The sequence below is a fragment of the Oceanobacillus sp. FSL W8-0428 genome (assembly GCF_038004405.1).
In the GTDB taxonomy this organism is placed as follows: Bacteria; Bacillota; Bacilli; order Bacillales; family Amphibacillaceae; genus Oceanobacillus; species Oceanobacillus sojae.
The window spans coordinates 1-43,120 of sequence record NZ_JBBORB010000002.1; the positions used below are offsets into that span (position 1 = coordinate 1).

Here is a 43,120-nt window from a genome sequence, read left to right on the forward strand (position 1 = left end):
ATGGAGACGGAGGGAAACAATTAAACAGTAAACAATTGCGTTATATAAGTACCATAAGCGTTGATATATTAACGTTTTTGTTGATGCCATTAAAAATTAATAAACATATATTTTTAGTGGTGAAGTATCATTTTTGGTATCACAAAGAGGGTGCGTTTTGCACTCTCTTTTTTAATACACTACAAACTTCAATCCATACTTAACACAAAGCTTTTCTAACTTCTTTTTTCTCAATTCAGATACAGCATACCAAATGACAGTCGGTCGATGATTGTATTGCTGGAAAATAACATAAGACAGATCCTTATACTTTTTTATCTTTTCAATGTTAGTTGCCATCGTTTGCTGATTATCAATTTCCACAAAATGAAATTCTCCGGATTTTTTAAACGTAGCATCTGGAATTAATTTATTTTCACCCCATTTAACAGGTCTTTCTTTTTTCCAGTCAGAGGGCATCCCTAACTTTATATATAAATCGTTCCTCATTAATACATGAGTAATTTCTTTTTTATTCAATTTCCCTTGGTTTGATCCGATTATCTGTTTTCCTCTATTGGACAAGTAGTAAATCTTTTTCTCCATCCGTGCAGCAAGTAATAATTTATCTTTTTCCATCCTGGATAAAACACGCTGTGCATTTCTGTCGCCACCAAGATTATTTATTATCTGCAGCTGTTCCCTGGTTGCGTACGTCAAATCATCCAAAGATGACAGTATCTTTTCGTCTCTCTGTTGTCTCTTCTGTTGTGCTAACATAATCCGCAAACCTCCCTTTGATATCCGAATCAGCCACGTACGGCACCTGTATAATATGTTTGTCGGCGGTTCGATAAATAGCTCTCCCGACATTATTTAGCGTCTCTGCGCCCTGCTCATCCAACGCCACACGGCTGGCAACTTCTGTTGGTAGTCGAAAGCTAATCTTGGCATCTGCATTTTGTTTAATTTGTCGGGGCATATTATCAGCTGTGGGATATTGAGTGGCAAATATTAACCTATATCCAAGTGCGCCGGCTACTCTTGCGATATTGGATAAGGCATACTGGCAATAATCTATATCAAGTTTTTCATCTTTACTCATGAATTTATGTGGCACTAGCTCTGCTCCTTCATCCACAATAATAAATTTTCGTTTTTTTATATCGGTACTTAATACATTGGTGTACCCTTTTGATTTAAAAAATGCCATATCTCTTTCTATTTCATCTGTTAATCTATCCAGTAAATTGAATGTCTCCAATGGACTGCTGGCAATTGATTTAATCTGTCTATAATTATGCTGTGCAAACTCCAATCCCCCTTTTAAATCAATCACATATAGTTCAACGTCATCAGGATGATTATTAATTAAATGCGCCATGATTAATTTGAGAAGAACAGTCTTCCCCTGCCTAGTCATTCCAGCTATTGTCATGTGTGGTATCTTATCGAAGTCATGTATTACAGGACCGTCTAATGATTCCCCAATAGGTAACGTCCACCCTTCCGTTTTCAGCCAATCATAATCAATCTTCGTAGGAAAAGTCTGCTTATAAACTTTGATGTGCAGTTTAGTTTTAGCGAAGATAATCTTTACCGGTTTATTCAGCACCTTCTCCAGCACTTTCAGCTTATCGTCATCCACAAGACCATAAGGTACATGATAGCTGTATAGTGTGTATTTATCTGTATTGTGGGTTTTGAAATGTTTTGGTTCCCTGTCTTTAACTTTATAATTTAAATTCCTGAACGTATGCCGAATTTTTTCTTTATCTGATTTATTCCATTGTGTAGCTGCATAAATCGTAAATGCTGCCAAGCCCCCTCCAATCAATACATCCATATTCGCACCCCTATTCGTACGCATATACGCTTTGCTATTCGCATCGGTAACTGTTCGTGCGTATATTCGTTTGTTGATATATCTATATGCATAGATTCTAAAATTGATTACTTTTTAAGTACACAAATACGAAGAATGAGTGCCTGTGTTTAGAGGGGAGGCCGAGGGGAGAAGGAAAATAAAAATATTTGTAGAATATATAATGTGGGTGATAAAAATGATAAAAAGCAGAATCGGAGAAGTTATTGATAGCAAAGGGTTAAAACACAGATGGGTTGCAGAACAGGTTGGAGTTGCTCCTACTGTAATCTCAAGGTGGATACACAACAGGGGAAAACCGTCTGTAGATAAGCTTTTTAAACTTGCCAATATTTTAAATTGCAAAGTAGACGATTTATACGTTTGGGAAGATGATGAATGAGTATATTTTTTATCAGCATATTAGGTTATAATTTATCTATACATATACAAAAGGGGGAACTTAAATGAAGAAATTATTATTTGTATTACTACTATCATTGTTTTTAGTTGCGTGTGGGAATGAATCTGACTCAAATACAGATTCCGACGAGCCAGATCAGAAAGAACAAAAAGAGTCTCAAGAAGTTACAGACGATACATCAGAGGAATCTGGAAAAGAAGAAAAAGCAGAATTAGAAGAGGTTAACGCTGAAGAAAATGAAGAATATGGTGAATGGGAAACTGTTTCATTTGGAGAATTAAGGATGGATGGCGTAGGGTACAAAGAGGAATTAGGTATGTATAAAGACGTCACTCCTATTCAGATCGGTCCAGTCGAGTTATACGTTGTCGGCGCATTTTTAGCTAGTGTAAAGTCAGAAGATGAGGATTTTAAATCATTAGTATTAAACGGCAAAGATGAAAGTAGAGCAATAACAGCTACTTTTAATGTGCTGAATACTTCTGATGAACCAGTTAGTTTTACCGAAAATGAAATTACAGTCAGCGTTCAACCAGGAGTACAATTAATTGCTGATCAATTCATAACAGAAGGAATTGAATCTGATTTAGATCCTGGGGAGGAAGGAACGATAACTGCTTGGTTCATTATTAATGATTCTGATAAAAACATTGATTCTTTTTCCATAAATATAAACGCTCCACAATTAATGACATGGGAAGACATGGCTGATGACCAAATACAGTTAGATGTTTTGTCTGTTAAAGAAGCTGAAGAATTAGACTTATTTTGATAATAAGACGTATAAAGAGGGGTGTTATCCCCCTCTTTTTTTTATGTTCTAACTGGCACTCCTTTTTAATGGACCACAAGACAGAATGCCATCCATTTTAAAACTGCGCACCTGTTTTCGATAATAGCAGTAAACTAACATCTTATTGTCATTTATATCAACTACTCTTATAACCCTTTGACTAACGTTGCCTTCAGAGTCCATATAATAAATCATAACTTTTTCTTTATTCTCCATCGCACTAATCAAAAATCCAATCATCTGACCCACCTCCATAAATTACCGTTTGACGAATGTTTGTTCTGGTTATAATATAAATATATCACATTAACCAGAACAAATGTACTGTTATTTTTTAGCAGGAAGGAATGATTAAAGTGGCAGAGTTCGCCATCACACGATTTACGCCTGAACAAATTGGATATAGAGACAGAGGTATTTTAAAGTGGCAGGGTATGATACTTGCTGACCAAACGGATGCGCTAAAAAAGATGGATGCTGAAATCACTGAAATTGAAGGAAAAGAGGAAATGTCTGAAGTGGAGATATCTCAAGTGCTGCATAGAGCATTTGCATCGGGATATCCAATTGCGATACAAGCAAATATTATACGCAATGGAAGCTATTACAAGGACGTGGTGTGCAAAGTAGCTGGGTATGGCGGTAATAAGATACATCTGCAGTTGATTGACGGCCGAACCACCAAATGCAGACTTGAGGAAATTAGAAATATTGAAATGCTGAACCCATTGGATTGGTATAATAAACGGAAATGATTGGGTTTAAAATGTCAGTAAGTTTCATGTTGTTTCAAATCGTATACAAAATATATTCTAAAGTATATAATAGTTATAGGAAGTTATTATTCCAATTCTTCAGAAAATTTTTAGGGAAGGTGGTAAATCCTATGGGCGACATAAAAGCGATTGATGTTGCTAAGTGGTTTATAAAAAGACAATATGATTCTCCAAGGGATACGTTTGACGGGAACATGAAGTTACAAAAATTGTTATATTTTGCACAGTTAATACATGCTGCAGATTACAATAAACTTCTTTTTGATGACGAGATGAGAGCATTCGAAAATGGTACGGTAGTTAACAATGTCAGATTAGACTATAAAAACAACCAAAATTATTTAATTGAGCAAGCTGAAAAGTTCAGGGATTTCAACAATTCAGAAGTAAATTCAACCTTAGAGATGACATTAGAAATATTTGGTGATATGACAGCTACTGAACTTTCTGATTTAAATCATGAATTTGACAGTTGGAAAATCCCTTATTATTCTTCTATTACAAATCAAACAAATGTATATGATAAAGAAAAGAGTATTGTACGTCCATTTGATGAGGTTTTTAAGGGAGATTTGAATAATGTGAAACAAATGTTAGGCTCTTATCGTGAAAATGAGGATTCAATGGCTGTTGAGGTTGTAAACGGGGTAACTTTTTATTATAATGCGAATGAAATAGAATTTAACGACGATATTTTATCAGAGTTAAAAGATTTGGATTGCACAGACGAGGCTTATACAGTAACTATTGATCAAGACCAAGGATTGATTATTTCTTGATTATAGCTGGTCACGTATTAGCGTTAAAGTTACCTTTTGCTAACGGAGCACCTTGCAATTCCAAAAGACCATTTCTAGTAATTAATAAAAATAATAATACCCTAGATTTACTAAATATTTCTTCAACGAGAGGTAAGGAAAAGAAATTACTTTATAAATCAAACGAAAAAATAAGGAAGTTCTTTCCGCCTCTCGACCAGCCTTCATTTGTTAAATTAGATGAATTATATACTATTGATGAATTTCATGAATTACATAAATCTATTTACAAAAATCGTGATCCTATAGACACAAACGAGTACGACAGAATTCTAGAAAAATTCAGTATATATAAAGCTACAAACAGCGTGCTTTCAGTTAAATACATAGAACAGAAAGTGAAAGAGGAAAACACCCTATAATTGTATAGCCCCTCACAAGAGTGAAGGGCTTATTTTTTTGCTTAAAACGTACCAGCATTTAATCTACGCTGCATCTCCTCGACGACCATTGATGGACGACTTAACACACCATCTTGTGGCGTACCCAGGTATTTTTGCAAGGCTTTAATAGTTGCAGGGCCTAGTTTTCCATCAGCCTTGACGCCTACTTTTTTCTGAAGGGCTACAATTACATTACTACTTCCATTACCAAATTGCACTGTAGTACTATATAAAGCTTGAGTCACAGCATTTTTTGGCTGTTTACTAATTACACCATCTACCGGAGTATTCAAAGCTTCTTGCAAAGCTTGAGTGGTACTGTTTCCCCATTTGCCATCTACAGATAGAATAGATTTAGGTTTAGTAATCTGCTTGGAACCTGTTTTACCAGATGAGGGCTTAGACACCTTTGGAGCACTATTAGTATTCTTGACGTTAAGAAACTCCATAATACCATCAGCAATGGCCTCACCCTGAGCTTTAAGCTTGGCGTTATCGCGCATTGATTTAATATCAATCCTTGAATCCATAAATCCACCCTCGGTAAGGACGGCAGGCATTTTGGTTTGACGAGTGATAGCAAGATTGGATTTTTTCATACCTCTATCCTTCAAACCCATTGCTTTAACGTATTTCGGATGTATGCATCTCGCTAATATTTCAGCCTGTGGATGCGATCCGTTTTGAGTAAATGTTTCAATGCCGATTTCGTAGTTGAGCCAACTTGTACCAAGTGCGTTGTGATGGCATGATACATAAACATCAGCTCCCCATGCATTCGCCTTATTTGTGCGGGCAGTTAACCCGATATCAGTTTTACCAGAAGCATCGTCAGTACGTAAAACTTCAACGCCATTAGCTTTTAATTTTGCAATGGCTGCTCTAACTACTGCATCATTAAAGTTCCACTCATATTCTCCAGCAGGAGAACGTTTGCCAGGTGTCGAACCACTTCCGCCATGTCCTGCACACATCGCTACTTTTGCCATATAAAAACCTCCTTATAAATTAAAAAGAGCAGCCGCGGCTACTCTTTACTTGGTTAAATAATTTTTCTGTAAAACTTCTTTCTGTTGCTTCCCTTTCCAGGTCACATAGTTGTTTTTGAACCATGTCCAAATACTTACAACAGTGGTTAAACCTAAAGCAATTGCTTCTTCACTAAATACAGGAACTGCATTCAATCCCGCCTGCTCTAGCCATACATTGATCCAAACAATTACCAATGCGACTGTTCTTACGATTGTTCCTTTATCCATAATATCCTCTCCTTAAAAAATATTTGCTACGGCCACACCGACAACGCCTGCAACCACAGCAGTGACCAATGCTGTGATAAATGCTCCAGTAATCTTACGGCGTATCCAATTGGTATCGTCCTGGATAGCGCTCAAAGTCTGCTGCATTGTTTCTATCTGTCCATCTTGACGTATATCGTTACGTTGCAGTCCTTCGACATCTTTTCGCATCAGATGGTAGTTGCTTTTTAGTTCGCTGACATCTTGCTGCATTCTCTCTTTCCAAGCATCCATATCTCCCATCTCCTCTTGTTTTGTCATACTCGACCCCCTATTGCTTTTTAGACATAAAAAAGACACCTCATTATGAGATGTCCATTGTTTTTCTTTTTAGTAAATAAACTATTTCATCAACTTGCTCCACTACTTTTCCGCCTCTATAATCTACAGCATTGGAACTTACCACTTCCCAACCTTCTTCGCCTAGCGCATTCAAGTCATTTTCTAAAGTTTTATATCTGTTATAAACGTATGCGGATTTCCAAGTGTAAGTCTTATATTCCCACTTCATCCTAATTCCCCCTTAAAAATATTACTATCGGTATATAATATTCGACGAAAAGGAGGAAAATCCTGCATAAATAATAGCTCTTATACAGAGCTTCGATTATTTTACTTTAAGCTTTTTAAACAATAGTTTCCCGTTTTCATCTGTTTTGATATGCGGAAGATATGCTTTTAAAGTTCCTGTTGTAATTACTATGTCTATTCCTAAAGATTCCTCTGAAAAACCTTCTTTTAATTGAAAATTAATGGGCATTTACTTGTCCTCCAACAATTCTAAAATCTTGTCCATTTTCTTTTCGATACGATCTAATTGAGGGATATCGTAATCAGAAATCATTATTGATTTAACGTGAAATCCAAAATGGTGGTTTTTAGTAGGAACAATGTAAAAGATTTCTCCTTTTAATTCTCCGTTTTTTGTTTCCCTTACTTCTCCACCTTCTTTTGGTTGAAGATATAAATCACCTTTTTTAGTCCCAAGGTATTGGGAAGCACGAACTGGATTATATTTCTCTGACTTTTCAACTTTTCTCTTTTCTAACATTTCACTCTCTCCCTTATATAAATATATAAAAACAACAGATATACCAAAAATTGCTGCATAAAGCCACCAATATTTAATGAAAAACTGCATCTGTGTGAGATTGATAAGATCATCAATCATTTTTTGTCGGATGTCTTTCCATTATTTTTAGCCTTATCTTCTACTTCTTTTTGACGATATTCTTTAATCTCTTCCTGCTGTACGCCGATGATAGATTCTAATTCTGCGATTCGTACCCCTTGGTTTGCGATTTGATTTGCTAATGAGTTGACCATTAATTGTTGTTGTTTTTGTTCCTGCTCCATGATATTACGCTCCTTTTAATTGGTTTATTTCTGTATTAATTTCTTGCACAGATTTAACTAATGTCGCTACTACATCATCAACGGCAACATCATCTCCGTTAATTTTATAAACTGGTTTTCCTCCATTTGTGTATCTCAATAAGTCGATGTTATTTATTAAATTAATTCCCTCGCCCTCATTCGGATGTAATGATAAGGAGGAAAATGTCCCTGCTGTAAAAGCGTTGCTGCCATCCGGCAACAAATATCTTTGCGCTCGTATAGATCGGTACACATCAGAAGAGCTGCCATTAACTACCCGGAATTCCCCGTCATTAATAGTTCCAGCGTAAAAATGATTATTTTCACCTTGCAGAGCATTAACAATAAGTCTGTTGCCATACAACCAATCAGCCCGCAGGTTTTGATAATTCGATGTTCCGCCTCTTAAAGTAATCCTAAACTCTCCACCACTCGCTGTTCGGCCATACAGATTCGTATCTGGTGTGTCTATAAAACTACCATAATATCCAGACGCTCTAACCGCTCTAAAATTGTCAGTGGATTCATTATTAACAACACGTACTTCCCCATTATCAATTGTCCCTATATAGAAGTGTGATTGACTGCTTTGTAAAGCGTTAGGAATAATACGATTGAAATAGCCCCAATCAGCTCTAATATCTTGATAATTAGATGTTGTCTCATTTAACGTGATCCTTACTTCGCCATTGCTTAAAGTTCTTAAATATAAATTTGAAGAACCTCCTGCAACTGCCGGGTTAACATTGACATAGTTCCCATAAAAACCGCTTGCCCTCAAAGGTAAATAACGATAGCTAGTCACTATTCCATCGCCGGGTATATCATTGTAATTAACTACCCTTGCCTCTCCACCAGGCATAGGAGCAATATAAGCATTAGATATGGAAGTACCAAACGCTGATGTTGTAACAAGAGTGGCATCAACACGGAATCGAACTGTATCATCTCTGTTAAATCCTCTTAAGCCATCTGGACTAATCCGCATATAATTCCCTGCTGCTTGCTCAAGGTGGATATTTCCACCCTCTATTTCAAGATAGCTGTCTCCGTTTCGAGAGAAAAATTTGCTGCCGTATATTTCTACAGCTTCAATGATGATGCTTCGCAAGGTTCCTGTTGTAATCGCATCAGCAACGATTCCTTCATAAGTAATAGCAGTTCTATACGTGCTGCCGCCATCACGACTGAAACCTAATCCATCCGTATTAAATCGCATATATCCATTCGGATTGCTTCTATTGATACCAATGATTTCACCAGCACCATATTTAAAATGACTATCAATGTTTCCGTTGATAATATCCGATGCGCGTTTTATTGCTTCTGGAAGCCAATTAAACTCTAAAACTTTTCGTCCAGATGCGATATCACGAAAATCTTTTAACGTGCTGTACTGCTGCGTTTTATAACGTGCAGCAATACCTTCATTACCTAAAGTGTATTGAGCTGATATGATTTTTCCTTCCCAGTCAAACGTTTCATCAATTTCAACGACCCTTACCTGCTGATTCTGTTTTAAATCAATGACATACAGCCATATACGATCTCCTTCTTCGAACTGCATCTCAGGGTAGCCGTTGTTACTTAAATCAACTGCTGTAATTGCAGTGGATATTTTCACGCTGTTCTCAATCTGTTTTTTTATGGCTTCCTTTAGATTAGTCTCATGCTTATAAGACCCGTCTCTAATTGCGGGTCCTTCAATCCATCCATACTTTTCAACTAATCCAGGGACATGTTCATCGGTTTCTAATTTATAATCCGCATCCTCTTCATTTTCGTCTTTGTCACCAAATCCTTTAGCCCAGGTATGAAATCCGCTTCCGTCCACATCAATGGATATATCTTGGATATTCAAATCCTCATGAAGAATCACGTTTTTATCAGAACCAACTAAACCATGTATATAGGCCACTTTTCCCCGAATAACATATTCAGCATTAAATCGATCAATACCATATAAAAAACGTTCCGTCTTGCTTTGGTTGGCTTGATAATTTAAAGTGTTGGCAGATAGATTATCTACTAAAACATAACTATATCCAGTACCTTCAAATAACTCTCGAAAGAAGTTGGCTGGAGTCATTGATTTATCCTGCACCTCGTCTTGAAGGTAATGTCCATTCATATCCACAAAGAACGATAGAACAGCATCTACACCCACTGAGAACCTATCACCATCCAAAGCATACGAGGGGCTGGTAATCGTATACCATTCGCCTTTAAATAAGATTTTCCATCCAAATTCAATGTCATGAATAAAATCCTGATTTATTTGATCATACAAAAAAGACAGCGATAATTCTCGCTGACCGTTTACTCGTTTCTTTCTATTCACTTCTGCAATTGCTGGATACTCCTTGCCTTCTGAATCTAGCAAGAATAATGAGGGTTGTCCGTTAATCTCAGTCACCTCCCTGCTTGATTACATGTATAAAGATTAATCTTATGATAATTTTAGAATCCTACACATGCTGTCCATCATCTCTATACAAGTGCCATTAGCACTATCGAACCATAATTTAACGGATACTTTATCTCCGGCCTTCAGCCACAAAGTATAGTTAGATATCACAGAAAAAACATCATCTGGCTTCGTGTAATAGTGGTATGATCGTGACGGTGTATCTCCGCCGAAATTCGGTGTAGTTGATACTTCAAGCATCATTCTTGGGTAATTTGTTTGTGTAGACCCGGCTACTTCCAAATTGAAATTAAAATTAAGAGAGTAAAGACCTGTTTCTTTGATTAGCAACGTACCTGTCCCATCATTCAACCCATTCATAAATCGATTGTTAACAGAAGACGCGTATTTATGCCAAACACGATTCCCTAAATTTTCTCCTCTCTCAACTTCCGACTGCAATGTAATGGTAAAAGGGTCGTTTATCCTAGCTGTATTTTCCGTTGCATCTGTTCCGATCCCGATTACAGGTTCTGCAAAATACACTTTTGTATTCGATGGAAGATTAGATTTAGCTCTAAACTGCACATAAACAAGAGCATATTCTACAGACAAATCTGTTTCGTTGGCTATACTAAAAACGGCCTCTACTCTTGATTTATTAGGGTTAATTGTTACAGGGTAAACATGGTTATTTGCAAAACTGCCATTGCTTCGATAAAATCTGCATCGCAATTCAACGTCAAACAAGTCCGCATTATTGCTCCAAAGTTCTGTGGAGAAATAAAGGGACCTGTTTTTTGCATTAGATTTATCAATCGTTGCGACATATATCTTAGTTTGCAATGAATCTATTGTTCCAGAGTTAGCTCCATTTGGATAATTAACCTCTGTATAAGGTGCATTCACGGTGGCAGGTCTAGCGTTTTCTCCTTGGCTGGTTTGATGATTAGAAAATATCCATGTTCCATAGTCCGCCGAATTAGAATTTATTACTTTATCGGTTCCTGGTGATAAATTGGCTTGAATCAGATTTCGGCTAGTGTATTTTGACCTATTTGATTTACCAAAATAATATCGAACTGCATCATCTGGATTTAAAACCAGACAATCATCATTTTCTGTTTTCTGCTTTACATAGGACAAAACAGTCCTCAGTTTTTCTTCTGAAATCCAATCCGGATGACCTGTACGGTGTTCATAAAAAGCAAGAAAACCTTTTTCTCTTATGGCGTTATCAATTGCTTCTTTTATTTTTTCCTCTGAGTTATTTAATAGGGACACTCTTCCTAATCGCATCACGTCAGCATCCTTAAAAGCATGTCCTCTGTTGTCTGCTGGTAAGTTTCCAGTAAAGCGTGTATAAGCATAGCTGTAATTATCTTTTAACAAATCAATATATTTATCATTCAACGTACTCATTGGTGTAACAAATCCATCTACATCAAACCCCAGCACACTTAAATCCTTAAAACTATGATTAATTTCATAATCCGCCTGATTGATAGACATATCTTCATTCGACATAGCTTGATGGTTTGCGCTGTGAGACAAAATAGAGAAGCCTTCTCGTTGATATTGTCTGTATTTTTCAATTGGATTTTTGTTAGCATGCAGTATCCGGTCGGTGATAATAGCAAAACCACACGTTAATCCGTATTCTTTGAAAATCCTATAGGTTAAATCGTCTTCCTGGAAACCGTCATCGTGCATAAAAGAAATAACTGCAGGTGTATTTTTACTAACATTCGCTACTCTTGTATCGAGTTGGTTAAGAGGACCTGCATCTATTTGCTGGACTAATCTCCACTCTCCATTCGTGTACCGATACACTTTTCCAGACGGGTTTTTATCATTATCCTCATATAAAACCTGCCTCGTTTCTCCTTCTGATGCTTGGCTCGGAAGGTCTTCATAAAAATCCACAGGACCTCTCCATTTAAATCTCATGCTATCAATAAGTTGTTGATACAATTCGTCCGATATGATATTAACGATATTACTCAGATTTTTAAAAAGCTCGATGAAATTATTATTCATATTATTTAAAGTCTCATCATTGATAGGTCCTTTTATTTCTTTCCGTGGCATTTTCTCACTCCTTTTAGTCATACTTGAATCTAAAATCGAAGGTTATTTTATAATCTATTAACCCATCTATTTTAAATTTATTAACCCCTTCGTTTATCACCAGGTAATAACGATTGGTTCGTTCCATGATAGTAGTTTTGTTTAATCTCACATCATGACCGTTAAAAATAATGATGTCTCCAGACTTCAATGCCCAGTCATTTTTTTTGGTTGGATTATACTCCCATTTATCTCCAGTTGTGTCATACAACATAAAGCTTGTAACACTCTGGTTAATTTCAATTCTGATCTCGCAATTATCTTTTTCTTGTATGACTTTTAAAGGTCTTCCTGCATTGTAAATATTAAATTCATTAACATTTTGGTATTGATAAATTAAGTTCTCAGGAGTTACATCAACACCCATACCGAAAGACCAATTACCGTTTGAGGGTATGCCTTTATGATTGTGTAAATCCATCGTTTTAAAACGACTCATCCAATATGGGTGGCCGTCAATTTTTAGTGGTATATCTAAAAATGCGTAAGTCTGCATATTGTCTGGTCTTTCAGGCGTATATTTATCTACTACTCTTACTTTCATGAGCTTGTTACCTTGTTGTGTTTCGGTAATATAAAAAGCACCCAAAGATTTAAAAAACGCAAAGACTCGGTCACGTTTCAACCTGTAGTCTGTTGCGTTCATAGCCTTTATTCTTCCTTTGATACTCATGTCCCTGTCATCATCCCGTACACCTGTGGTAATCTTACCAGGACGTCTAGGTATGCTTTGTTCGGTTATTTCTTGACCAATAGAGGAAACTTCTAAATCTAAACCTCGTAACCCATACCCTAAATCATCCACAGGTAGGGGGATCGGGTTAAAGTTTAAATCGTATATTTTAAAAAAATCCTGCATCAGTATGCACCCCCTGGTCTACCTGTAAAAATGCCATGTTTAGCAGATTCCCTTGAATCTCTCTTGTCATAAGAACGTTTAATGTCCCCCTCAGTCAAAACAGGCTTAGCTTCAATATTACGGCTGGATAATACAAGTTCAGTTAAGAGTTCTACTTGCCGTCTAAGCAATGATATTTCTTCTGATCTATCATAATCATATTGCCGGTTATCGATTCTGGAAACATTATTCTGCTGATATGGACTGTTGCTCTTAGCAATTTGTTTTCCAGCCAAAGCTAAAAGTTTCATAGCCTCAGTACGTCCAGCAGGACGATTATATGCGGCTGGTATAACAGCCTCGCCTTTGTGAAGATATGCTGGACCATCTTCTGGCACATAGTTTGTACCTTGCTTATACTTACGCCCACCTCTTGGTCCCCAGCCACGCTTACCGTATGGTAAATCTCTTCTCCATGTACGGTTATTGAAGAAGGCTAACAGCTGGTGATAACCGTCAAAGATGTTTCCAAACCCTTTTACTTTATAAGCGTTAAAAGTTTGAGGGATATACTGTAATAAACCTTTTGCTGGGTTATTATTAGCCATATTGACATCCCATACTGCAGAAGATTGTACAATTCTCTGATTACCACCTGATTCACGCTGAATTTGAGCAAGAATCCCTTGTACTTCGGCGTTTGTAACTTTCTCACCCATCTGTGCTGCAGCTCTCCTGATTGGTAAAGTCCATCCGCCAACATTGGTGATGCCCATTCCCATACTGACACCAGTACCGGAGCTAAACATGTTATCAATCTTTTTCTTAAGAAATTCAATTCCGCCATCTTTGATTTTCTTGAATCCCTTTACTGGTACCTCTTTAAATGCTCCAATGAATTTCTCTGGAAAAACACCTAAAACATTTAATGCTTTATTAAGCAATTTAGATGGGTTTTGAACATAATCCCAAACATCGAATGCTACATCTTTAGCTTTGTTTACGCCTTGTTTAGTTTTATCCCATGTCCATTTAGCTCCGTTTTTTACGTTGTTCCACGTGTTTCCTGCAGCATTTTTGATACCTGTTCCCATACTATATGCTGGGATTTTAAGGTATTCTTTAGTATCCAATGCAGATAGAACCTGTGTACCTTTTGGTAAATCCATAATTGTTGGCTTAATTGGTGATAAAAATTCCTTTCCGTTTGGCAACCTTATTAATTCTTGTCCGGCGTTTTTCCCAACACCATCTGATACTAAAGCTTTTCCTCCAGGGTGTCCGTCAGTACCTTGCGCGTGTGCTGCAATTGCTCCTCCAAATGCGTTACCTCCACCAACAGTTATAGTTGGGACATCCCATGGATCTAGTTCCATATTTTCTAAGCCTAGTTTTCCGAGCACCCAATTAATTCCGTTAATGACACCATTAACACCCTTACCCAAGGTAGAAAGCATCCCATTACCAATATTGGCAAAGGCAGTTTTTATTTTCCCAATCGTTTTGCTTATTCCATCAGCCATTTTCCCTGGCATATCCTTGACGTTTTGAACCATTTCCTTAATCCATCCAGATACGTTGTCCCGGATGTTTTTAAAAGTTTCAGAGATTCCATCTTTCAAACTTGTGAATCTCTCTTTTACATTTGAGACAATATTTTTAACCGGATTCCAAATTTTATCTTTTACTGCATTCCAGAGCCTTTGAGCTGTATCACGAATTGTAGTAAAAATATTGGAAGTACTTTCTTTCATCCCGGTGAATCTATTACGAACAAAATTAACAATGTTTCCAATTATCTCTTTAAAAAATCCAAATACATTATTCCAAAGGGATGTTATAAAATCTTTGATGCCGTTGAAAATGGTTTTGATTATATTCCACAGTCCTGTGAAACTATTTTTCACAAAGGTAACAATAGTCGATATTATTCTATTGAAGAACGACCATATTCCGTTCCATATAGTAGAGATTATTCTCCAAATGGTTTGCGTTATTGTACTTATAGTATTGCTCATGGTAGTGAAACTACTTCGAACAAAACCAACAATCCAAGTAATCACTGTGGAAAACAGATTACTTATACCTGTCCACATTGATTTAAAGAGACCAGCAAAGCCTTTGATGAACAACATGCCGCCTTTGATAATTCGACCAAAAAATGATACCTGGATAAAGTTCCAAACAAATTGAACCGCTCCTGATAAAATCTTTTTGACTGCATCCCACATCTCAGTCCAGTTCCCCGTGAATAGAGCGCTGAAAAATTGAATAATACCTGTTATGACTTTTAGAGCGCCGTCTATAGTGCCTTTTATAGCATTCCATGTTTCGATAACGATAAATTTAACTACTGGCCAGACAACAGTCATGATTTTTTCTATTACGGACATAGTAGTTTTAATAATTTTTTGGATATACGGAAAGACTATCTTCACTCCTGCACTCAAACCGTTTATAGCACCAAGTGCAACCTTAGATATTTTTGGCCAAACAACATTCCAGCCGATGGATATTTTATCAAGTGCCCATTTGATGGATGTGTATATACCTGATGAAAATTTCTTTATTCCATTCCAGACGACTGTGGCAGTACCAAGCACAACAGTCTTAATAAAACCCCACACATTTTTAGCAGCCTGCTGTATCATATCACCATGCTCGTTCCAAAAATCGGTGAGCCTGCCCCATACATCCATTACATAGGATACAACTGCGGATATTGCTGCAGATACATTGGATTTAACAGCATCAAAAATAGACTTAGCTTTTGTTAAGATGCTATCTCCGTTTTTATTCCACCAATTAATTAATCCACCCCATATTTTTTTAACAAAACCAACGGCAGTCGAAATCCCCTCTGATATGCCATCTTTAATTTTCCCAAAGATGCCAACTGTTTTATTTATCATTTTTCCAGAACTTGAACCGAACCAAGACGTTAAACTAGACCAAGCGTTTTTAATAAAATCAGTAAAGGATTTTATATATGGAGCAACAAACTCTGTTAGATTCCCCCATACATTACTGATTACTTCGGTTACTTTTGATAGTGCATTACCAACAATTTCAGAGACAGATTCGAAAGTATTATTAATAAATGGAATTACCTTGTTCTGTAAAATATCCTTTGTACTGTCGTATATGCCCGTGAAGACTTCAACCACTTTATCAATTGCAGGCTTTAAGAATTCATAAATAGTGATTCCTAAATCTTTAAAAAAAGTTCCTATACTTTGGATAAGGTTTCGGAACTTCTCTGACTTTTTATAAGCTGTAACAAATGCAGCACCTAAAGCAATTATTCCAGATATAATCCATCCGATAGGGCCGGTCAATACTCCAATTGCTCTGGATAAGAAGCCGATATTCAAAATGAATTTACTAAACCTTTTTATCAGTCCACCAATCCATTTAAACAGACCACCAAATGGCGCAACGACTTTACCAATTGCGACAGATAGTCCGCCAAACGCAGAGGAAACACTGCCGACAAATATAACTAGTTTACCTAAAACCAAAAGTACTGGTCCAATCCCGACAGCTGCTACACTTCCAAATATTGCAAACTTTTTAATCAAATCCTGCATAAATGGAGACAAACCATCATACGTTTCTTTTAATGCTTTCGCTTTATCTATAACAGCGGTGAAAAATTTACCAAATTTTACTCCGGCTTTTTCTGCAAAGTCTCCCATGGTATCTATTCGACCAGTAAAATCAACAATTAAAGGCTTTAGTTGAGAGAAAAATCCTCCACCTTTACCGCCGGCATCTAAAAAGGAAGCTCCCAAACGACCAACAGCTGCCCACATATTTGCTAGACCTGCAGTAAAGGATTCTTCACCGATTTTTTGTGCTGCTCCACCAATGTTATTTTCGATGGCTGACATTAACATTTCGGACGATATTTTACCATCTGAAGCTAAGTTAGTTACTTCTTCTGCTGCAACGCCAGCCTCTTTCGCTAGCCATTGATAAACTGGCAATCCTCTATCAGATAATTGCTGTAACTCACCATTATAGGCTTTATTTGAGGTCTTTACTTTATTTAAGACCGCTCCCATTTCACTCATGCTTGAACCAGCTATTGCAGCAGCATCACCAGTGGTTGATAAGTACTTTGTCAATTCTTTCCCCGGTTCTACTCCTGCAGCAACAGCATTGGCAGCTGTGGTTGCAGCTTCACCCATACCAAAAGATGTTCCGCGAACCGCATCAAGGGCAGACTCCATGATTTTTTCTACACCTTCAGCATCATGACCAAGACCTTTCAACTTGGCTTGAGCTGTGTCTATCCCAATGAGTCGGTCAAACCCTTTAACAAGTGCTATACCGGTTAACGCGGACACAGCACCCAAAGCTGGCATGGTGATTTTTTTGGTTAATTGCCCACCGATATCCGACATTTGAGTACCGATACCTTTTAATTTGCTTCCAAAATCCGTTAATCCTTTACCAACCTTTGTCCATCCACTATTTGCAATAGCTTGTTCTTTTTTAAGATTCGTGAGCTCATTTTTTGTACGTTGGACATATCTTTCAAGGTTATTTAGAGCTGCAGCTTGATTATTGTATTCTCTCGCTGCTTTTTCAGCCTGTTTTGACCCTGCACCGTACTCAGCAACCATCTTTTCATATTCAGACTTAGCTTCCTTCACAACGGTTTTTTGTACTTCTAATTTTTTGTTTAGTCCAGCCAGTCTTGTTTCATACTTCTCGACCGATTTATCACCACGGTCAAAAGCAGACATATTTCTTTTCATCTCGCTATTGACAGTTTTTATACTATCTTTAACGCCTTTTAATCCTCTGTCCAACTTTATTGTATTCAGATCTAAGTCTATACTTAATCCTTTTAAAAGCTCCGCCAATATATATAACCTCCCTTCTTAGGGAATTAAAAAAGCCCTTATCACTTGGATAAGGACTATAAAGAATTTATCAATGCTTCTTGTTGACTTTCCGTTAATTCTCTTTTCTTCGTTGTAACTTCTATGAGATAAAAAATGGGAGATTCCATGATTTCATTCATTTTCCATCCGCTTTCTAATAAATCTTTAACCAACAGGTCAAAATACTCTTTCTGCTTAGTAAAGGAGAAGTCTTCATCAGTTAATCTTTCTTCTCCTTGGATGACTCCCCCGATTCACTATTTGAAGTCATCACTGACCGCAATTGATCCATAAGAGTTTCGAATAACAAAGCTGCATGTGTGCCTTTAATCAATTCATCTCTTGAAAATTTATTGTTATATAATTTTTCTGATATGAAGTCAGCCACACGTTCAAAATCCGAACGCTCTATATCGTCTCCTTTTTTCTCCATTTCTTTACCCAAGTCTAAGGCATCTAAAGCTGCGTCTCCATCAACATGTTGTGGTTGAAAAAACTTTTTCTTTTCTCCGTCAATCATTAATGTTATTTGTTTAGCCATTTTTTTCCTCCTAATGTATAAGAAGAGCAAGAAATTAATCCTGCTCTTTGATTATTTTAAATTTATTTCAGCCCCGCTTGTTGTAGGGTTGACTGCTTCAACCTCGGGGCTGATTACTCCCCCGAGCCACCGTCGTTGCCATCATCTCCATTTAAGGATTTTCCTAACAATGCTTGGAAGAACTTATCTTCACTGAAATCTTCATGTTTAGAATCAGCTGTAACTTTTCTGACTTCATCCGCTTGTCTATGCAAAGAAGTTCCTTCTGCTGTTTCTTCTCCAAATTCGATACTTGCTTCTTTTGTAGAACCTTCCATGCTTGGATCATTAAACATTACCTTAGTTAATCCGATTAGTTTATATGACCCGTCTTTTCGTTCATGCTTAAACCACATTGCAACATAAGGATTCTGCTTACCTGCCTTTTCAGAGTAAACCCCATTTTCATCCGGTTTTTCATTGAAAATTTCTTCTCTGACTTCTTCTGGAAAAGAATGCATTCCCAAATTGACTGTGCTTTCACCGTCAGACTTAGCCGATTCAATAATAATACCGTCTGCATATGCAGATACTAGCTCTCCACCTGATTCAATACCTATGGTGCGAAGACCTTTTGTTTGTAACGGCTCATCATATTCAAATATTCCACTCTCGTCCGTTTTCTGAACTGCAAAGCCCAAATCTTTGACGTTAATAAATGCCATAGGCGTTTTTGCTTGTTTTACCAAATTAATCACTCCTAATTTTTAATAATAAAAAAGACAGCTCAAAGTCTGTCGTAATCTTCTCTATAAACTTTTTCTCCGTATCGTCTCGCAATCCGGAATATTCCGGTATCCTTATCCCATTCATCGGGACCGGTGGTTTCTGAAAAACCGTTGTCATCAACTAATATCTTCCGGATACGTTTAGCGACCAAATCCCTTGTTTTTCGGTTGTCTGACCAGATATCCACTTGCACAAGGCTGTCCTCAGTTAAATAAATACCGTCTGCATAATCTCCAATCTGATTTGTATCAATCGGATCAAATACAACGTAAGTGCCGCTAAAATCACCAGTGGGCGGGTATTCATAAAATTTAATACGATTTCCTACATATTCGTCGATAACAGAATCAGCCATCAAAAGAGAATACATATAATCGAGCATCAAATACCCCTCCTAACCGCTTCTTTTATGACACGTCTATATTCGTTTTGAGCATTGCGCATAGCTCTTGCAACGGCGCCCTTACCAGCTGGATTAGGATTTTTAACCGTGCCCCACTCATTGAGATGGATAATGCGATAACGGTTATCTGGACCACGCCAGTGTATTTTGATTGTGCGTACTCCATTAACTACAATAATGTCTGATACAGTAATCTCATCATAACTAGCTCCCGTGTCTTTCCAACTGGAGAATTGGCGTTGTAGTTCTTTCACGAAAACATTAGCGCCTTTTTTTAATGCATCATCACTAATACGATTCATAGCAGACTTACCAAGGCGTTTTTCCAATTCGGCTATTAGCTGTGCTTCCCCTCTTACTTTGACGCTCATTGTGTAGCCACCTTTGCGACAATATCAATAAAACGCCTGTCCTGCAGGTTAGGTTGCGCCGTAACAATGTTATACGCTAATCCTTTATAATCCACATCATCAATTTCTAAATAATTCTGGTTGCTAGGTCTATAATCAGCCTGCGGGTCTCGTATAGTGATAGTTAAATCCGATAACGTACCGTTAGACTTAGCAAGTTCTAAATCTTTCAGCCACACTCTCTCCACCTTGCACATGCATTCATATAGCACGCTCTTTTGCTTTTCCCCGGGTTCGGGGCCATCATTAGGGGTATACTCATAAAACGTGATAGGCGTACGTAATTGACCGCTGTGGACTCTTGGAGGCTTATACTTAAACTCACGCATCAGTATCACTCTCCAATGGATAAGCCATGTCAATCCCAAGTGCTGTGATATCACTTAGAAAATTGTTTTCGAAGTATTCCACAGCGTCATTGAAAGCATAGCGTGAGCGTTCCAAGACGAGTTCTTGACCTCGTTTATCAAGGTCTGTGTCACCATCTAATGAAAACTCACCGCACCTGCTGGATACATAAACATAAGAAGAGGACAACAAGTCTTTTAATCTTGTGTCCTCTGAATTGTGGGATATAATCATTCTGTCTTTAAAACGTTTCAGAAATTCCTCTGATATCATGTTTATTCACCGTCTCCTGGATCCGGCTCTGGATCCGGCTCTGGATCCGACTCTGGATCCGGCTCTGGATCGGGCTCTGGTTCCGGTTCAGGTTCAGTGAGTGTCAATGCATGGCTGTCTGTGTAATCACCATCATCTGTGGTTACGGTGGTTGTATATTCGCCTGCCGGTGTATCAGCTGACCAACTTATTAAACCACTGTTATTAACTGATAATCCCGTTGCAGACGGAGTGATAGCATAAGATACGCTCTTATTTGTCGCATTAGTCGGCTCTACTGTGGCTGTCAATTGCCTTGTTCCTTCTGTGCCTGCTTCGCCATTAGATGTTTTAGGTGATAAAGCTACACCAGTTACATTAATTACTGGATCCGTTACTGTTACCTCGCAAGTCGCTGTTTTAGCACCATCAGCTGTCGTAACCGTAATTGTGGCACTACCTGCACTTACAGCAGTTACAACACCAGAGCCATTAACTGTAGCTACATCTGTATTGTCTGATTGCCAAGTAACGCTTTTATTTGTTGCATTTGCCGGAGTAACTGTTGCCGTTATATTGTCTGTCGCTCCTGTATCCAATGATAAACTTGTTGGATTAACAGTAACGCCAGTAACCGCAATTGGCAGAGTTTTAAATGCAGGTATATCCACTCTTTCAGATTCCCTGTCATCCTCTACTCTTACTGCTTGATAATCTCCTGCAGCAACATCTGTGTTTGGTTCAATTCCTGTGATTTCAAGAGGACTCTCGCCCTCTGTTACCACTTCATCACCTTTGTAAATTTTAAAAGGCATTATAACCCTCCTTTACTTAAGTTAAATTAATGACTGCCCCGTCAGTCGTTGGCGTGACATTGTCAATCTCGGGGGTCGTTACTCCCCCGGCTCACCATCACCATTAGAAATGTCTACATTCAGATCATACAATTGTGCAGCGTTGTTATCTTTAGGCTTACCTGTAGCAAACTGTTTTGCAATAAACAGGTCAGCATCTTCTAAAGCAAGCGTTTCAGTATATCGTTTAACTTCCACACCGCCGCCGATAGCTGCAACGTACTCATCTTTAACAAAAAATAGCGCTTTGCCTTTTGGAATAAATACAGATTCCGTCATAATCGGATTAAAAGGAAGATTAGTAGTGTAGACACCACTTGCAGTCTGCACCGTTGCATTTGCTTGAATATCAAACGTATCAAACGGATTAGTCACCATAACGATTTTACCAGCTACGTTACGTGGACGTTCAGCTACAGTACCATCTGATTTCAATCGTTCAGCTAATTTTTTAACAACGCCTTTAAGCTCGTTTATGGTGGTGCGCCCTGGTTTAAAAGTAAGAGTACCCGCAGATTCCTTATCCGTAACAGCTCCGTTAGTGCCAACCTCTTTAAGTAAACCAATAGGTTCATTTTGAGACGGACCTCCTCCTTCAACATATCCACGTTCTAAACCGACAGTCATTGCTTCCGCGATAATTGTGCGTACATAACGCTCAACCCATGCAGGGCCCAATTTAAGCATGTCTTTTGCAATTGGTACAAAAGCAGTTAATTTAAGCTGTTCAATTTTCTCTTTACGGAAGGTTGCATTTAATTGTCCTTTGATATCACCGAATAATGGCCCCCATACAGCCTGTCCTGTTGGATCATTGGAATAAATAAACTCTGTTACTGCACCTAAGTTTTGGATACCGATAGCTGATAAAAGAGGATGATTATTTGTGATGTCCTCAAAGATTCGTTCCTGTGTAGTTTTTGGCAGCGTATCTGTGTCTTTAAATCCGCCTTCTTCAATTACAGCGTTGAAAAACTTCGATTCTTCGGACGTCAATACGTTCTGCCCACGCTGCGACATAACCATTGCATCAGCGTTCTGCATGTTTACTTCATTTAAAATCTGCCCGCGCACATCGTTTCCAAGTGCTTCAAGCATATTGTTTAACGCAACCGCTTGCTCTTCATCTGTTCCGTTTTTTGTGGAATCTGCAAATAACTGTTTCTTTTCTTCGAAATTATTAAACTTAATTGTCATTAGAAAATGACCTCCTTATTTTATAAATTTAAAAAGAGCTTACTCATATTTTTTTGAGTAGGCTCTGGTTCTGGTGGTTTGTTATTTTGTTGTGCAGCGTATTTAGCTACTAAATCATCTTTAAAATTCTCAACTTTTTCTTCTTCCTCTTGTGTATCATCAATTTCAATTTCTTCTGCTACCTCATCGGCTAATCCTAATGCAACAGCTTCATCTGCAGTCAACCAGGTTTCATCTTTAAGCAATGTAACCAATTCATCATCAGAACCAACGAAACGCTTTTTATATGAGGTACGTAACGCTGTATCAACCTTACGCAAGTCTTTAGCCGTTTTTTCAAACATATCAGCATTACCATATTCAATCGTGCTGGCTTGGTGTACCATCATCATGGTATTGCTTGGCATAATGACTTTATCGCCTGCCATCGCAATAACAGATGCAGCGCTTGCTGCCCAACCATCAATATGCACAACAATTTCTGCATCATGCTGTTTTAAGATATTACAGATAGCCACACCCTCGAACGCAGACCCGCCACCCGAATTGATGTGAACATGAATTTTTTCTGCTGATGTTTGTTGTATCTGTTCTAATACTCTTTCAGCATTGTTCTGCCAACCTCCAATAAAACCGTAGACAGATAACTTATATTCGTTATCAGATTTTGCTTCAAAACGAATATCTCTTTTAAGATTAATTAATTTATTCATATCCGGTTTGTTCACTTATTCTCACCCCCTTTTAAATATACAAAGGCTACTACCTGTAGCTAGGAGATAGTGACCACCTACCTTTCCTGTGATTCTTCATTACTTTCCACAACCTCGGAGTAGTTCTTTGTCATCACATACCTGGAATGAATTTCCTCACCGGTTTCTGGTAATTTAAATTTATCCCGCATTTCATCGCCATTCATGACACCAGTAGCGATTATCTTGTCAATGGCGGTAGCTAGATCGAATATGTCACGATAGCTTGGTCTGACTACTTCCAGATTCTCACCGTTTAAATAATCCTTTTTCTCAATGAATTTATTATTTAATTCATCGCTAATCTTTTCGATAATCGGGTCTATACAAAAAAACATGAAATTTCTTGTCTGTTTCTCCACATCAGCCATCTCCCCGTGAATGAGAGAGGGAGGGATTCCCAATGCTTTTGCCACTTGATTCATAAAGTCGTTCGTGGCTTTTGTGACATCCTCCACAGATTGACCAGAACCAACAGCGCCCTTTGAATGCTCCTCATACTTAAAACCTTGTTGTTGTGGGACAATAGCAAAAGCTTTTGTCTTGATTGACCCATAAAGCTTGTCTATGAATTTTTGTAAAGGGTTTTGCCCGTCCTCATCTTTTCTCACTGTAGTGCTTACATCTACAGTTGCTCGTATCTGGTTTTTGTGTTTCTGAAATTCTAACAACCTACCAATCAACTCACCGTAATCATCATAAAGACTATCTATTAATCTTGATAAATTCACATTGCTGTACTCAATAAAAATAACCTCACTCATAGGAAACGTCCTTTGAAAAGTGAAGTTATTTATCGTTACATCTTTAAATATGTCTTCTACAAGCCCGTATTCAATGTGATTGTAATCATCAGCAATTAATAAATCGTCTGTATCCGATTTAATGATTAAGCATTCCTTATCATGTATCATTTTGTGGATAACAGTCTGCCAAAATATAGCCGCGGATTGATTCTGATTCGGTCTAACGTTTAATTTATAATACATTTCATCTTTAACAGTTTTCTTATCTTTTCGAATCCTAAACTCTGACTGACTGATAGTTCTTCCGATAAAATCCACACACGTTTGTACAGCTAACTTTTTTTGCTGTATACGTTCGGAGGTGGAATCGATTAAATCCAAGTCATACATCTGTTCCAGTTCTTTATTTTTCCTGAGTAAATCAAATAACCCCAATGTCTCACCTCCTTAAAATTCAATAGTATCTAAGATGAATTTTTCTTCCTCTTCAAAGATATTATCCGCTTGCCACAACGCGTGTATGAATGCTTGAAATGGGTCTGTCTTTCTTCTTATTTCGTCTTTTTTAAGGTACTCCTTATTACTGTCTTTCTTAATCTTCACATACACATTATTGGTCGCCCACCGCATCATAGGGTTATCCCCGAAAATGATATTGTGTTTAGCGAATAGAGTTTCTACCCGCGGAGCCAATTGTGCATGTATTGCCTTCGGGTTTCGTATATATATTAATTCAAACCCTTCTGCTTCCAGGGCTGTTTTGACTAAGTCCAAACGGAATGTGTCTGCCACTATACGATGTACCCCGTATTTTTCCCGCATATCACAAAACCAGTTAACAATGTGCTTGATATCAATAACAGGCTCATCCACAATGGTTAATAAACCATCATGCTCCCAATCGTAAATAGGTGCTTTCAATTTAACGTTATCTAAAAACCCTTGTCGGACAAATGAATGAGTTTTCCATATATAATCATCACCGTCTTTGAACAATAATCCTACTGCAGCAAAGTCTTTGATGCTAGCAAAGTCTAATCCACCTACGCATACTTTATGTTCTAATTCCGGCATCGGTCTGTTAGTCGCCATTATATCTTCCCATGAAGCTACCGTTTGCGTTGGGTCAACTTCTGGCAAGTTCATTCTTTTTGTCATGAATTCCATGCGATTGCTGGGATTGTTTACAAGCTGTTTGAACTGTGTTTTAACTTTCCTGAATAACCCCTTACCATAAGTACTCATCGGTTCACAAAACATCGGATTAGCCTTCTGCCACATTGTGAAATCATCTACTTCTTTCGGGTCATCAATCTTGCAGATGAACGGAAACATCGGGTCGTCTAATTCTTTACCTTCTAAGATGTTCATAGCGCGTTCTTTTGTCTTGTCCAAAAAACCCTCGCGAACAAACCCATCCGTGCCAATAAAAAACTCTCTGCCGTTGTCTACTTTACCCAACCCACTAGAAAACACATTCACTGTATCGTAATTTTCGTACTGATGAATTTCATCGTATATTATGCAACCGTCTCTTAGACCATCTTTTGTATTCGCGTTGGATGTATGGTACTGGACAATGCTTTTCGTATCATTGCCAAGTATTTCAACCTTTGTACGATAAAACATATTTTCTAAAACCTTTTCACCCTCAATAACATCATATATTTCTCGGAATGATGTTTTCGCCTGTAGTTCACTATTCGCTACGATCGATATATTATATTTATCAATCCCATGCAGTGGACTAATGAAAAAATGCGCCAACGCTGAAATAAGTCCGTTTTTCCCTCCGCCTCTCGCCATCATAATTAAAAATTGCTCATAAAAAACAGCGCCGTCTTTATAAAATAAAAAGACAAACGCTGCTATGAATTTCTGGAATGGTTGTAAAGGAAAATACCATTTTTCAGTAAAGGCTATGAAGTTTTCAATTTTTGTTTCGTCAAAATACAAATCATCCCTGCTAAGGACGTGTTCTTGTAAATGTTCGATTAAGAGAATGCGCTCTTTATTCAACTTAATCTTACCGTCCATATAAAGGCTGATATATTCTTCCACATGCTTGTTCGTAATCATATCAAATCGTCAGCAGAGCGCGTGGGTTCTTCTTCGATTTCCGGTGTAAAACCAAATGACTTTTCTATACTTAGTAAAGCAGCATTTGCTTTGTTGCGTTCCGTCAGCAGAGGGTGAGCCTTCACGAACGTTTGTGAGGCGTTTACTGTCGTAACAGATTCCCCTTCTTTTTTGATTGTTGCATCCATGCGTCTGTACGATTCTACATGTTGTATATATCTCTCGACTTTTTCAACTTGCATCAAATCGTCCACATCTATTCTTTCCATCAGCTGCTTTTTTAGTTTAGGAATACTTACCGCCATGTACTCACCCCCCTTACGTGTATTATTTTTCCAGTAAATCTCGGAAGTCGAGTCCCCTGCCCGCTCCCCTTGGCTAAAGGATTTGCCAAAGTTATTGGTGGGGGGATTATTTGTTTCCGATTATTTTATGTTTCCATTTCCACAACACTAATTGTATCCTGAACATAATAGAATCAATTCGTTCTGCAATGGTTTTATTGCCAACTAACTTTGAGTCTGATTTCATTAATTCTTCAATCGGTGTTATGGATAGATATTCATCTGTGAAGAACATCGGTCCGTAATTAGTTATTTTATAATATTTCCATTGAGATATATCTATACCACGTAATTGCATTGGCTTTAAATGCTTATGATAAATATCATCATCAATTGGTTTTATTTTTAATTGTTTAATCTTCTCTTCAATCATCCAATCACCACCATTCGTCTCCTGCCCACTTATTCTTTTTAGGTTTAAATATCCTTCCCTCTTTAACATTATGATGATACACACACAAGGTCTGTAGATTATCCAGTGTTAAAGCCAGCTTAGGATAATGTTCTATTGGATAGATATGATCCACGTTTAACTTAACCTCTTTACGTTCTCCTGGTGTCTTGATGCTATCTACTGTTACCTTGCCTTCCTTCTTGCAATGGACACACTCGTGATTGTCTCGCTCAAGTGCTGCTTGTCTTAATGTTAGCCAAGGCTTACTTCGATAGAACCTTTTCTTTTGTTCGTATGTTTTGTATTCAGGCATACATACCACTCCGCAATAAAAAGACACCTCAATCAAGAGATGCCTTCTTCGTTACTCCAATTATAAACTATTTATTTTCCTGCACATAATTTGTTGAATCTGTTGCACTACCCTGTGGATAACTTTTAATCCTGCATGCAATCCGTTCAAGTGTTCTGTAAACTCCCGTCCGTTCCATTCCCATAATTTCAGCTATATCAGTAATCCTGTACCCATCCAATCTTAACTTTAATATCGATGCCTCTTTCTCATCAGTGATTCTATGCCATCTGTCTTGCAAGTATTTCATATCCGTTATCATGTCTGCGAAGAATTTTGTATTTTCAATCTGTCTCATCGCTTCATTCTCCACCACACTGGAGAAACCATTCCCTTTCGGAAGTGATGATTCAATGCCATACTGTGACACTCCGATACTTTTCATTTCTTCTGTAGCCAGTGTATTTATATTATTCATGTTGATGTGATAATACTTTATAATATCCATTATCTTCTTGACTGTATAATAGTTATCTGCCACTGAATCACCTCTGTTATTTAATCGTGTCTTTTACATAAACAGCCTCATAGTAAATTTCTTCAATCGTTCTGATGTATTGACCTCGCTTGTTATAAATCTTTTCAATCGCTCTCACTGGCTTAATTGGCTTTACACATTCGAATCCGGATTTTTCCTTGTCTATACACAGCACCAGACACTTGTATTTATCGGTATGTCTAACCCTGCTAATAGCCCGCATTCGCAAGCTCACATCTAACAGATATATTTGTCCATTCCAGCGTGTATAAAGAGCAATCCTCTAGCTTTCTACCGTCGCTAGTGTGAAAGATTCCTAAATGCCGAAGTCCTCTGATAAGCTCTGATTTTCGTTTCTGTACTTCGATATCGCTCATGTAATCACTCCTTTATTTCCCAACTACCTTCAATCAAATCTTTTAAAGTCAGATCGTCAATTGCATCTTCATCGTCATATTCTCCTGGATGAAACCTTATTGAATCAGCACCATCTATTGAAATCCACCTTATTCTTTTTCCTTGCTCCAACGCTTTCATTGCTTCTTCAAACGATACATAGTTTGGTTGAATTCGCCATTTAACTGAATCAACTACTCCACCATCTAACATCAATGTTCTTTCACCAAATCCGTCTTCAAGTAGTTTTATACCGCCTGATTCACGCTTAATCACTTGTATTACTTTTCCTAATTCAGATACATCACCAACAGCAATCTCCCCAACCTTCAACCTGTCAATCATCTGTCCAGTAGTTAGTAATTCGCTCATGCTATACCTCCTCTGTATGTTTAACCCCAGTTGACCCATATCCATTACTGCCACGATCTGATTCAGACAACTTGTCCACTTCTTCAAATTCTGTTATGGCTACTGGAGCAAGTACCCCTTGTGCTATTCGGTAGCCTTTACGGATAACATAAGAGCCATACGGTAATTCGTTTTCCCCCGCAAACTCCCAAGTATCAGATAATTCCCCTTTAACGTCAGTAGGGTGCATTGTTGTCCAGTTGTCCTTGTGCTTTACTTCGATATTATCCACAATCACACCAACCTCACCACGATAATTGGAATCAATCGTGCCAAGTTGTACCCTTAACTTAGTTTTTAGTGTTATTCCCGATCGTGGTCTTACTTGTATTTCATATCCTTTTGGAATATCAAACGCCAATCCTGTTTTGATTAGTTTCGTTTCTCCCGGTTCGATAATTACATCTTCAACAGCTACTAAATCAAATCCACTATCGCCTTGTTGTGCGTATTTTGGTATTACTGCATCTGGATGTATCTTTTTGACCTTCAACCCTCCTTCTCTTTCTTTGCTATTTTCATATGCCAGCAACACGCTCTCAATCTGTTCTAAAGATGGCGTTTCTTCAATTTCTTCAGCCCTTTTTTGTATTTTCTTCAAAAAATCAAAAGATAATGTCCATCCATTGTTTTTGTCTTCTTCATTCGCATATTTTAATCCCATGTTTTCACACCTTTCTATCTAAAAATCACATAATCATAATCCCTTACCTTGCTGTGATACGTTTTAACAACCTGTATCCTGTCTCCATCATGGTTTATCTTGGTGGTTTCTTTGATGTAAACCTTTTTCAAGAACTTCCCCTCCTCGCCCTTAATCGCACGCCAATGTTTCTCAAATATTCGTCAAATACGTGTTTTTTCATCCCAAGCGCTTTGTAAATATGATCTTTCCTCACTCCGGATTCTAACAAAGCTATAACTTCTGATTGTTTCATATCCTGACCTTTTGCTAATATTCGGTTAAGTTTCTCTTTGCCTATATGCTTATGATTTAAATGCGCCTGCAGCTCTTTCATCCTTTGCTTTTGCTTAGTTGTAAGCTTTTCTGCTGATTGCAATGTTTCAATTTCTTGATACATGTCTAATGCATCCATGACTTACCACCAGCTTTGCTCTGGAGCCTGAACTACTTTAATTTCTAAAGCTTTGTCAAAGCACTTATCACACAAATTACTGCGATTATTTCGGACTTCGTTTACCTTGCAGTCGATACATTTCTTCATGTGGATTCTCCTTCCAATGCTTGCCGTGCTATTTTATCCATGAAATAAAGGCTGTTTTCTTTCGTTATTTTTTCCAAGGCATCTTTGTAGCGTTGGTTTTCTATTTTTAAATTCATGTTTTCCCCCGCGACTACTGCGCTCAAATCCTTTGAGTGGTCATATGAATTAATTGTGTTTTCCAACTGCTGAATATAGGTCATTGCGACATCCACAACATGCCTACCCAAATTCTTTTTAATTGGTATTTCCTTGTGACGTTGCTGCAGGAATTCGTTTAAATCGGCATGAAATTTTGAATTGGTGTTTTGATATTCTTTTAAATCTGAAGCCTGTTCAGCTCGATCAGCTAGTTCTACTATATGATCACTCCAAAACTCTTCCATTCTGTTGAACCACAAGCGATTTTCTTCATCTCTCAGGTCGAATATTTCTTTTATTTGTTTATTTATCTCTTCCAACCGTTCATCCATCACGATTCACTCCTTACCTCCACGTTCTATGCTTTTCAGCAACCCATTCATTACCGTCATATTCTTTTATCTCGTATTCAACATCATCAGGAATTTCGATAATATTCAAATCCGATACTCTAGAACTGGCTAGTTCTCCTAACTCTTCAACCGTCTGTATCAAATGTGGATTATGCCTGTCATTATCGAAATTAGGGGAGTATGAATGATCAAGTAATTCCATTTCCGAACCGACTGGAACAACATCACCAAAATCTTTCGTTGTGGAAAATGTGAACAAGATGATGCTTCCGTCCAATTCTTTAGCAGATACCTTTTTATAGCATTCCTCTTCATAATCTCTAAGATAATGAAAAAGTTCATTAATCCCTTTTAATTTCCCGTAATACTCCAATGCTCTTGCAGATAAATGAAATCCACCAAAACAGTTATTAATTACAACCTTCATCAAAATTCCTCCTAATAAATTTGATTAATCCCTCTAATATTTATGAAGTTAGATATTTAATGCTAATCAGCACTCTCTTTCATTTGCCTATGATTATTACTCCAAACCGCATCCACAGCCTCATCCCTCTGTATCTGCATCTTGTAATACTCAAGCTGTAATTCAGCGTTTATCTGCTTTAGTTGTTGGTTCTCGGTGTGTACGTTTTTAACCGCGTAACCCATATAAATCATGGCAATAACAGCACCAACCAATAAAACAGCCAATCCGGCATCTAATATCTTTTGTTTCATGCAATCCTCTCCAATAACTCTGGATTTTCGTAGATGTTTCCAATTATTTCAATGCGATTCCTAACATCGTAAAGCATCCTTTTAGTTCCATAGCTTTTATCATGAGTTGGTCTTCCTTCTAATCTCCATGCTCCAGTATCTGATTGAAAAACTTTGCATATATGAGTATTAATAAATCCATTAACGGTGCGTTCTTTTAATTCGATTACATCACCACCACAAACTTCTTGGTTGCATTTATCTGAGATACCGGTGTATTGTCCAACGCTTTCTGGGATGACTTCAAAATAATCTAGTTGCTCCCCAATATCTGAAAAGTTGTCATAAACCATCTTGTCAGTATCCAAGATATAAGGAACTGGAGCTCTGTCATTTGACCGGAAAAACGCATTATTGATTAAACTTCCGTAAAGCCATTCTCCTGTTACGATTGATTTACCTCTAAATTTAATCTCCCGCATCACGCATACCTCCTAAGATATTCTTGCGTCTCCTGTGCGTTGGGCACTGCCTTATCCCCAACAGCACTATGATTGTCACGCATCCAGTCCATCCATTTTGTCGCTGTCTGCTCGTCCGTGTCGCTTTTGTCAAATATCATTACTGATTTCATTTGCATGCTCATTCCTCCTAAAAGTCTTTTCTTCTGTTACCAAGATCTAAACAAATCGTAAAATGTTTTTTGCCAATACTCCGATAACTCAGTGTCGAAATTGCTTTTTACATCTTTTCTTCGTTCGTTAATAACAAATTTAATTTTCACTGTTAATCACCCGATTCAAATACCAAGAAGCTTTCTTTAAATCCTCAATACCATTCTTCTTTTCGTGCCTAAAAATGTACTTAACAACATTTCCAAGCATGTATGCTTTGTTTCCTTCCATACCTTCCGTTAACTGTTCAATCATTTCGATTACTTCTGTTTTTCCTTTGTAATGCTCTGGATGATTTATGTTATCTACCATTGCTCCACCTCATTTACCAAATTTATAGCTTCATCTGCTGATCTAGCTACTCCAGCAATAACTGGGTATTGCTTTACTGTATTTAAAAAATGTTTTTGGTCTTCTCTTAAACGGCCTTTTTCGTTCTTCACTTCAATAAAAATCATTTTTCCATCAGACTTACGGAAACCGGATAAATCAGAATATCCTTTAGGTAGTCCTGTATCGAAAAATCTTCCGTCAGCTGTTTTTACTTTGCCGACGTTATTGCGAAAAATTACTGCGTATGGATTTAATGCTAATCGGATTGCGTTTTGGATGTCGGATTCTTTCATTATTTTAAATCCCCTTTCACGGAACAGTTATGGAACAGTTGCTGAACCCTTCCAATCCCTTACAGCTCTAGTGATAAACCTTGTTTTTTCACCCTGTTTTGGAACAGTTTAACGAAAATCATAAAAGGTTCCCTAGTATTTATATTTTATTTTATATTTCTATTTCTTTATTTTTACCCTTCCAACCCTTCCAAAAAGAAAATATAATAATATAAAAGGTTGATATATCAATGTTTTTAAGGTGGAAGGGTTTTAAATCAACTGTTCCAATACCCTTCCTTAACCCTTCCGTTTTTGCTTCAACAGAATGAATGTTCCTAAATAAAAAGTCTGTATTTCTGAAAATTTAATTATTAAAGTTCTAATTCATATTTAATCTGAATGCTTGTTCGTTTGATGGATGCTTTAATTTAATGCCAACATAATGGACACCATTACTGGTTATTTTTTGAAATTTATTACTCATTTCTCTACCGAATTTTGTACTGCTCATCAAATATTGTTCATTATCTTTCGCCCACGATTTATATATACCGTATAGATCAGATGCCTTTTCTCTCTCTCCAGATTTACGTAAGCAACATTCTTCAATAAATAACTCAACTGCATCCATTTCGGTTCGATAGGTTTGCCGTTGGTTTTTAATAACCTGTGGCTCATTCAATCCAATCCGTTTCCATACCTGGTATCCCTCGACTGCCCAATTTAAAATACCTTTCATTTCACGTTTTAATTTATTCTTTAACTGCCTGTCTACCTTATTTTCTGGTATCTGTACAGTAAACGGTATTACTGCCAACCTCCTCCATATGCCATCGTCTGTACCTCTAATAATCGGCTTATGGTTTGTAGCCATCCAGATTTTAAACTGTGGAAAATAATCAAACTCATCACCGTATAAGAAACGTGCTGTAACCTTATCTCCACCAGTCATCTGCTTTACTAAACCTTCATCAAATCGCATGCCATCGTTAGGCTCTGTAGTAGTGACTAATCTCGCTCCATCTAGCCGGGCAACGTCGCTATTCGCTGACCCTTGCTGCGGTTTAACCATCAACGTTTGCGGTTGAATATTCGTTGTATAATTCCCTAACATTTCGGTAATAATATCAAGGAATACTGATTTCCCATTACGTCCATTACCATGCAGAATAAACATCATTTGTTCTTCTGTTGAGCCGGATAGGGAATATCCTACTGCTCGTTGCATATAATCTATTAAAGGCTTGTTTCCGTCGAATATCTGATTAAGAAAATCTATCCATTGTGGGCAATCAATTTTATCCGTATATTCGATGGAAGATATTTTTGTAAAAAACTTATCTTTATCATGTTCGTGTAACTGACCTGTGGTTAAATCCAAGTATCCGTTCTGCGCGTTTAATAAATGTTTATCCTTATCAAACTCATCTGGTTGAATAGGCAGTAAATGCTGGCTTTCTTTCAGCATGTTAGTTTTACCGTTGCTCCCTCTGGAATATTTAATATGTTTTCTAAGGTTTTTTTGCGCTTCTTCCTCATCCACATCATCAAAAACAAAAACTGGTTCCTGCTTCATTTTTTCTAAGATTTCGTCAACTAGAGATTTAACTTTCCCTTCTTGATCTAGCACCCATGTTTTTCCGTTATAAAAATACCAGTTTTTCCGAATGTAACTATATCTGACTACTTCCTTAAAATTATCGGTAAAACGCTCCGCGTTCCCTGTATCATCGTAGGAATAATATTTTTTCTTAACTTCTTTTGTGCTGTCTTCAAGTACATATAAGTTAAAATCGTCGTTGTTCTGCTGCGGAGTAAATACGTTATTACACTCTTGAATAGCTTTGTTTAACGTGATTTCTCCATACGTTGACCCGCTCTGTTTTCTCTCCCACTTCTCGCGGTAGAGGGAAGATTGACGGAAAATAGTATCCATTTTTTCGTAATCACAAGCTGTCCAAAAAGCTAAATCATTTGCAAAAGCCATATCAGCCTCAGACTGTGAATCGTAAAATTGCTCCCAGCCACCATTTAAAAATAATTTGAATCGCATGCCATTTTTACTGTTTTCTGCAATTCTGATAATCTCTGATTCTGATAAATTATTACCTTGATTATTTAATACTGCAGGTGTCTTTATAGGCTCATTACTGGCAATATATTTATTGTGGAGGTAATTAATTTTTCCGTAATCTGTATCATCCACAATGTGATTGTAGCCACCAATGGCATTTCCAGTTACCGTGAAGAAACGACCTGAACTGTAAAATTCCTTATTGCCTTTCCTGCTTCCATTAGGCGGCAGTTCGCCTTTTAAAATAATGTGTATACCATTCCCGCTAGGGGATATTTCTGCATAACTGCCAAGCATATCTACAAATTCAGAGACGATATTATCTCCATTACCAGATTGATAGCTTTTTATATCCTCTTGGATATTATCAATATCAATACCGATATATGGTTCTTTAAAATAAAACCCAATCCCATCACAATTAAATTTATTGATGGAATCCAGGGCGGTTTGAAAACTCGCCCATGTAGATTCATCATTACTTTTTCCTAAATTACCGGTATTCGCATCTATAGGAATTTTCGTTGTCTTACCGTTTCTCTGCTGCAGTTTGTAACCGCACCAATGGTGTAGTTCTTTTAATTCGTGCGGTATTTTCTGAAACATGCAGTTCACTCCTTAAAATGGTAAATCGTCATTTTGAACAGTTATTGGTTCGCCGTTATTTTTAAACGGATCGTTACTTGATTGATTATTACTGTCATTGCTTTGTTTCCACTGATGATTAACTTGCGGAAATGCTGTCGGTTTCCATTGCTTCACATTAAGATTTTCATAAGTTTTCCCATTGTACTCTGATGTTTCGTTTTCAACGTAAACTTGCAATGGTTTCCCCCGGTAATCTTCCAACAACTCTTCAAACGTATTGTAGGTTTTTCCGGACTGTAAATTAGCAGCTTTACCGATTGTATTAAACATCATCATGTTATAAGTTCCGGTTGCTTTCGCTTTAAATACACGCTCCCAAATTTTTTGATTTTTATGCGGTTGATCCAGATCATTTCTGATAGTCATTTGAAAATTAGTAAATTCTGCGCCACCTTTTGTTGCGTCTTCTGCTGCATGGTCAATAACCACCTCGTAAACGCCGTCCTCGATTTTTGAAAATCCTTCAAATGTGTTGTTGAAATCTAAATTAAATCCCATTATTTAATCATCCTTTTCTGTTTTAATTTATAAATCCTAATAATTTTCCTTGATGGTATGCCCATCCTGGTTTATAATTCCTGTGCTTAGCTAGTTCGTAAAGTTCTTTCATGTTTGCGCAATCGGCAGGTTCTCGGAAATCAAGAATAATATCTTCTTCTCTCACTTCTTCCAGTTCTGCAGATTCATTTACTTCATAATCTTTAACTTCTTTTATTTCCGGGACATGTCCACATTCTGGACACTGTTTTTCTGTTGGTGTAAATACCGCAAAACAATTTGTACATTCTCGGATTGGTACTTCCGATTTATCTTTAGAAGACTTCTTTTTACCATCCAAACTCCACTCTCTCTCCATATCAGGAAAACCGTGCCTTCTCACATTGTCCACATGGTCGATAATGATTGATGTTTTACCTGGCCGGTATCGCATTCCTCTCATTGACTGTTGAATAAATAGAGATAGGCTCTCAGTCGGCCGCAACATAATCACTGTCGAACAATCCGGAACGTCAAAACCTTCTCCAATAATGTCACAATTGGTAATTATTTGAATTTCCCTATTTCTAAATATCTGAATGATTTCATCTCGTTTAACTTTTTTCGTTTTACCATCCAGATGAACTGCATTAATACCATGTCGTTTAAACTCATCTGCAAGCTGTTCACTGGCTTCCACACTGTGACAGTATGCAATTGCCTGTTCTCCATCTGCAAGCTGTTTATAATGCTTAATTGCATCACCATAAATTGTTTTATCGTCCATAGCAGCATCTATCGATGTAGAGGAGAACTCCCTCAAACTATTTAACTTTAATTTGGTTATATCTATTAATTTTGGTGCATAATATTTATAAGGCGATAGAAAGTTGTTATCAATGAGCCACTTAGCATCCACCTCCTCAATCAGAATGTCATTCACATCCCCTAAACCACTTCCGTTTAACCTGATTGGCGTGGCCGTAAAAGATACTCTCAAAGCATCACTAAAGTGATCGAATATCTTTTTGTAAGAATTTGCAGGAGCATGATGAGATTCATCTACTACAATCATTTTCGGCTCCTTTGTTTTATCAAGTCGCCTAACCACTGTTTGCACCATGCCCAATTCCACATGCTCTAGGTCGACGTCATTACTTAATAACGTTTTTTTAATCTGATCTAAAATTTCTTTTCTATGAATTAAGAACAAAACATGATTTTTCTTTAAAGTTGCTGATCTGATTATTTCTGAAATAACAACCGACTTACCGCTACCTAACCGCAGGGAGCAACAATGCATGGTGATCGTTTTCCCTGTAAAATCGCCCCCTTTGTTTTATTGATTAGATTAAGTTGGTATGGTCGTAATTTAATTGCCAACAGCATCACTCTTTCTTACGTACTTCCCAGCAGGTCTTGTTATAGCTTCAGCTTCATCCCAACCAAGTCTAACCCTTTCGCTGATAGTGCTTTGTTTTATATTTGTTATTTCTGACCATTCGGAGATAGTTTTAGATTCGCCACGATAAGTGATGATTTTATTATTTCTTTTGTTTCTTGCTTGTCCCTTATAATTTATCCACCTACAATTTGATGGTTCGTAATTGCCATTTGCATCTACGCGATCAATTGTTAGACCTTCCTTATAACCATTAGACAAAGACCAGGTTCTAAAAGACGCAAAGTCATCCTTCCATTCATCGCAAACAGATATCCCTCTACCTCCGTAATATTTATAAGACGCGTTGCTTTTGGTATAGCATCTTAATTTCATGCCGTGCCAAATTGTGTATAATCTCGTTTTTGTATGGCCGTGTGTTGTGCTTCGTTCAACTAATGCCTTATTACTTTGTTCTTCTCTGAAACAACCGCAAGAAGTCGTATTTCCTGACCTCAAATCACCTATTCTAACAACAGTTTCATTTCCGCAATCGCATTTACATATCCAAAACGAATTACTTCTTTTGTCCCTGTAACTTAATTTCATAGCGGTTAACCTTCCGTATTTGTCTCCAGTAAGATCAAGTGGTTTAGCTATTTTCATCACCGCCTAAAATCAATTCACTTTGCAAGCACCCTTTGCGATCATCAATCTGATTTTTTGCGTATGTGCTGTTTGATGAACTTAAAACAAAACCTCTTTCACCGTCAGAGTTAATGGCTAACTTTGCAACCACATCACACAACCCAAGAACATTGTTCATAATTTTATGGTTAATCTGTGGGAAACTTCTGTTCCATTGTTGTCCTGAACTATCCGTGAATAAATCTGAACTTTCCCACGCTGTCCACACTAAATTGGAACCTAAATTTTTCATATATCTTAAACTGTTTACGATACGGAACTGCATATATTGATAATCGCCCTGCGACGGGACACCTTTATTTTTTCCTTTATTACCTAAGTCTGATAACAGACTACGTTCAAGTTCACTGATATTATCGACGACAATGTTGTCATATTTGCCTTTATAATTTTCTTCAAGATCAACAATCAATTCTCCCCAAAACTTCCAAGTATCTGTATTATCTACATAGGCAATGTCAATATTTTCTTCACCTTTCAACACCCTGGTTGTTCTATCCACATCAAGCACCAATGTTTTACCCGGAAGGTACTTAATAGCTGTGGTTTTCCCCATTCCCGGTGGCGCATAAATCAGATAAGTTCCTTTATCCGTTTGAATATCCGCAGCGTTTGTTATTTGTAAACTCACATAATCGCCTCCTATCTAATCCGTAAACTTCTTCCTTGCACCAATTCGACACCGGGCATTGATTTTACATCCATCTCTTTCAATGATTCTTTGAGTGCTTTTTTATCCAATTTAGGTTCAACTGGAACAAAATATCTCTTCGGAATTAATTTTTCATCAGTCACTTTCACTGACGGTGCATTGTTCTGCATGGCAAAAGTAAATATTCCAGTTTTTACTTTGTCTTTACCGGTCAATGTAAGCTGTTCTTCCACATACATTTTCAAACGTTTTTTATTCGTTTCAAGCGCCTTTCGTTTATCGGCGAGTCTAGTCTCTTCATTTTTCAGCATTTCTATTTCACCATCTAAATTTCGGATAACTTTTCCAATGTTCTCGAGCTTGTCCTCAATTGCTAGATTTATAGAATCTAGTGTATCCTGTAGGTTTTCGCCGCCTTCATCGATAAGTGATTGCACTTGTTTAAAATCTTGGGTTAAATCGTATAGGCTACTCATTTGATTCATCCTCCTCATCTGGCAAAGCGATAAATTCGCAATCATCATAAACAAAGCTATATTGTGCATCTGCATATGGGTGATCTTTAACAACAACTTCTCTTTCTTTTGCTAACTCATCGAATAAATCTTTGCTTAATTGGATTCTGTCGCTCACGCCGTGATAAAAAGAAATCCACCCTTCCTCATATGCTTCTTCGATTTTCTTTGACATTTCAATAGCTTCATCTAAATTCATTTGCTATTTCCTCCCAAACGCCTTATAATAGGCGTATAAATAGTTTTCCAACCGCTATCTACTAAAAGCGCCTTTGCAGAGGCGTTTTTTATTTTGAATTTTTATATCTATCTTCAATTTCCTTCATCCATTCGATTGGATCCCAATATTCGCCTGGCTTGTCCTTTAATTGTTTTTCTGGTGTGGGGTAGCCGGTTCTAAGTGTTCTTGTGATATCGGGATGTTCCATAATAACAGCCCCTTTACTTATCTAATCTCTTACTTAACGTGATTCCAAGTTTTCTTATTAATCACTTGCCATATAGTTGTAGTACAAACGTTAAGCTTTTTTGCTAACTGACTATTCGAGTAGATTCCTCCATTAATTCTTGCGTTCTTGCGAATAAACTTAACCTTTTCATCATTAAGTTTAGAATTATGCACTTTTTCTCCTTGGCTATTGCCGTTAGCATTTGCGTTAGGTGGTTTTCGTAATCCAATTTCAAAAGCATGAATTGCGTTATCGGTATAAGTGCACCATTCTAAGTTTTCAGCGTTATTATCAGCTTTATCGCCGTTAATATGGTTAACTATTATTTTTCTTTTAGAATCATCATTTTCTACGAAAGCGTCAGCTACAAGCCTATGAATTCTTATGTCTTTGCCTTTTTTATTTTTGTATAGTCTTACTCTTAAATAACCATCATGTGTTGTAGTAGCCTTTAAAACACCGCTTTTAACAAAATGCCTTTTCTTGTTATTTTTTATAAAATCAACTCCGAAAGAGTAAACTCTTCCTTTATTTGAAACTTGATACAATCCTTCATAACCAACAATGTTCTTCCATACTTCAGGACATGATTTAATCTTTTCCATCCAATCACTCCTCATCATCGAATCTTACAGTTGATCTTTGCGCTTCCTCTATTAGCATTCGTAACAACCAATTCTCTTCAACATTGTAATCACCTTGAAATTTTAATATCAGTTTCGATAATTCATGTTTGGCTTTCTTGTATTCAAAATAATCCATCCAATCACTCCTTATATATAAATCATCATCAAAAACAAAAATCCTAACGACCCAGCAAACAATACGTTTAAATAAAAATCTGTTTTATCCATAATAGTAATTCCTTATATACGCCGTTGCTTGCGCTGTAACGTCTTCTTCAATTTTCTTCCGGTTAAGCATCATAATATTTTCTAACGACCCAAGTATCTCAGAGACAACTTCTTGCTTGTGTTCAAATTCAGCATTTTCAATCATTCTTTCAGCTTTTTCACTCGCTACTAAAAATTGTCCAAGTGCCGTTTCCACAAGAGGTAGATCTTCGTTGCGGTAGTGGAATTTTAAATTGTTATGCATGGTTAGCCTCCTCCCAAAATAAATCATTTAATGTACAACCAAATATTTTTGCCAGCATTATCATTTCTCTTTGAGTGAATTCAGATATGCCATTCTCTTTCCTATAATAAGTTTGCTTGGAAATCCTTAGTTTTTTAGCTAAGTCAGATTGCTTTAATTTATGCTCCCTTCTTGCTACATAAAGTTGCATGTTAGGCATTCATCTCACCTCATACGCTTGCAAATTTTTAATAAATTGTATGGAAACATCTACATCTTTTCCCACAAAATACGGTTCATCTTCAATCACTAACGTTCTTACGTTGTTTTCTTCAAAATTGAATACCTTTAAATCTGTCATACTATCATTCCTTTCTTTTGGTATATTGGCTGGGTATCGCAGCACTTTGAACATCAAATTAACAGCTTATATGTGAAGGGGATTTCTTTCATTTTCATAATTCGCACTACATGCGACAAATGAGTTAAAAAAAATTGCTATTGATTCTTCCCTTGTTAATCCTAAAATTTCTACAATTCTATTAGCCTCTTTAATAGATAAAGTATCCCCCTCATTGTTTAATTTCCTATAAAGACTACTTCGGTCTATACCAATTTCCTTAGCTAATTGAGTAATGCTCATTTCTTTTTCTACAATTTTCCCTTTGAGCTTATTAACGTTCATTTTTAACACCTCCTCTTGTCGCGTCGTATGCGATTAATTACATCTTAAAGCACCTATTCTCAAAAGTCAATACAAAATTCGCATAAAGTGATAATTTTTTATAATAAATACTTTGATTTGTTGCATATATGCGATAAAATATGTTATAATATAATTAGGAAGTGAGGTGATACCTTTGAAAATCGGAGAAAGAATTAAAACCAGAAGAAAAGAACTTAAAATGTCTGTAGATGAACTAGCAAATAAATTAGGAAAAAATAGAGCTACTATTTACAGATATGAAAGCAATGAGATTGAGAATATGCCTTTAGAAATTGTTAAGCCGTTAGCCCTGGCATTGAAAGTAACTCCAGCTTATTTAATGGGATGGGAAGATGAAGAGGAAAATGATAATTCAATTATTAAAGAAGAAACACCAACTTACAATTTTTACCCACAGTCTATTTCGGCAGGATTGCCGTTACGAGTTGACGGTGTAACAGAAGCTAATAAAATTGAAGTTCCGGATTCAGTGCTTGGTAAATGGGCTGGCCATAATGATTTGTTTATGATGAGAGTTAATGGTGAATCAATGAATAAAGTGATACCTGATAAATCACTGATCGCTGTTAAACCATTAGAACTTCATCAAATAAAGTCTGGAGACATAGTTGTTTATAGCGATAACGGAGATTATTCCGTGAAACGTATTTATCAAGATAACGACAAAATCATTTTCAGACCAGATTCACATGATTCATCATTTTACGATTATATTACTTCTGTAGAAAACAGTAACTTGGTTATACACGGAAAAGTAGTTGTTTACATCGTTGAATTAGATTAAATTACTGACGTCAATAATTTAACAAGGCAGGTTAGCTACCTGCCTCTTTTTTAAAGGAGGGCTAAGAGTGCCAGTTTATAAAGACAAAAAAAGAAACACTTATTATTATAGCGTTTATGTAGATTTACCAAATGGAGAAAAGAAACGTTTTATGAAGAGAGGATTTAAATCAAAAAAAGAAGCAAAAGATGCTGAAATTGATTTCCTTTACAATTTTGATGTGGAGGACGAGGAAAACTTATCCTTTGGGAAAATAGCTGATATGTATCTTGATTGGTATAAAAAGAGAAGAAAAGAATCTTCTTACATGAAAATAGAGAGCGTAGTACGAATCCATTTAAAACCACGATTTGAACACAAGAAAATTAAAGATATATCCAAAAGAGACGTCATTCGATTCCATGATCATTTGCTTGACAACTTGGGTGTTGCAAGTGCTAAAAAAGTGCATACCGTTTTATCAGCTACATTAAACTATGCTATTAGGCTGGAATACCTGAAGGTGAATGTAGCAAGAGAAGTTGGAAATATTGAAATGAAAGAGCCGAAAAGATTAGATTTTTGGACAATAGATGAATTTAAACAATTCATACAAGAGGCTGATGAGCTACTGTTTCGTACGTTGTTTATGGTTTTGTTTTATGGCGGTTTAAGAAAAGGAGAGGCATTGGCATTGACCTGGAAAGATATTGATTTTGATAACAACACAATCGATATTAATAAAACTGTTTATCACAATCGTGTTACATCTCCCAAAAATGAATCATCTAATCGTAAAATAAAAATGCCTCAACACACCATGAAATTATTAGGTGAGTTGAAGCTGCAAAATAAAAACAAAATTGATTATGTTGTTTTTGGGGAATATTATAACCACGTATCCCACACTACTATTGATAGGCGTTTTGAAGATTATATAAAGCAATCAAAAGTAAAACGTATTAGAATACACGATTTAAGGCATTCTCACGCATCGTATTTAATCAATCTAGGTAATGACATCCAAATTATTAGCAAACGCTTAGGGCATGCTAACACGTCAACAACGTATGACATTTATAGCCACCTTTACCCGAATGCTGAAGATGAAGCAATTGAAAAAATGGAGAACGACTTTAAACCAGCAAGCGTGGTGAACATAAGTGACTACAAATAACTTACAGTATCACAAATCGTATCACGATTTTGTAACCTCAATAACACCAACGCTTACAGGTCTTTTT

Annotated in this window: 60 protein-coding genes; 7 read left to right on the forward strand and 53 right to left on the reverse strand. The window is 37.0% G+C overall.

The features are described from left to right. Positions 1 to 171: 171 nt before the first annotated feature. Both MKY30_RS23750 and MKY30_RS23755 read right to left on the reverse strand, forming a co-directional pair. Entirely contained in the window at positions 172 to 759 is a 588-nt protein-coding gene (locus MKY30_RS23750; protein WP_341085686.1) for a replication-relaxation family protein, read from the reverse strand. Beyond that, a complete protein-coding gene (locus tag MKY30_RS23755; RefSeq protein WP_341085688.1) occupies positions 701 to 1,825 on the reverse strand; it encodes an FtsK/SpoIIIE domain-containing protein in 1,125 nt (374 codons plus the stop codon). Before MKY30_RS23755 ends, MKY30_RS23750 begins: the two co-directional genes overlap by 59 nt. Positions 1,826 to 1,970: 145 nt before the next feature. On the opposite strand from MKY30_RS23755, the gene MKY30_RS23760 reads away from it, so the two are divergent. Then, a complete protein-coding gene (locus tag MKY30_RS23760) occupies positions 1,971 to 2,246 on the forward strand; it encodes a helix-turn-helix domain-containing protein (protein WP_341085689.1) in 276 nt (91 codons plus the stop codon). Positions 2,247 to 2,310: 64 nt separating this feature from the next. Next, positions 2,311 to 3,039, forward strand: coding sequence for a hypothetical protein (locus MKY30_RS23765; protein WP_341085690.1), 729 nt, complete (start codon positions 2,311 to 2,313; stop codon positions 3,037 to 3,039). 48 nt (positions 3,040 to 3,087) lie between these two features. On the opposite strand, the gene MKY30_RS23770 is transcribed toward MKY30_RS23765, so the two are convergent. Then, positions 3,088 to 3,300, reverse strand: a complete 213-nt coding sequence (locus MKY30_RS23770) for a hypothetical protein (RefSeq protein ID WP_341085691.1) — start codon at positions 3,298 to 3,300, stop codon at positions 3,088 to 3,090. Between the two features lie 107 nt (positions 3,301 to 3,407). Here MKY30_RS23770 and MKY30_RS23775 point away from each other — a divergent pair, with 107 nt between their 5' ends. The 3 genes from MKY30_RS23775 to MKY30_RS23785 all read left to right on the forward strand — a co-directional run bounded on the left by MKY30_RS23775 (position 3,408) and on the right by MKY30_RS23785 (position 5,016). Beyond that, complete coding sequence (locus MKY30_RS23775; RefSeq protein ID WP_341085693.1) at positions 3,408 to 3,815, forward strand: hypothetical protein; 408 nt, start codon at positions 3,408 to 3,410, stop codon at positions 3,813 to 3,815. 131 nt (positions 3,816 to 3,946) lie between these two features. Beyond that, positions 3,947 to 4,615 carry a Panacea domain-containing protein gene (locus tag MKY30_RS23780; protein ID WP_341085694.1) on the forward strand — a complete coding sequence of 223 codons (669 nt, stop codon included), beginning with the start codon at positions 3,947 to 3,949 and terminating at the stop codon, positions 4,613 to 4,615. Further along, positions 4,612 to 5,016, forward strand: coding sequence for a hypothetical protein (locus MKY30_RS23785; protein ID WP_341085696.1), 405 nt, complete (start codon positions 4,612 to 4,614; stop codon positions 5,014 to 5,016). Before MKY30_RS23780 ends, MKY30_RS23785 begins: the two co-directional genes overlap by 4 nt. Positions 5,017 to 5,057: 41 nt before the next feature. Here the strand turns inward: MKY30_RS23785 and MKY30_RS23790 are convergent, their stop codons facing one another. From MKY30_RS23790 to MKY30_RS24035, 50 genes are all read right to left on the reverse strand, one after another. Then, complete coding sequence (locus tag MKY30_RS23790; protein ID WP_341085698.1) at positions 5,058 to 6,026, reverse strand: N-acetylmuramoyl-L-alanine amidase; 969 nt, start codon at positions 6,024 to 6,026, stop codon at positions 5,058 to 5,060. 45 nt (positions 6,027 to 6,071) lie between these two features. Continuing rightward, positions 6,072 to 6,296 (reverse strand): phage holin, encoded by a 225-nt coding sequence (locus MKY30_RS23795; RefSeq protein WP_341085699.1) that lies wholly within the window; start codon positions 6,294 to 6,296, stop codon positions 6,072 to 6,074. A gap of 12 nt (positions 6,297 to 6,308) precedes the next feature. Then, the gene (locus MKY30_RS23800; protein WP_341085700.1) at positions 6,309 to 6,596 is read right to left on the reverse strand and encodes a hemolysin XhlA family protein; all 288 of its coding nucleotides are present in this window, start codon (positions 6,594 to 6,596) and stop codon (positions 6,309 to 6,311) included. 43 nt (positions 6,597 to 6,639) lie between these two features. After that, positions 6,640 to 6,846 carry a hypothetical protein gene (locus MKY30_RS23805; protein WP_341085701.1) on the reverse strand — a complete coding sequence of 69 codons (207 nt, stop codon included), beginning with the start codon at positions 6,844 to 6,846 and terminating at the stop codon, positions 6,640 to 6,642. A gap of 96 nt (positions 6,847 to 6,942) precedes the next feature. After that, a complete protein-coding gene (locus tag MKY30_RS23810) occupies positions 6,943 to 7,095 on the reverse strand; it encodes a hypothetical protein (RefSeq protein ID WP_341085702.1) in 153 nt (50 codons plus the stop codon). Beyond that, positions 7,096 to 7,386 (reverse strand): hypothetical protein, encoded by a 291-nt coding sequence (locus MKY30_RS23815; RefSeq protein ID WP_341085703.1) that lies wholly within the window; start codon positions 7,384 to 7,386, stop codon positions 7,096 to 7,098. 116 nt (positions 7,387 to 7,502) lie between these two features. Then, positions 7,503 to 7,691, reverse strand: a complete 189-nt coding sequence (locus MKY30_RS23820) for a hypothetical protein (protein ID WP_341085705.1) — start codon at positions 7,689 to 7,691, stop codon at positions 7,503 to 7,505. Positions 7,692 to 7,695: 4 nt separating this feature from the next. Further along, entirely contained in the window at positions 7,696 to 10,128 is a 2,433-nt protein-coding gene (locus MKY30_RS23825; protein ID WP_341085707.1) for a phage tail protein, read from the reverse strand. A gap of 33 nt (positions 10,129 to 10,161) precedes the next feature. Beyond that, positions 10,162 to 12,210 (reverse strand): polysaccharide deacetylase family protein, encoded by a 2,049-nt coding sequence (locus MKY30_RS23830; RefSeq protein WP_341085709.1) that lies wholly within the window; start codon positions 12,208 to 12,210, stop codon positions 10,162 to 10,164. A gap of 13 nt (positions 12,211 to 12,223) precedes the next feature. Beyond that, positions 12,224 to 13,108, reverse strand: coding sequence for a phage tail domain-containing protein (locus MKY30_RS23835; RefSeq protein WP_341085711.1), 885 nt, complete (start codon positions 13,106 to 13,108; stop codon positions 12,224 to 12,226). Then, a complete protein-coding gene (locus MKY30_RS23840) occupies positions 13,108 to 17,961 on the reverse strand; it encodes a tape measure protein (protein ID WP_341085713.1) in 4,854 nt (1,617 codons plus the stop codon). The genes MKY30_RS23835 and MKY30_RS23840 overlap by 1 nt, the downstream gene beginning before the upstream one ends. Before the next feature lie 241 nt (positions 17,962 to 18,202). After that, positions 18,203 to 18,523, reverse strand: a complete 321-nt coding sequence (gene gpG / locus MKY30_RS23845) for a phage tail assembly chaperone G (RefSeq protein ID WP_341085714.1) — start codon at positions 18,521 to 18,523, stop codon at positions 18,203 to 18,205. A 113-nt stretch (positions 18,524 to 18,636) separates the two neighbouring features. Next, positions 18,637 to 19,260 (reverse strand): major tail protein, encoded by a 624-nt coding sequence (locus MKY30_RS23850; RefSeq protein ID WP_445667738.1) that lies wholly within the window; start codon positions 19,258 to 19,260, stop codon positions 18,637 to 18,639. 29 nt (positions 19,261 to 19,289) lie between these two features. Continuing rightward, complete coding sequence (locus tag MKY30_RS23855; RefSeq protein ID WP_341085717.1) at positions 19,290 to 19,673, reverse strand: hypothetical protein; 384 nt, start codon at positions 19,671 to 19,673, stop codon at positions 19,290 to 19,292. Further along, positions 19,673 to 20,065 (reverse strand): HK97-gp10 family putative phage morphogenesis protein, encoded by a 393-nt coding sequence (locus MKY30_RS23860; protein ID WP_341085718.1) that lies wholly within the window; start codon positions 20,063 to 20,065, stop codon positions 19,673 to 19,675. Before MKY30_RS23860 ends, MKY30_RS23855 begins: the two co-directional genes overlap by 1 nt. Further along, complete coding sequence (locus tag MKY30_RS23865; RefSeq protein ID WP_341085720.1) at positions 20,062 to 20,433, reverse strand: phage head completion protein; 372 nt, start codon at positions 20,431 to 20,433, stop codon at positions 20,062 to 20,064. Before MKY30_RS23865 ends, MKY30_RS23860 begins: the two co-directional genes overlap by 4 nt. Continuing rightward, a complete protein-coding gene (locus tag MKY30_RS23870; protein WP_341085721.1) occupies positions 20,426 to 20,725 on the reverse strand; it encodes a phage gp6-like head-tail connector protein in 300 nt (99 codons plus the stop codon). The genes MKY30_RS23865 and MKY30_RS23870 overlap by 8 nt, the downstream gene beginning before the upstream one ends. A 2-nt stretch (positions 20,726 to 20,727) precedes the next feature. After that, a complete protein-coding gene (locus MKY30_RS23875) occupies positions 20,728 to 21,519 on the reverse strand; it encodes an Ig-like domain-containing protein (protein ID WP_341085722.1) in 792 nt (263 codons plus the stop codon). Between the two features lie 78 nt (positions 21,520 to 21,597). Further along, positions 21,598 to 22,755: a phage major capsid protein gene (locus tag MKY30_RS23880; RefSeq protein WP_341085724.1), complete on the reverse strand. Its 1,158-nt coding sequence runs from the start codon at positions 22,753 to 22,755 to the stop codon at positions 21,598 to 21,600. A 20-nt stretch (positions 22,756 to 22,775) separates the two neighbouring features. Continuing rightward, entirely contained in the window at positions 22,776 to 23,468 is a 693-nt protein-coding gene (locus tag MKY30_RS23885) for a head maturation protease, ClpP-related (RefSeq protein WP_445667740.1), read from the reverse strand. A 77-nt stretch (positions 23,469 to 23,545) separates the two neighbouring features. Further along, the gene (locus MKY30_RS23890; RefSeq protein WP_341085728.1) at positions 23,546 to 24,688 is read right to left on the reverse strand and encodes a phage portal protein; all 1,143 of its coding nucleotides are present in this window, start codon (positions 24,686 to 24,688) and stop codon (positions 23,546 to 23,548) included. A gap of 12 nt (positions 24,689 to 24,700) precedes the next feature. Then, entirely contained in the window at positions 24,701 to 26,332 is a 1,632-nt protein-coding gene (locus MKY30_RS23895; RefSeq protein ID WP_341085730.1) for a terminase TerL endonuclease subunit, read from the reverse strand. Beyond that, positions 26,329 to 26,637: a P27 family phage terminase small subunit gene (locus MKY30_RS23900; RefSeq protein ID WP_341085731.1), complete on the reverse strand. Its 309-nt coding sequence runs from the start codon at positions 26,635 to 26,637 to the stop codon at positions 26,329 to 26,331. Before MKY30_RS23900 ends, MKY30_RS23895 begins: the two co-directional genes overlap by 4 nt. A 106-nt stretch (positions 26,638 to 26,743) precedes the next feature. Beyond that, positions 26,744 to 27,049 (reverse strand): hypothetical protein, encoded by a 306-nt coding sequence (locus MKY30_RS23905; protein ID WP_341085733.1) that lies wholly within the window; start codon positions 27,047 to 27,049, stop codon positions 26,744 to 26,746. Positions 27,050 to 27,053: 4 nt separating this feature from the next. Beyond that, entirely contained in the window at positions 27,054 to 27,383 is a 330-nt protein-coding gene (locus MKY30_RS23910) for an HNH endonuclease (RefSeq protein WP_341085734.1), read from the reverse strand. Positions 27,384 to 27,450: 67 nt separating this feature from the next. Continuing rightward, positions 27,451 to 27,903 (reverse strand): helix-turn-helix domain-containing protein, encoded by a 453-nt coding sequence (locus MKY30_RS23915; protein ID WP_341085735.1) that lies wholly within the window; start codon positions 27,901 to 27,903, stop codon positions 27,451 to 27,453. A 378-nt stretch (positions 27,904 to 28,281) separates the two neighbouring features. Further along, the gene (locus MKY30_RS23920) at positions 28,282 to 28,668 is read right to left on the reverse strand and encodes a hypothetical protein (RefSeq protein WP_341085736.1); all 387 of its coding nucleotides are present in this window, start codon (positions 28,666 to 28,668) and stop codon (positions 28,282 to 28,284) included. A gap of 1 nt (position 28,669) precedes the next feature. Beyond that, a complete protein-coding gene (locus tag MKY30_RS23925; RefSeq protein ID WP_341085737.1) occupies positions 28,670 to 29,371 on the reverse strand; it encodes a dUTP diphosphatase in 702 nt (233 codons plus the stop codon). 127 nt (positions 29,372 to 29,498) lie between these two features. Continuing rightward, positions 29,499 to 29,804 (reverse strand): hypothetical protein, encoded by a 306-nt coding sequence (locus MKY30_RS23930; protein ID WP_341085739.1) that lies wholly within the window; start codon positions 29,802 to 29,804, stop codon positions 29,499 to 29,501. Between the two features lie 3 nt (positions 29,805 to 29,807). Next, a complete protein-coding gene (locus MKY30_RS23935; RefSeq protein ID WP_341085740.1) occupies positions 29,808 to 29,933 on the reverse strand; it encodes a hypothetical protein in 126 nt (41 codons plus the stop codon). Further along, on the reverse strand, positions 29,930 to 30,403 hold the full coding sequence (locus MKY30_RS23940) for a hypothetical protein (RefSeq protein ID WP_341085742.1): 474 nt from the start codon (positions 30,401 to 30,403) through the stop codon (positions 29,930 to 29,932). Before MKY30_RS23940 ends, MKY30_RS23935 begins: the two co-directional genes overlap by 4 nt. 13 nt (positions 30,404 to 30,416) lie before the next feature. Next, a complete protein-coding gene (locus tag MKY30_RS23945; RefSeq protein ID WP_341085744.1) occupies positions 30,417 to 30,851 on the reverse strand; it encodes a hypothetical protein in 435 nt (144 codons plus the stop codon). A gap of 62 nt (positions 30,852 to 30,913) precedes the next feature. Then, positions 30,914 to 31,144, reverse strand: coding sequence for a hypothetical protein (locus tag MKY30_RS23950; protein WP_341085745.1), 231 nt, complete (start codon positions 31,142 to 31,144; stop codon positions 30,914 to 30,916). Continuing rightward, positions 31,141 to 31,605 carry a YopX family protein gene (locus tag MKY30_RS23955; RefSeq protein WP_341085747.1) on the reverse strand — a complete coding sequence of 155 codons (465 nt, stop codon included), beginning with the start codon at positions 31,603 to 31,605 and terminating at the stop codon, positions 31,141 to 31,143. Before MKY30_RS23955 ends, MKY30_RS23950 begins: the two co-directional genes overlap by 4 nt. Beyond that, positions 31,605 to 31,763: a hypothetical protein gene (locus MKY30_RS23960; RefSeq protein ID WP_341085748.1), complete on the reverse strand. Its 159-nt coding sequence runs from the start codon at positions 31,761 to 31,763 to the stop codon at positions 31,605 to 31,607. The genes MKY30_RS23955 and MKY30_RS23960 overlap by 1 nt, the downstream gene beginning before the upstream one ends. Before the next feature lie 133 nt (positions 31,764 to 31,896). Continuing rightward, positions 31,897 to 32,109, reverse strand: coding sequence for a DUF3310 domain-containing protein (locus tag MKY30_RS23965; protein ID WP_341085750.1), 213 nt, complete (start codon positions 32,107 to 32,109; stop codon positions 31,897 to 31,899). Beyond that, the gene (locus MKY30_RS23970) at positions 32,103 to 32,423 is read right to left on the reverse strand and encodes a VRR-NUC domain-containing protein (RefSeq protein ID WP_445667739.1); all 321 of its coding nucleotides are present in this window, start codon (positions 32,421 to 32,423) and stop codon (positions 32,103 to 32,105) included. The genes MKY30_RS23965 and MKY30_RS23970 overlap by 7 nt, the downstream gene beginning before the upstream one ends. A gap of 361 nt (positions 32,424 to 32,784) precedes the next feature. Further along, a complete protein-coding gene (locus MKY30_RS23975) occupies positions 32,785 to 35,085 on the reverse strand; it encodes a phage/plasmid primase, P4 family (protein WP_341085751.1) in 2,301 nt (766 codons plus the stop codon). A gap of 12 nt (positions 35,086 to 35,097) precedes the next feature. Further along, complete coding sequence (locus MKY30_RS23980) at positions 35,098 to 35,625, reverse strand: DUF669 domain-containing protein (RefSeq protein ID WP_341085752.1); 528 nt, start codon at positions 35,623 to 35,625, stop codon at positions 35,098 to 35,100. A gap of 22 nt (positions 35,626 to 35,647) precedes the next feature. After that, positions 35,648 to 36,907 carry a DEAD/DEAH box helicase gene (locus MKY30_RS23985; RefSeq protein ID WP_341085753.1) on the reverse strand — a complete coding sequence of 420 codons (1,260 nt, stop codon included), beginning with the start codon at positions 36,905 to 36,907 and terminating at the stop codon, positions 35,648 to 35,650. A 69-nt stretch (positions 36,908 to 36,976) separates the two neighbouring features. Beyond that, positions 36,977 to 37,651 carry a hypothetical protein gene (locus tag MKY30_RS23990; RefSeq protein WP_341085754.1) on the reverse strand — a complete coding sequence of 225 codons (675 nt, stop codon included), beginning with the start codon at positions 37,649 to 37,651 and terminating at the stop codon, positions 36,977 to 36,979. Continuing rightward, positions 37,638 to 38,324 carry an AAA family ATPase gene (locus tag MKY30_RS23995; RefSeq protein WP_341085756.1) on the reverse strand — a complete coding sequence of 229 codons (687 nt, stop codon included), beginning with the start codon at positions 38,322 to 38,324 and terminating at the stop codon, positions 37,638 to 37,640. Before MKY30_RS23995 ends, MKY30_RS23990 begins: the two co-directional genes overlap by 14 nt. 11 nt (positions 38,325 to 38,335) lie before the next feature. Continuing rightward, on the reverse strand, positions 38,336 to 38,821 hold the full coding sequence (locus MKY30_RS24000; protein ID WP_341085757.1) for a siphovirus Gp157 family protein: 486 nt from the start codon (positions 38,819 to 38,821) through the stop codon (positions 38,336 to 38,338). Further along, positions 38,814 to 39,059: a hypothetical protein gene (locus MKY30_RS24005; RefSeq protein WP_341085759.1), complete on the reverse strand. Its 246-nt coding sequence runs from the start codon at positions 39,057 to 39,059 to the stop codon at positions 38,814 to 38,816. Before MKY30_RS24005 ends, MKY30_RS24000 begins: the two co-directional genes overlap by 8 nt. Positions 39,060 to 39,147: 88 nt before the next feature. Continuing rightward, on the reverse strand, positions 39,148 to 39,288 hold the full coding sequence (locus MKY30_RS24010; protein ID WP_341085760.1) for a hypothetical protein: 141 nt from the start codon (positions 39,286 to 39,288) through the stop codon (positions 39,148 to 39,150). Positions 39,289 to 39,317: 29 nt separating this feature from the next. Continuing rightward, on the reverse strand, positions 39,318 to 39,914 hold the full coding sequence (locus tag MKY30_RS24015; protein ID WP_341085761.1) for an NUMOD4 domain-containing protein: 597 nt from the start codon (positions 39,912 to 39,914) through the stop codon (positions 39,318 to 39,320). 4 nt (positions 39,915 to 39,918) lie between these two features. Further along, positions 39,919 to 40,071 (reverse strand): hypothetical protein, encoded by a 153-nt coding sequence (locus MKY30_RS24020; protein ID WP_341085762.1) that lies wholly within the window; start codon positions 40,069 to 40,071, stop codon positions 39,919 to 39,921. Positions 40,072 to 40,155: 84 nt separating this feature from the next. After that, positions 40,156 to 40,407 (reverse strand): hypothetical protein, encoded by a 252-nt coding sequence (locus MKY30_RS24025; protein WP_341085763.1) that lies wholly within the window; start codon positions 40,405 to 40,407, stop codon positions 40,156 to 40,158. After that, positions 40,400 to 40,606, reverse strand: coding sequence for a helix-turn-helix transcriptional regulator (locus MKY30_RS24030; RefSeq protein WP_341085764.1), 207 nt, complete (start codon positions 40,604 to 40,606; stop codon positions 40,400 to 40,402). Before MKY30_RS24030 ends, MKY30_RS24025 begins: the two co-directional genes overlap by 8 nt. A gap of 207 nt (positions 40,607 to 40,813) precedes the next feature. Beyond that, positions 40,814 to 41,071: a helix-turn-helix domain-containing protein gene (locus tag MKY30_RS24035; protein ID WP_341085765.1), complete on the reverse strand. Its 258-nt coding sequence runs from the start codon at positions 41,069 to 41,071 to the stop codon at positions 40,814 to 40,816. A gap of 166 nt (positions 41,072 to 41,237) precedes the next feature. Between MKY30_RS24035 and MKY30_RS24040 the strand changes: the two genes are divergently transcribed. Both MKY30_RS24040 and MKY30_RS24045 read left to right on the forward strand, forming a co-directional pair. Beyond that, on the forward strand, positions 41,238 to 41,897 hold the full coding sequence (locus MKY30_RS24040; protein ID WP_341085766.1) for a LexA family protein: 660 nt from the start codon (positions 41,238 to 41,240) through the stop codon (positions 41,895 to 41,897). Positions 41,898 to 41,964: 67 nt separating this feature from the next. After that, positions 41,965 to 43,053 (forward strand): site-specific integrase, encoded by a 1,089-nt coding sequence (locus tag MKY30_RS24045; protein ID WP_341085768.1) that lies wholly within the window; start codon positions 41,965 to 41,967, stop codon positions 43,051 to 43,053. The last annotated feature ends 67 nt before the right edge of the window (positions 43,054 to 43,120 follow it).

Bases quoted from the DNA above. Each gene is read 5' to 3' on its own strand.
- MKY30_RS23750 (WP_341085686.1), bottom strand. From the start codon at position 759: ATGTTAGCACAACAGAAGAGACAACAGAGAGACGAAAAGATACTGTCA.
- MKY30_RS23755 (WP_341085688.1), bottom strand. From the start codon at position 1,825: ATGGATGTATTGATTGGAGGGGGCTTGGCAGCATTTACGATTTATGCA.
- MKY30_RS23765 (WP_341085690.1), top strand. From the start codon at position 2,311: ATGAAGAAATTATTATTTGTATTACTACTATCATTGTTTTTAGTTGCG.
- MKY30_RS23770 (WP_341085691.1), bottom strand. From the start codon at position 3,300: ATGATTGGATTTTTGATTAGTGCGATGGAGAATAAAGAAAAAGTTATG.
- MKY30_RS23775 (WP_341085693.1), top strand. From the start codon at position 3,408: ATGATTAAAGTGGCAGAGTTCGCCATCACACGATTTACGCCTGAACAA.
- MKY30_RS23780 (WP_341085694.1), top strand. From the start codon at position 3,947: ATGGGCGACATAAAAGCGATTGATGTTGCTAAGTGGTTTATAAAAAGA.
- MKY30_RS23790 (WP_341085698.1), bottom strand. From the start codon at position 6,026: ATGGCAAAAGTAGCGATGTGTGCAGGACATGGCGGAAGTGGTTCGACA.
- MKY30_RS23795 (WP_341085699.1), bottom strand. From the start codon at position 6,296: ATGGATAAAGGAACAATCGTAAGAACAGTCGCATTGGTAATTGTTTGG.
- MKY30_RS23800 (WP_341085700.1), bottom strand. From the start codon at position 6,596: ATGACAAAACAAGAGGAGATGGGAGATATGGATGCTTGGAAAGAGAGA.
- MKY30_RS23805 (WP_341085701.1), bottom strand. From the start codon at position 6,846: ATGAAGTGGGAATATAAGACTTACACTTGGAAATCCGCATACGTTTAT.
- MKY30_RS23810 (WP_341085702.1), bottom strand. From the start codon at position 7,095: ATGCCCATTAATTTTCAATTAAAAGAAGGTTTTTCAGAGGAATCTTTA.
- MKY30_RS23815 (WP_341085703.1), bottom strand. From the start codon at position 7,386: ATGTTAGAAAAGAGAAAAGTTGAAAAGTCAGAGAAATATAATCCAGTT.
- MKY30_RS23820 (WP_341085705.1), bottom strand. From the start codon at position 7,691: ATGGAGCAGGAACAAAAACAACAACAATTAATGGTCAACTCATTAGCA.
- MKY30_RS23830 (WP_341085709.1), bottom strand. From the start codon at position 12,210: ATGCCACGGAAAGAAATAAAAGGACCTATCAATGATGAGACTTTAAAT.
- MKY30_RS23835 (WP_341085711.1), bottom strand. From the start codon at position 13,108: ATGCAGGATTTTTTTAAAATATACGATTTAAACTTTAACCCGATCCCC.
- gpG (WP_341085714.1), bottom strand. From the start codon at position 18,523: ATGGCTAAACAAATAACATTAATGATTGACGGAGAAAAGAAAAAGTTT.
- MKY30_RS23855 (WP_341085717.1), bottom strand. From the start codon at position 19,673: ATGCTCGATTATATGTATTCTCTTTTGATGGCTGATTCTGTTATCGAC.
- MKY30_RS23860 (WP_341085718.1), bottom strand. From the start codon at position 20,065: ATGAGCGTCAAAGTAAGAGGGGAAGCACAGCTAATAGCCGAATTGGAA.
- MKY30_RS23865 (WP_341085720.1), bottom strand. From the start codon at position 20,433: ATGCGTGAGTTTAAGTATAAGCCTCCAAGAGTCCACAGCGGTCAATTA.
- MKY30_RS23870 (WP_341085721.1), bottom strand. From the start codon at position 20,725: ATGATATCAGAGGAATTTCTGAAACGTTTTAAAGACAGAATGATTATA.
- MKY30_RS23875 (WP_341085722.1), bottom strand. From the start codon at position 21,519: ATGCCTTTTAAAATTTACAAAGGTGATGAAGTGGTAACAGAGGGCGAG.
- MKY30_RS23880 (WP_341085724.1), bottom strand. From the start codon at position 22,755: ATGACAATTAAGTTTAATAATTTCGAAGAAAAGAAACAGTTATTTGCA.
- MKY30_RS23885 (WP_445667740.1), bottom strand. From the start codon at position 23,468: ATGAATAAATTAATTAATCTTAAAAGAGATATTCGTTTTGAAGCAAAA.
- MKY30_RS23895 (WP_341085730.1), bottom strand. From the start codon at position 26,332: ATGATTACGAACAAGCATGTGGAAGAATATATCAGCCTTTATATGGAC.
- MKY30_RS23900 (WP_341085731.1), bottom strand. From the start codon at position 26,637: ATGGCGGTAAGTATTCCTAAACTAAAAAAGCAGCTGATGGAAAGAATA.
- MKY30_RS23905 (WP_341085733.1), bottom strand. From the start codon at position 27,049: ATGATTGAAGAGAAGATTAAACAATTAAAAATAAAACCAATTGATGAT.
- MKY30_RS23910 (WP_341085734.1), bottom strand. From the start codon at position 27,383: ATGCCTGAATACAAAACATACGAACAAAAGAAAAGGTTCTATCGAAGT.
- MKY30_RS23920 (WP_341085736.1), bottom strand. From the start codon at position 28,668: ATGAGCGAATTACTAACTACTGGACAGATGATTGACAGGTTGAAGGTT.
- MKY30_RS23925 (WP_341085737.1), bottom strand. From the start codon at position 29,371: ATGGGATTAAAATATGCGAATGAAGAAGACAAAAACAATGGATGGACA.
- MKY30_RS23930 (WP_341085739.1), bottom strand. From the start codon at position 29,804: ATGGATGCATTAGACATGTATCAAGAAATTGAAACATTGCAATCAGCA.
- MKY30_RS23935 (WP_341085740.1), bottom strand. From the start codon at position 29,933: ATGAAGAAATGTATCGACTGCAAGGTAAACGAAGTCCGAAATAATCGC.
- MKY30_RS23940 (WP_341085742.1), bottom strand. From the start codon at position 30,403: ATGGATGAACGGTTGGAAGAGATAAATAAACAAATAAAAGAAATATTC.
- MKY30_RS23945 (WP_341085744.1), bottom strand. From the start codon at position 30,851: ATGAAGGTTGTAATTAATAACTGTTTTGGTGGATTTCATTTATCTGCA.
- MKY30_RS23950 (WP_341085745.1), bottom strand. From the start codon at position 31,144: ATGAAACAAAAGATATTAGATGCCGGATTGGCTGTTTTATTGGTTGGT.
- MKY30_RS23955 (WP_341085747.1), bottom strand. From the start codon at position 31,605: ATGCGGGAGATTAAATTTAGAGGTAAATCAATCGTAACAGGAGAATGG.
- MKY30_RS23960 (WP_341085748.1), bottom strand. From the start codon at position 31,763: ATGCAAATGAAATCAGTAATGATATTTGACAAAAGCGACACGGACGAG.
- MKY30_RS23965 (WP_341085750.1), bottom strand. From the start codon at position 32,109: ATGGTAGATAACATAAATCATCCAGAGCATTACAAAGGAAAAACAGAA.
- MKY30_RS23970 (WP_445667739.1), bottom strand. From the start codon at position 32,423: ATGAAAGAATCCGACATCCAAAACGCAATCCGATTAGCATTAAATCCA.
- MKY30_RS23975 (WP_341085751.1), bottom strand. From the start codon at position 35,085: ATGTTTCAGAAAATACCGCACGAATTAAAAGAACTACACCATTGGTGC.
- MKY30_RS23980 (WP_341085752.1), bottom strand. From the start codon at position 35,625: ATGGGATTTAATTTAGATTTCAACAACACATTTGAAGGATTTTCAAAA.
- MKY30_RS23985 (WP_341085753.1), bottom strand. From the start codon at position 36,907: ATGCATTGTTGCTCCCTGCGGTTAGGTAGCGGTAAGTCGGTTGTTATT.
- MKY30_RS23990 (WP_341085754.1), bottom strand. From the start codon at position 37,651: ATGAAAATAGCTAAACCACTTGATCTTACTGGAGACAAATACGGAAGG.
- MKY30_RS24000 (WP_341085757.1), bottom strand. From the start codon at position 38,821: ATGAGTAGCCTATACGATTTAACCCAAGATTTTAAACAAGTGCAATCA.
- MKY30_RS24005 (WP_341085759.1), bottom strand. From the start codon at position 39,059: ATGAATTTAGATGAAGCTATTGAAATGTCAAAGAAAATCGAAGAAGCA.
- MKY30_RS24010 (WP_341085760.1), bottom strand. From the start codon at position 39,288: ATGGAACATCCCGATATCACAAGAACACTTAGAACCGGCTACCCCACA.
- MKY30_RS24015 (WP_341085761.1), bottom strand. From the start codon at position 39,914: ATGGAAAAGATTAAATCATGTCCTGAAGTATGGAAGAACATTGTTGGT.
- MKY30_RS24020 (WP_341085762.1), bottom strand. From the start codon at position 40,071: ATGGATTATTTTGAATACAAGAAAGCCAAACATGAATTATCGAAACTG.
- MKY30_RS24025 (WP_341085763.1), bottom strand. From the start codon at position 40,407: ATGCATAACAATTTAAAATTCCACTACCGCAACGAAGATCTACCTCTT.
- MKY30_RS24030 (WP_341085764.1), bottom strand. From the start codon at position 40,606: ATGCCTAACATGCAACTTTATGTAGCAAGAAGGGAGCATAAATTAAAG.
- MKY30_RS24035 (WP_341085765.1), bottom strand. From the start codon at position 41,071: ATGAACGTTAATAAGCTCAAAGGGAAAATTGTAGAAAAAGAAATGAGC.